The following is a 57,671-nucleotide window of genomic DNA, read 5'->3' as shown; positions in this document are numbered from 1 at the left end:
CAACCCTCACCGGTTCAACCCTCACCCACCCCAACGCAGGAACCGCCTGAAAACCAGACACCGGTTCAACCCTCACCCACCCCAACGCAGGAACCTGGTGAAGACAGGGCACCGATTCAACCCTCACCCACCCCAACCCCCACAACAGAGCCGAGCACTCAGACGATACCCGTCAAAAGCATCAAAGTAACTGGCAGTACTGTCTTTGGTTCACAGCAACTTAATCCCATCGTGCAACCTTATGAGGGGCGTACCCTGACTCTGGAACAACTCAGAGAAGTTGCGGATAAAATCACCCAATTGTACTTAGATCAGGGATACATCACCTCTAGAGCCATTCTGGCTAACCAAGTGATTCCTCCCGATGGGGTTGTGGAAATTGCCGTGATTGAAGGCAGTTTGCAAGACATTCAAGTCGAGGGAACGCGCCGAGTCAAACCCGGTTATATTCGCTCTCGCGTGCAGTTGGGTACCAGCAAACCTCTGAATACGGGTAAGTTGGAAGACCAATTGCGGTTACTACGAGCCGACCCTTTATTTGAGAATGTAGAGGCAAGTTTGCGAGCGGGAACGGGTGTGGGACAGAGCATTCTGATTGTTCGTGTCGTCGAGGCCGATCCCTTTGAAGGCAGTGTCGGTATTGACAACTATTCGCCGCCCAGCGTGGGTTCCGAACGCTTGGGACTCAACTTGCTCTATCGCAACCTGACGGGTTATGGGGATGAAATTGCCGCTTCGTACTACCACACGACAACCAGTGGTGCGGATAGTTTTGACTTCAGCTATCGCATCCCACTGAATGCGATGAACGGCACTCTGCAACTGAGAGCCGCTCCGAGTCGCAATAAAATTACCCAAGAACCGCTGAACATCTTTGATATTCGAGGGAAATCTGAGCTGTATGAAATGAGTTTTCGGCAGCCGTTAATTCGCTCACCCAGAGAAGAATTGGCTTTATCTCTAGGATTTACCTACCAGGAAGGACAGACCTTTCTGTTTGGTTCACCGTCTCCTTTTGGCATTGGCCCAGATGAAGAGGGTGTCAGCAGCACCAGAGTGATTAAGTTTGGTCAAGATTATTTGCGCCGTGATGTAAAAGGTGCTTGGTCGTTGCGATCGCTTTTTAGTTTCGGCATCGGTGCGTTGGGAGCCACGACCAATCCCGACCCTATACCCGATGGGCGCTTCGTGAGCTGGCTTGGTCAAATCCAGCGCGTCCAAATTCTCAATGAGGATAACTTTTTAATTGTGGGAGCTGACATTCAGCTCACGCCGGATAGTTTATTGCCATCCCAACAATTTGTGATTGGGGGCGGTCAATCCTTACGAGGTTATCGACAAAACCTCCGCTCCGGTGACAATGGCGTGCGCTTCTCCATTGAAGACCGTATTACGCTACAGCGAAATGAAGCGGGTGCGTCTATCTTTCAACTCGCGCCCTTCGTCGATGCAGGCGTCGTTTGGAATAAGTCAGATAATCCGAATAATCAATTTTTACCCTCACAGCGGTTTTTAGCCGGCATTGGTTTGGGCATCATTTGGGAAGTCCAACCGGGATTAAGTCTTCGAGTGGACTATGGACATCCCTTAATTAAGGTCGATGATCGAGGCGAGAATGCCCAAGATCAAGGCTTCTATTTTAGTGTTCGCTATCAATTTTAGGGTTCTGGAGACTGAGGTATTGAAGCGCAAAGACCTTGATACTTGATCAGCTCAGAGGCATAAAACATGGCATCCTCTTCTCCCCCAGACTTCCCAGCCTCCCCAGATTCCTCACCTTCTTACCCTGCAACTTGAAAGCCGATTAGGTTACTTCAGGCTGCAATTCACCCATTACCCTCTATGCCAAGGGCGAGAAGTTTTCTCTACAATTTTGTGGGACGATTAAACTACTTTCAACAATAACGAGGCGCGGCATGACTCAGCGAGCGCTGCTGCTGGTAAATCGTCACTCTCGGCGAGGGGAGGAAACTCTCTCCCACGCTATCAGCCAGTTACAATCGCTGGGCTTTCAACTGTTTGAAGAATCGACAGCAAAGCCCCAGCATTTGTCAGACCTGATCCGTCATTATCGCGATCGCGTGGATTTAGTGATCATTGGCGGTGGAGATGGCACCCTCAATGCCGCCGTCGAAGGGTTAGTGAGTACTCAGTTACCCTTAGGCATTTTGCCTCTGGGAACAGCCAATGACCTCGCACGCACCCTGAGAATCCCGCCGTCGATACCCAAAGCTTGTGAGGTGATTGCAACCGGTCACACTCAGCGGATTGACCTAGGTCGGGTCAATCATAAGCATTTTTTCAATGTCGCTAGTCTGGGACTTTCCGTACAAATCACCAACCAACTCGACAAAAAAGCCAAACGCGTATGGGGAGTCCTTGCTTATGCGGCGACTGCCCTGAAAGTGGTTTGGAAAGTTCGACCCTTTTGGGCGGAAATTCGGACCCAAGAACAGTCAATTCGGGTCAAAACCGTACAAATTGCTGTGGGTAACGGACGATATTATGGTGGAGGCATGGCGGTGGCGAATGATGCGGCGATCAACGACCAACGCCTGGATCTTTATAGCTTGGAATATCAGCAGTGGTGGCAAATTATCCTGTTACTTCCGGCGATATGGCGAGGCAGGCAGGCCGATTGGTCGGGTGTGCGTACCCTGGAGGGTAAAGAATTTGAAATTCTAACTCGCAAACCTCAGCCAATCAATGCCGACGGGGAAATCGTGACCTACACCCCGGCTAAATTTCGACTCATCCCCAAGGCAATCACCGTTTTCGTGCCTGAGTTTCCCTTACTGGGAGAGATTAAAATTAACGGTTGATTACCGCTCAATCCCATGGGTACTCTGTCATTAGTCTTTAAGACTATGATTGAGTTCGTATCGTGTTACAGCAAGCAGTACCCGTGACTCCATCTAGTCATTCAAATTCTCGGCCCGCTCTGGCAAATGCATGGCACACCCTAGACGTTGAGAAGGCCCTTTTAGAGTTGGGCAGTAATGCAGAAACTGGTCTGACATCCCAACAGGTTGAAGAGCGGTTGCAACAGTATGGACCCAATGAATTAGAAGAAACCGCCGGTCGTAGTAAGTGGGAAATCCTCCTCGATCAGTTCAAAAACATCATGTTGGTGATGTTGATTGTGGTAGCGATTATTTCAGGGGTTTTAGACTTGATCGCACTGCAACAAGGACCCTCTGACGGCGGAGTTCCCTTCAAAGATACGATCGCGATTATGGCGATCGTAATTCTTAACGGTATCTTGGGCTACCTTCAAGAAAGCCGTGCGGAGAAAGCACTTGCCGCTCTTAAGCGCCTTTCTTCCCCGAAGGTGCGAGTCATTCGAGATGGCAGACCCCTTGAGATTGACGGCAAACAACTGGTGCCGGGGGACATCATGCTCCTAGAAGCAGGTGTTCAGGTGTCAGCCGATGCGCGTTTAATTGAGGTATCCAACCTCCAAATTCGGGAAGCTGCCCTGACTGGGGAAGCTCAAGCGGTCACTAAGCAGGTTGATGCTCAACTGCAAGAAGAAACACCTTTGGGCGATCGCGTTAATTTGGTGTATCAAGGAACCGAAGTCGTTCAGGGACGAGGTACTGCCATCGTCGCGAGTACGGGGATGCGGACAGAACTCGGTAAAATTGCCGAGATGTTGCAAGCGGTGGAAAGTGAACCGACGCCCTTGCAACAGCGGATGACTCAACTGGGTAACGTGTTGGTCACGGGTTCCCTGGTTCTAGTGGCGCTAGTCGTCGTGGGCGGTATGCTCAAATCCTACCTGGATACGCGCAGATTTGATGGCGGGGTCTTGCAGGAGCTGGTGGAAGTTTCTCTTTCTATGGCTGTCGCTGTCGTCCCGGAAGGTCTACCCGCCGTTATTACCGTGACTCTGGCGTTGGGAACACAGCGCATGGTGCGTCGCAACGCCTTAATTCGTAAACTCCCAGCCGTAGAAACCCTAGGGAGTGTGACAACGATTTGCTCTGATAAAACCGGCACACTGACTCAAAATAAAATGGTCGTGCAGCATGTCGCCACGGTGGAGCAAACGTTTAGCGTGACAGGGGAGGGTTACACCCCAACAGGCGAGTTCAAAATCGATAATCAGTCCATTAGACCCGAACAGTATCCAGAACTGCAAACGCTGCTAATAGCCTGTGTCGTTTGTAATGATGCCGTTTTACAGCAGGAAGATGCAAAAAGTCAAGAGAATGGCAAAAAGAAATCGACGACTCATTCGCAACAGCAATGGATCATTTTAGGTGACCCAACCGAAGGGGCTTTACTCTCCCTATCCGGAAAAAGCGGTTTGGAAAAAGACTCGTTAACTCGTCAACTCAAGCGAGTAGAAGAATTTCCGTTCTCCTCAGAACGCAAGCGGATGAGTGTGATTTGTGAAGGCAGAACTCAAAACGTTGCCCAACATGCTCAAGAATCGCCTTTTGTCATGTTTACGAAAGGTTCTCCAGAACTGATTTTGGAACGTTGTCAAACCTATCAGCAAGGGGATAGGGTTGAGACACTGACAAATACCCAGCGTCAGCACATCTTGGATCAGAATAACCAGATGGCAGGTTCAGGATTGCGCGTACTGGGATTTGCCTACAAACCTTTAGAGAGTATACCTTCACAAGCCTTAGAGGACTCGGCTGAGCGAGGGTTGATTTGGCTGGGGCTAGTGGGAATGCTCGATGCCCCGCGCACCGAAGTGCGGGGCGCGGTGGCACAGTGCCGTGAGGCGGGTATTCGTCCGATTATGATTACCGGTGACCATCAATTGACGGCACAAGCGATCGCGCAAAGTTTAGGCATTGCTGAACCCGGAGATCGCGTCCTCAACGGTCAAGAATTACAACGACTCAGCCAAGAGGAACTCGAACAAGAAGTCGAACATGTCAGCATCTATGCCCGTGTCTCCCCAGAACACAAACTGCGGATCGTCCAAGCGCTTCAGAGTCGAGGGAAATTCACAGCGATGACAGGCGACGGGGTGAACGATGCACCAGCCCTAAAACAAGCCGATATTGGTATTGCCATGGGAATCACCGGCACCGATGTCAGTAAGGAAGCCAGCGATATGGTACTCCTTGATGACAACTTTGCCACAATTGTCCATGCCGTCGAAGAAGGTCGGGTCGTTTACACCAATATCCGCCGATTTATTAAATACATCCTGGGTAGCAACATTGGTGAAGTATTAGTCATTGCTGCTGCACCCATCATTGGACTGGGTGGCGTTCCTCTGACACCGTTACAAATTCTTTGGATGAACCTCGTTACTGATGGGTTGCCCGCCCTCGCCTTGGCTGTAGAACCGCCGGAACCTGATGTGATGAAACGCCCTCCCTTTAGTCCCCGTGAGAATATTTTTGCCAGAGGGTTGGGGTCTTATATGGTTCGTGTCGGCATTGTGTTTGCGATTATCAGCATTGCTTTAATGGTATGGGCTTACAACTATACTCATGCCCCTGGCTATCCGGGAAATCCAGATACTTGGAAAACAATGGTATTTACTACCCTCTGTATTGCCCAAATGGGACATGCTTTGGCGGTTCGATCCATCTCTCGCCTCGTAATAGAGGTGAATCCCTTCTCTAATCCTTATTTGCTCTGGGCTGTTGTGGTTACGAGCGCGCTACAGCTAGCTCTCGTCTATGTTCCGCCTCTGCAAGGTTTCTTCGGGACTCACTACCTCACCGGGACAGAATTGCTGATTTGCCTAGGCTTTAGTTCCTTATTGTTTGTTTGGGTTGAGATGGAGAAACTGTTCTTCCGCTTTTACTATTCCCGTCGTGCTTAAATCATTAGTGCAAAGAGGGGTTGAAAGTTGAAAGTTGGTAAGTTGGTAGCTTAATAGTTGGCAAGGAAAGCAGGTTGATATGTTTTAACCCCCTAAGGTTATAACTTTCAACCTTCAACCCAATGACCCAAGAGCAAAATGTATCTAAAAACTTTGCACCTTAAACAGTTTCGTAATTACCGAGACTGCATTGTGGATTTTGATGCCCCCAAGACGATTTTGGTAGGCAATAATGCTCAAGGGAAGTCGAATCTGCTAGAGGCGGTGGAGTTGCTCTCGACACTTAAGAGTCATCGCTCCGTGCGCGATCGCGACCTCGTTTTAGAAGAAGCGGCGGTGGGTCAAATTCGGGCGAACCTGGAACGTGCCTATGGTTCAGTCGATCTTGATTTAACTCTCCGCACTCAGGGACGACGCACCGTTGCCCTCAACCGGGAAGCCTTACGCCGCCAGCTTGACTTTTTAGGTATTCTCAATGCGGTGCAGTTCTCCAGTCTGGATTTGGAACTGGTGCGGGGGGCACCTGAACGGCGTCGCAACTGGCTCGATTCCCTCTTGATTCAATTGGAACCCATCTATGCCTACATCTTGCAACAATATAACCAGGTCTTGCGGCAGCGTAACGCCCTCCTGAAAAAATACCGAGTTGGGGCAGCTGAAGGCCAGCTTGAGGAATCATCCAGAGAGTTATATTCAGAGCTAGCACTGTGGGATGTACAACTGGCGACCACTGGTTCACGCGTCACTCGGCGTCGAGCGAGAGTTGTAGAACGGTTGGCACCCCTGGCAGCGGCGTGGCACACGAGTATTAGTGGGGCAACCGAGGTGCTGGACGTAACCTATGCGCCCAATATTCGCGCTGAAAAAGATGACCCAGAAGAAGTACAAAAGGCATTTTTAGACAAAATCCAACAGCGTCGAATTCCTGAACAAAGCCAAGGGACGACTCTGGTTGGCCCTCACCGAGATGAAGTTGAGTTTACCATCAACCAGACACCGGCTCGGTCGTATGGCTCTCAGGGGCAGCAACGCACATTGGTGTTGGCGCTGAAGCTGGCAGAACTCAAACTGATTGAGGAAGTTGTCGGTGAACCCCCCTTATTGTTGCTCGATGATGTATTGGCAGAACTTGACTTAAACCGTCAAAATCAGCTTTTGGAGGCCATTCAAGACCGCTTTCAAACTCTGATTACGACAACCCATTTAGGAGCGTTTGATTCCCAGTGGTTGAATTCTTCTCAAATTCTTTCAGTTCATGCGGGGCAAATTAGTAGTTTTTAGTCATTCATCATTAGTCAATTTATATCAGTAATTATCAGGATTTTTTGTATTAAATTTAAAATCATTTAGCCGTTATTTATTTAATAATTGTAATTATCCTCTCATTTATAATTTTAATTTCCCCTAAAGAAATAACAATATAAAGATACTTTAAAGAAATGACTAAAATCCGCTTTTTTCTAGGTTGGATTCTTGACCCTAACGGGTAGGCGTCAATAGACTAAAAAGAACTGATCGATGAAATTGGCTCTAGGTATTTTAGGACAGCTAGCCGAAGGGCGATGTGTTGATTTCATTCAACCAACGCACTGGAAAGCTTTAGTCTACAGCCGTGGGAGCTTTAGGTAGAAACTGATCAGTCCATCATTCCACGTTATTTTTCCCTAAAAACGCTATGACAACTGAAATCGAAAAAAGCGAAGAAACGGTTGAAATTCAACAAGAATCGCCCCTCATAGAAGTGAAGGTTGAAGATAACCTGATGTTGAGTAAGATGCCTTCTCCAAAACCAGCTAAAGAGGAGCAATGGCTACAGTTTGGAGAAAAAACCTCTGATTTTATTACTGATTTGCAAAATTCTGTTGGGGATTTCTTCAATAAATATCAGCCACTTCTCGGAAGCCTTGGCTGGATTTTCTTGGCCTTAATTGGCGTTAAACTCATGCTCGCTTTACTGAATGCTCTCAATGATATCCCATTGTTATCCGTGCTTTTAGAACTCATTGGTCTAGGTTACGGAATTTGGTTTATTTACCGCTATTTATTAACCGCTGCAACCCGTCAAGAACTTTCAGGAGAAATTCAGAACTTCAAAAAACAAGTTCTCGACGTAGAAAGTTAATACGGTGTCGTAAAATACTTCGGGAATGTGAGTAAACTGGGGTGATCTCAAATAATTTCGTTAGACTCAACGAAAAGCCAATCATTTTTAATAGAGAATAGGAGGGGCACGGAATGTCGTGCCCCTCCTTTTTGTCGCTACAAGCCTCAACTGCACACATGGCAACTGAAATCGAACGTAAATTTTTAGTCAAAGGTGATCAGTGGCGATCACTGGCTACGGGGACTCTCTATCGTCAAGGCTACCTTTCCACAAAAAAAGGCTGTTCCGTGAGAGTGCGCCTTGCGGGCAATCAAGGATATTTCACGATCAAGGGTGCAACGCAGGGTTGTTCCAGGGCAGAGTATGAGTACCCTATCCCAGCCGAGGATGCTCAAGAAATGTTGGATAATTTGTGCGAAGCGCCCCTGATTGAAAAAACTCGATACAAAATTGAGTACGCTGGCTTGACTTGGGAAGTAGACGAGTTTGCCGCTGAAAATCAAGGATTAATTATCGCAGAAGTTGAACTCACGGACGAAAATCAATCCATTGAACTCCCAGAATGGATTGGCAAAGAAGTGTCTGATGATCCCAGATACTACAATGCTAATTTAGTTGAAAATCCCTATAGCCAGTGGTCAGATTTGTAGGTAGGCAGTGCCCACTCTACTACAGAATTAAGCAACTCGACTGCCCCAATCAATGTAGGGTAACTTGGCAGCCGTAGCTTGAATTTGGTCAACTTGAGCGATGAGTTGTCCGCAAGTATCCCAAGTTCCTGTAGTCAGCATTTGGCGTGCTCCCTCACCTAGAGTGACAGCCGATTGGAAGTCGCCACAACGAACTTGCATCGCTTCTAAATCTACTGTTATCGAAGCTTGAGGATTGTCTTTCAAGATTGTTTGTAACTGCTGAATCGTTTCTGTTGGTGCTGTCACACAAGGAATTCCGATCGCCACACAATTGCCAAAGAAGATTTCCGCATAACTCTCTCCTACAATGGCTTGAATTCCCCATTTTGATAGAGCTTGAGGAGCGTGTTCTCTGGAAGAACCACAGCCAAAGTTGCCGTTAACCACTAAAATATTGGCACCTTGATACTGAGGTTGGTCAAAGGGATGTTCTCCTTTAGCTTGAGTGCGATCATCCGCAAACGCTTGTTCTCCCAAACCATCAAATGTGACACACCGTAAAAACCGAGCGGGGATAATGCGATCGGTATCGATATCATTACCCACTAAAGGAATTGCCCGTCCTGAAACTGCTTGAACTTGACTCATTATTCTACCTTTGTGCTTATTGGCGACCTGTTACAAAGAATGTAGTAATTTCGTGCCAGACTCCCTTGTCTGTAGCTATTGTCTCAATTTCTGCCCTGAATTCCGCTTTCAATTGCTCGATTTGCTCATCTGATAGCCCAAAAAGGGGATGACCATTCGGATGAAGCCATTTGCCTTGCCAAAAATTTTTAGCATCATCGAGACTGAGATAACTCCCGAATTGCTCGGTTTTTATTTCGATGTCTTTAAATCCTATGTCTTGAAGTAGAAGACGACATTTTTCTGGACTTCCAAGTGGTTCGTGGAGGTTCGGTAATGACAAGTCATACTTAGCGCAAACTTTAATAATGATAGGCGTGAAAAACGATGTTACCGACCAAGAGGAAAAGGCGACAAGTCCACCCTTTTTGAGCCAGCGATACCAATTGCGTAACGCCGCCTGGATATCACTCAGCAAGACAATGGCTGTGGCACAAAAAATCGCATCGAAACGCTCATCCTCAAAGTTGATTGATTCGGCATCAGCTTCAATTAGTTCGATGTTTTGTAACCCAGTTGCTTTGATTTTTCGTCGTGCTTGGTCGAGCATTCCTGGGGTAAAATCGACTCCGATTACTTTACCTTCAGAACCTACAATCTCAGCAGCAGCGATCGCAACGATACCCGTCCCTGTGGCTACATCCAAGATCTGTTGTCCGGGTTGCAGTTGCGCCAATTCAACCAGAGGAATCGCTCGACGATAGGTAAAGTCATTGTCATAGTTGGTTCTCGTGTCGTAGAACGCAATGATTTCCTGCTTATATTCGTTGGGATTCGTCTGCCGGGTCATGTTGAAGTCAATCTTTATAGGCAGTAGGGTGCCTTCACTCCGTTAACACACTCTACCATCTACTATCGGCTGCTGCGATCGCTCATAGACATTCTCTTGGGAGGCATCTCCAAAACCAAGCAGGACTGACTAGAGATACTATGGGCTTTTCCCTGGTTTTCTTGGGAAGAACCCAATTTGATGGCAACGCTAGTAGAGTCATACAAATGCTATAGCCAAAAAATAGCTTGTAAAACTAACTGTACACGCTGAGCAATTTTCTTAATTTTTGGTTTTATTGATGTTGTTGTCTTAACTGAGACTACCTTTCCTGAACTTGTGATAACAAGGAGCTAAAACAGCAGGATTATCACGCCGTGAAACGATTAATAAATAACACAAAATTGGAGCGAAAGTTTTATTGCTAAAGGTAAGATAGTCTGCCTCTAATTCTATCAGTTCGATATTTTGTAACTTTGATTGGTATCTGGAAATACATTTGACAAGCTATGTCTTAAGTAGGAGTGCGAATCTACTTCTTAAGCAGCAGATTTTCTGAGACGTAATAGTTAGCATGTGAATGTAGAAATACGCTTAGTGCCAAGTTATAGATATGACTGATAACAAACTGCCTTTTAACCAACCTGACGCCAATCCTGATTTCGAGCAAAAGAATATTAAGCCGATTGAGAACCAGCCGCCTCAGGCCCAGACTGATGAAAATGCTGAATCTCCACATGATGAATCATCAGGCTCAGGCATAGGTGCGAGAGTAGCTGGAGCAGCAGTCGGTGGTATACTCGGTGCCCGCTCTGGAGGAGTTGTTGGTGCTGTAGCTGGTGCTGTTGCTGGGGCTATGATTGGAAAGGGCACTGCTGATACAGTTAACCGCGCTGTAGATAATTTAGGGGATGCAGCACACACGGTAGCAGAGGGTGTTAAAGAGACGGTAGAAGAGCTAGGCACAGCCGCAAAGCAAACTGTTGATGAAGTCAGACCCTCTATTAAAGGTACAGCAGAAGCAATCAAAGAGACAGTTCAGGAGACTAAGCCTTCGATTACAGGTATCGCACAATCTGTCGATCAGACAGTGAAGGAAACCAAGCCTTCTGTAGTCAATGCAGTCAAGGGGGCATCTGAGGAAGTCCAACCGACAATTAGAGAAGTAAAAGAGTCAGTCAAGCAGACCGTTGAAGGTGTTAAGCCTTCCGTACAAAGTGCAGCAGAATCTATTAAGAGTACTGCTGATGAAGTTAAGCCTTCCGTTAAAGCTGTAGCTCAGGAAATTGAAGGTGCCACCAAGGATGTGAGAGCGACTGTAAAAGATACAGCAAGGTCGGTTGAGCCATCGATAAGAAGTGCAGCCGAATCCCTTAAGTCATCAGGCAAGAGTGCCGCTGAATCTATTAAGTCATCGGCTCACAATACAGCCGAATCTGCTAAAGGTGCAGCGCAGGATATGAAGTCATCTGTTCACAATGCAGCCGAATCTGCCAAAGGTGCAGCGCAGGATATGAAATCATCTGCCCAAGGTGCAGCGCAGGATATGAAATCATCTGCCCAAGGTGCAGCGCAGGATATGAAATCATCTGCCCAAGGTGCAGCCGAATCCGCTAAAGGTGCAGCGCAGGATGTGAAGTCATCTGCCCAAAGTGCAGCCGAATCCGCCAAACTGGAAAACAAAGATCAGGATATTCACCTCTCCGGCAGTCCTGAAATCAAAGAAAGAGTGATCATCGAGGATAAGAGAACCATTAAAAACACGGACACGCCAAAGTAAGAACTCGACTCAATCTGGCTACAGCGAGTACATAGATAGTTGAACAGAGAGTGGACTTGAGCAAAAAGTCCACTCTTTGCTATGGGATGCCCCTACAGCAACTCCCGCACATCAGCAACTTCACCCTTCACCGCAGCAGCTACTACCATTGCCGGACTCATCAGCAGTGTACGTCCCGTTGCTGAACCCTGACGCCCTTTGAAATTGCGGTTAGAAGAAGAGGCACTCAACTGGCTACCTTGGAGCTTATCGGGATTCATCGCCAGACACATCGAGCATCCCGGTTCGCGCCACTCAAACCCAGCTTCCTGAAAGATTTTGTCCAATCCTTCTGCTTCTGCTTCCTGTTTCACCCGTTCTGAACCCGGGACGACAAACGCTTTTACTCCCTCCGCTACCCGCTTGCCAATAGCATATTTTGCCGCTTCGCGCAAGTCACTGAGCCGTCCATTTGTGCAGCTACCGATAAAGCAGACATCGACTTTTGTGCCTTGAAGGGGTGCGCCTGGGGTGAGATGCATGTAGCGGTAAGCCTCTTGTGCGATCGCACGTTCACTTTCTGGCATACTCTCCGGCGTGGGAACCACTTCATTAATCGCAATTCCCTGTCCCGGTGTAATCCCCCAAGTTACCGTGGGCGCAATTTCCGCCGCCTCAAAGGTGACGACATCATCATAAATGGCATCTTCATCGCTACGGAGGCTTGTCCACCATGTCACCGCTTGCTCCCAGTCTTCGCCCTTAGGGGCAAAATCTCTGCCCTTGAGGTATTCAAACGTCACCGCATCGGGGTTTACGTACCCACAACGAGCACCTCCCTCGATCGCCATGTTGCAAACGGTCATCCGTTCTTCCATGCTCATCTGCTCGAAGGTAGTGCCAGCAAACTCATAAGCGTAGCCAACCCCACCTTTAACCCCAAGGGTACGGATGATATGGAGGATGACATCTTTGGCATAAACGCCGGCAGGCAATTTCCCGTTAACTTCAATCTTGCGGACTTTGAGCTTAGACAGGGCAAGAGTTTGGGAGGCTAGCACATCGCGAACTTGAGAGGTACCGATGCCAAATGCGATCGCCCCAAATGCCCCATGTGTTGAAGTATGAGAGTCACCGCAAGCGATTGTCATTCCGGGTTGGGTTAACCCCAGTTCCGGGGCAATCACATGGACAATTCCTTGACTGCCAGACCCAATGTTATAAAAGCGAATATCGTGTTCTTTACAGCTTTTTTCCAAAGCTTGCATCATCTCTTCTGCCAGGACATCGACAAAAGGACGCGCTTGGTTATCGGTAGGAACGATATGGTCTACGGTAGCAACAGTGCGCTCAGGATACAGCACCTTCAGTCCCCGTTCCCGCAGCATAGCAAAAGCTTGGGGGCTAGTAACTTCGTGGATTAAGTGTAAACCAATCAATAGTTGAGTCTGACCCGAAGGCAAAATGCCGACAGTATGTAAGTCCCAAACTTTATCAAATAGTGTTCTAGCGCTCATCTGGAAAAGGCAGCCACTTGAATCTAAGGATAGTGACAAGTCACCAGTTGCGATCGGCGATCGGTTAGATGCTTGAATCTTTTATTGTAGAACGATCGCGTCACTCACATTCGCTGTGGCGATAGGATGAACATTTGTGAGAGTTGTTGCTCACTCGTTCTCAATTAGGCATCCTTGAATAAGGATATCTTTTCTTTGCCTTTGCTTTTGTGCCTAGAATAGACCTAACTTATGCCTATTTTTGAAGCGTTTTATATTTTAGCTCTCGATGAAATTCGAGCGCAGCATCATCTAGAAAACGAACTTAGGTGGTTAGAATCTACACTAGGTATTTCTGAAATTAATTGGTCAAGTTCTAAACTGGGTAGATTGAGAAATCGTCCTAGAATATTTCTCTTGATAAAGTTTAGTAAATAACAATGGTAGCTTCCATCACTACACAATAAGCTAAATAGTTGAGGGAGAAGCTTTCCGTGAGATGAGATACAAACAAATTACCGAGCTCACACCAGAACAACAAGCCCTCATACCTATAATTCGGGATGAGTGGATACGCATTGGTTTAGATACAACACCGATTAATCCCCAAAAAGCCGAAGATGCGATCGCGCTGGCTTATAAGTGCGCTAGATTGAAGCCACCTCAACAAATTCTGTGGTTCAATAATCCTGTGGAGGCGTTAACTTCTATCGCTTCTGAGCCAGAACTTCGCAAGGAGGCTATCCGGGCTACCGTTGGCGAGGCTGTCTTCAATACGGCTTTTAATACGGTTAGGGCGGCTGTCGCGGAGGCTATTCGGTATGCGATCGAAGATGCGATCGCAGAGGCTGTGGAGGCTGCTGTTGAGGATACTGTCTTCAATGTCGAGATGGCTGTTAAGGAAGCTGTTGGGGAGGCTGTCTTCTATCAGATCGGGAGTGCCTGGGGTTTAGTGGATGTGCAATCACTGGCTAGTTATGCCTACTTTGATGCAATTGGCGTTGATTGCTCGAAGCTAAAAGGGTTATGGGCTACGGCTAAGCACTGCGGTTGGTGGTGGGCGTTTAAAAATATTGCGGTTGTTACGCCTAAACCTTCAGTCATTCACTTAGATGAACAGGGAAGATTGCATGGATTAGGAGTACCAGCGGTTGCCTATGAGGGATTCAATGTGTACGCCTATCATGGGGTAAGATTACCGGAAAAATATGGAAAAGTACCTCCCAACCAGTGGCAAGCTAAATGGTTATTAGAAGAGAATAACGCTGAGCTGAGACGAATATTAATTCAGGAAATTGGTTACGTCCGAATTTGTCAGGAGTTGCAAGCCATTGAATTAGATTCTTGGCAAGAATACACCCTCTTGAAAATCGATTCTGATGTGGATGTGGAGCCAATTTATCTCTTAAAAATGAGCTGTTCTAGCACAGGATACATCCATGCATTACGTGTTCCGCCTGATGTACCATCAGCTAGAGAAGCGATTGCGTGGGTCAATTGGGGAATAAATTCAGAGGAGTTTTCTGTACAAACTTGAGATTCTTTAGAGAGGTAGCGATCGCGTTATCCAGAGAAGGTGTGATTGTGTTCACCTGTATTTCCCAATAAAAACAACGCCTACCGATATCGGTAGGCGCACATTCAAGTAAGCTATCAAAAATTTACCATTTGAGCAGGTTAAATTGCTCCATATCCACCGTCTCACGGTTGCGGTAAATCGAAAGCACAATCGCTAAACCTACTGCTGCTTCTGCTGCTGCCACAGTAATGACAAACACCGTAAACACCTGACCTTTAATCTCTTGTGGATCAATAAAGTTGGAGAACCCCATTAAATTCAGGTTCACGGCATTTAGCATGAGTTCAATTGACATCAGCACTCGAACAGCATTGCGGCTCGTAATTAAGCCATAAATGCCAATACAGAACAGAGCAGCCGCTAAAAGTAAGAAGTATTGGAGTTGGAGGTGCATGAATCTTCTGTGTGATCAACGAGATTTTTAATTAAGGCTAAAGGATGAAGTTCCTTAACGTTCTCTTGGAGTCGCACCAGCGGCTGACACCAATTCACGCGGGCGTTCTGGCAGCGTCGAAGCCGTTGCTGTGCCAGTATCACGAGGGATGAGTTCCTCTGGAATATAATCCCGACGTGCCAAGATGATTGCACCCACCATTGCCATTAACAACAATACAGACGCTAGCTCAAACGGCAATAAAAAGTCGCTGAAGAAATGCATCCCAATCTTCACAACGGAACTCTCACCTATGATAGGCGCACCAGTATAAACAGACCAATGTGTCGCCAGTACCATTGTGCTCAGAAGTACAAACAAACCGGCACAAACGAGTGCGGTTGACCCTTGGCGAATCCAGCGATTAGCCATTGGCGCAAAATCCTCTCGCTTGTTCACCAGCATGATGGCAAACAAAATCAGAACGTTAACGGCTCCTACATAAATCAATAATTGTGCCGCTGCCACAAAGTCAGCATTGAGTAAAAGATATAAACCGGCAATGCTGACGAAGACACCACCCAATAAAAAAGCCGAGTAGACGATGTTAGAAAGTAGGACTACGCCCAAAGCTGTCCCAATCATCATCACTGACAGTATGCCAAATGAAACAAGCTGAACTCCTTCCGCTAGATTCACCGTTACCTAATCTCCTTGACTGTTAAGTTTAGATTTTGGATTTTGGATTTTGGATTTTAGGAGCCCGGTTTATGCATGGCTGCGAAGAAAGCCGCACAAATGATTCATCCAAAATCTAAAGTCGTAAATCCCTAATCAGTTGACAACTATTTCTGTGTAGTTTCTTCTTTCTTTGGTTCCATCTGCTCCGCAATTTGCTCTGGACGCAAAGCAGCGCGTTGAGAACCTTGAGCCAAATCATGCGGGTCTAAAACGCCCTTCGGCAGGTAAGCCAGTTCGCGTAAGGCAGTGACCATTGGGTCTTGTGTAACTTTGTACGGTAGCCGTCCCATTGCCACATTGTCGTAATTGAGTTCGTGGCGCTCGTAGGTGGAAATTTCGTACTCTTCGGTCGCGGATAGACAGTTCGTTGGGCAGTATTCGATACAGTTGGCGCAGAAGATACAAACCCCGAAATCAATGCTGTAGCTCTTGAGTTTTTTCTTCTTGCTGGCTTTGTCAAAGTCGTAGTCTACGACTGGCAGGTTAATCGGACAAACCCGAACACAGACTTCGCAGGAAATGCACTTATCAAACTCAAAGTGAATCCGACCGCGAAACCGCTCGGAAGGGATGAGTTTCTCGTAAGGATACTGTACTGTGACAGGACGCCGTTGCATGTGGTCGAAGGTAACCGATAGACCTTGACCAATATAGCGGGCAGCTTGAACGGTTTCTTTGGCGTAGTCGCCAACTTGTTTAAGGAACTTCAGCATAGTTGTGAGTGTCTCTCTCTTTTTAAAGTCCTTGGCCGGAAGAGAGGTGAAAATTAACAGGTTGTACTCCACAGGAGAAGCCGAAGGATCAGTTAAAAGTTCTAACCTTCTAACGTTACTAACCTGCAACCTTCAATCTAACCGCCAAAGGCAAAAGGAAATGCTAATTTAAGTGCGGCAGTCAGGAGTAAATTAACCAGACCGATGGGAAGCAGGAACTTCCATCCTAGATTAAGAAGCTGGTCAATACGAACGCGGGGAAGTGTCCAGCGCAGCAGAATGGCAATAAAGACCAGGAAATATGCCTTAAGGAGGGTCATGGTAATCCCCAGCGATGCGGTGATCACCTGCAACCAAGAACTGGTTTCACTAACACCCAGCCAATTGGCTAACTGATCGAGAGGAATCGGAAATTCCCAGCCACCCAGGTACAGAACAGCAACGAGTAAGGCAGACAGCACCAGGTTGACGTAGGAACCGATATAAAACAGAGCAAATTTCATCCCAGCGTACTCGGTTTGATACCCAGCCACTAGTTCTTCTTCCGCTTCCGGAAGGTCAAAGGGTAGTCGCTCACATTCTGCCAAAGCGGAAATCCAAAAGATCAGGAAACCCACGGGTTGACGCCAAATGTTCCAGCCCAAAATGCCGTAGCCCGATTGCTGCTCCACAATATCAATAGTGCTCAGGCTGTTGGACATCAGCACAATAGCGAGGACTGCCAGCGCTAGAGGAATTTCGTAACTAATCGATTGTGCTGCCGCCCTCAAGCCACCCAACAGCGAGTATTTATTGTTGGAGGCATAGCCTGACATTAACAAACCAATCGGCTGAACGCTGGATAAAGCAATCCATAAGAATATCCCTGTTCCCACATCGGTGATGACGAGGTTCTGTCCAAAAGGCACAATTAAGTAGGACAGAAACACAGGCAGCACGACAAGGATGGGTCCGAGTGTGAAGAGCCACCGATCCGCTTTAGCGGGAACAATGTCTTCTTTAAAGACTAGCTTCAGACCATCTGCTACAGGCTGGAGAACACCCAGGGGACCGGCGTATTCGGGGCCAATGCGCTGTTGAGCCGCAGCAGAAATTTTCCGTTCTAGCCAGACGAGTACCAAGACGCCCACCGTTGTACCGATAATCATCAGAAACATCGGTAGCGGCATCCAAATGGCTTTAGCCGCACCAGGTGGGATGCCCAAGTCCCTAAGCGATTGAATAAAATTTCCTTGGAGGTCAATTCCTGGATTCATCTTTGCCGATACGTGTAATTACTGAGGCAGTTCGATACACAGGGTATCGAATACATCTATACAGCTCTTTTGTAAAGATTTTTTTAGGAGCCTCTCTGCCTAGTATATCGTTGGATGGTTATTGGCTCAGCACCACTCCTCAGAATTTATACTTATCACGATGGTTAGGTTTTCTTCTGAGTTCTTATCAGTTGGGATAGCCTCTATCGTCTATATAGTTTTAGTTGATGCTTGTTCAACTACCTAGGGGTCATAGTAAGGGGTGTTCCAGAGGGAGGGTGATTCTGAGTGACAAAGATGGATGACTGCTAGGGATGTTTAATTCGGCTATCTTCACACCAGTCAATCAACACTCCTCAAGATTTCTGGAAATGTTACTCAACTTTTGACAGAACCTTATAAATAGGCGGTTAAAATAGACACTTAAATTATAAATTCCTCGCTCTTTGGAGTAGATGAATCAGCCAACGCTTTTGGAACTGGCAAACCAGGCAGACGAAAATGCGATTAATTCTCTAATGAATTATCGGCTGCAAGATAAATGTATTATTGCACAATCAACATAGAAGGATGATTGGCTTTTAGTGCTATTTAAAGCCGAGAAATTGCCAGGTCAATGAGTGCGGCTATACTGACTCAATCAGCAACCTTAAAGGATGACTGGAATTCAATTACAAGATTGCAGCCCGAAGATACAAAGTATGAGGAACACAGATGACGATTATCCATAAATGATCCTCTTTTGACCTCAATTGAACCAGAGGCGATAAGCAAGAGCGAAATTCTACGCTCACGCCTCGGATTGAATCTCGCAGTTAGCGACCTCTAGCGTTTTTCCATGGGAAGATAATCAACACTGTGGACACCCGTGTAGATTTGAGTGGGTCGAAAAATTCGGTTTTCTTCCAACTGTTCTTTCCAGTGAGCGAGCCAACCGGCCACCCGTGCGATCGCAAAAATCGGTGTAAACAAGTCTGTAGGAATCCCCAATTTCCGGTAAACCAACCCGGAATAGAAATCAACATTGGCGTAAATTCCTTTCTGACCCAGTTTTTCCTCGACGGCCTGTTCTAGTGCAACGGCAATCTCATAGTACTCATCGTGACCAAACTTCTCAAACAGTTGCTCTGCTAAGTTTTGCAGGATTGTTGCTCGTGGGTCTTTCACTTTATAAACCCGGTGACCAAAACCCATGATTTTGGACTTACGCTGCACGCAATCCTCTACATAGGAGCGGACATTTTCCACGGAGCCTATTTCTTCCAACATGGTGATCACTTCTTCATTCGCTCCACCATGCAAAGGCCCGGCTAACGTTCCCACGGCGGAAGCCACCACAGCATAGGGGTCAGTCAATGTCGATGCGGTGACCATTGCCGAGAATGTGGACGCATTCATCGTGTGTTCGGCGTGGAGCGTCAAGCAGATGTCGAAAATCCGAGCCGCTAGAGGATCAGGTTTTTGCTCATTGAGCATGTACAAAAAGTTGGCAGAGTAATCCAAGTCATCATTAGGCTGAACAGGGTCGTTGCCTTTACGCATTTGCTTGAAAGCTGCCACCATCGTTGGGATTTTTGCCAACAGGCGAACCGATGCCTCCCGAATATAATCGGGGTTATCTAGCGCTCGTTTGGAGTAAAAAAGACCGAGTGCCGCCGCCGAGGCTTGCAGTGCGTCCATCGGGTGACCTGTTTCCGGGAAGCACTTCATCATGTCCCGAATTCGATACTTGATCCGCCGACGGTGGCGAATTTCATATTCAAAGACCTCGAGTTCTTCCTTGGTCGGCAGCTCACCCCAAATCAGCAGATACGATGTTTCCAGAAACGTGCTGTGTGATGCGAGTTCTTCAATGCGAATACCACGATACTCCAGTATTCCCTTTTGTCCATCGACATAGCTAATACTGGATTGAGCAACGGGAATACCTTCTAAACCTGGTCTATACTCGCAAGCTGTCATCTTACTATCGAATGAGTTTTAAATGTTCTCAGGCTAACTTACCAGAAACTTCTATATTAGTCGCTTGTATTACAAAATTTGTTAAATCCTGATTAAAGGAACCACTTAGGCGAGGTCAACAAGAACAGTTCACTCTGACCTATGGGGGACTCGGTGTCTGGAACCTTTATGCCGATGACTCCGGCTTTTTTAAGGATTAGCTTTTCTTGGGCTTCACCCCAAACCAATATTTCCGCCCAGTTGCCTAAATCGGGTTGATGACCGACTAACGCCAAGCCTTTTTCTATAGCCATCGTCTGCCGATGTTGCTCTAGCCAACTGACCCAAGCCTCGATATCGCCATCTGGAGCAAGAGCGGGAAATTCTTCAACATTGGAAGCTAAACCCGCCTTTTGCAGGATGACAGCCGTCTCTTTGGCTCGTACTAAAGGACTTGTCAAAATTAGGTCAAAACGCAGACTCCGGTCATAAAGTTGTTTCGCGACTTGAGCCGTTTTTTGACGCCCTTTATCGGTTAGCGGACGTTCTTGCTCATTGGTGTAATCCTCTCTCAGAGCGGCGATGCCGTGACGAATTAAATATAATTCCATAGATACACCGCTTCTTAAAGCTAAGCAACGTCCAAGCAGGAGGAGGATTTTATTTTACGATTCTCTATTCAAAATCCACAATCGGTTAGGCGGTATTGATCAGATTGTCCTTGGGATTCACCAGGCGCAGAAGTTTTTGCTTAATTTGGATATCAAACACTTCCCACTTCATCTTGGCGTACTCAGCATTATCATTGAAGCTGCCCAAAAACCCAATGGGAATTTCAAATCCACCTGCCATCATGCGTCCACCGCCAAAGAAGCGTCCATTACTATCTTGACCAAAAGCTTCTTTGATGAACTCATCGGGGTCAAGGGTGAGTTTGTTGGTTCTCAAGGAGCCAATCACGACTTCTACTTCTTCGTCTTCGTCGTGAACGATGCCATAAACCACTGCCGTATGAACGTTTTCTTCCGTCACCAAAAAGTCAGCCGCTTGGGGGATAGCATCCCGGTCATCGTAACGCAGGTAGCCAACCCCCGCAATGGAGAAGTTATTCTGTACCAGGCGATTTTTGAGCGATCGCTCAATCACATCCATGACGCGGCGCGATCGCGCGGTTTGGAGTACAGCATTCAGCAATTGGGGGTCATAGAACCGACTGAGATACCCTGCCACCAAGAAATCTTCTTCCTGTGCCTGCATAAGCCGATTGGTATCCGATCTCAGACCATGCATTAAGGCTGTAGCACACTTAACATGTTCATTAATGCTACTGTCTAGTTTCAGTAACCCCGCCTGAAGGTACTGGGTTAAAATCGTGGCTGTCGCTCGTGTCTGAGGACGAATATCGACAAACTCAGCTTCTAAGTCGCCCTGAGTTCTGTGATGGTCAATAATTGCGATGATCGGCAGACCGGATTGTTTGACCAGAGGCATCAATTGACTCGTTGTTCCCTGGTTATCGATCAGCACACAGCCTTGATAGATCGATAAATCGCGATCCTTCAACGTCTGGACACCCCAGCGTTTTGCGGGTAAGTTAGTTAGCTTAACCAACGCAATGTTTTCCTGGTGCGAGAGAGTCCCCGCGTAGACAATATCACATTGGATATTGTGCTGTTGCACAATGAGCTGGTAAGCCCAAGCGCTGGACAAGGCATCCGGGTCAGGGAAATCTTGGATGAGAATGAGCTGACGTTCTCTGCCATGACGCTTCAGCATCTGTCGAAATTCAGCGACCTTCTCTTCAGGTGAGGATTCATGCCACCGTTTCTCACGAGAATGACTGAGATTACTACTTACCTTCTCGTGAGAGTCTGGAGGCTGTTGAGGTTCAACAGCGATCAACTCTGAAGGAGTAGCGGATGGGAATGAATCATTAATAGACGTGAGCGAGTTCGATGGCATGTTGGGTTGTAGTAAGGTAAGCCGGGTTCTTGCCAGCGCCGCATCAATCGTATTTTTATTGGAGCGGTTAGCTGTTCAACTGGTGCGCCACCCTCTTCTATTTTCGCAAAACAACCAGTAAGCCATATCTTATCGAGTGGTCGTGTTTTCCGACCATGACTCTGTTGGTAGAATTGTAAGTTGTTGATTTTATAACTCTGCTTAAAGGTAGAGTGTTAAATGCCGATCACATACTTTCGCCACTCTTGATGCAATCCCCCCTTCACATGTTTGGCAACTTCAAAGTGCAAGCTGCTGTAAGGTCTACGAGGCTGATTCCGCAGTATCATATTGGCTTCTTTAGGGGTGCGGCTGCCTTTTTTAACATTGCAGCGTACACAGGCGGTGACAATATTTTCCCAAGTATCTCCTCCGTGGCGAGAGCGAGGAATCACATGATCGAGCGTGAGTTCATCACCCGTATAACCGCAGTATTGACAAGAGTGTCCATCCCGGTGGAGGATATTTCGGCGAGTTAGAGGGATTTCTTTGTAGGGAACCCGCACGTAATGCCGAAGTCGGATAACTGTAGGGAGAGGGAATTCTGAGTAGACGTATTTGCCGTTGTGTTCAACCTGCTCCGCTTTCCCTTTGATCAACAAGACAACCGCCCGTCGCCAGTTGGTGATATTGAGCGGTTCGTAGGAGGCGTTTAACACCAGAACCTTGCCCATTGGTGATCGACATTAAGAGAATGTTTTCCCAGATAGTAGCACAGGTCTCTCTAGCTCGGTTATTTAGCAGTTAGAAGTTGAAGGGCATTTCGACTTTCCTTACACTTAACCCTACCAATGATTATTCAATTGCACGCTATTCGTAGAGTATTTAAATTTTTTGAACGCTATATTTAGGGGTCAAAGTTGAGCAGAAAGCCCTCAATGTCGGGTCAGGATGATTAGCCGTAATCAGGAATGAGGGGGAGAGGAGGAAAGGGGGATATGGGGAGAACAACTTTTATCCAATGTTTGTGTGCAAAACTCATGGAGGGTCTTGCACTATTGTTCGTCTATCTCGGCTTAATCCCTATAAGGTTCGACGTGTAGACCAATCTGCTCAATATAGGTACGCACTCTTGCAGGCGATATGCCATTTTGCCGTACCGATGAGAAATTGTGCCTGACTGTTTCTATTTGCTCTCCTGTCAGGTCGGCAAAAGGGATAAAGTCATCTGGTACAGTTAGTGCTTGAGTGAAGGCAAGCCAGTTCATGGGATTGGTTTCATTCCCTTCAAGGGGTAGGCAATGATAAAGGGTGTGAATTGGCTGACCCGCAGCATCGAACGTCGCAAGGACTCGATGTAAATACGGTTCGCTGAGGCTGCCAATGATGTTAATGAACAACAGCGATGCACTAGCCTTTATTCGCTTAATAAATTCGACTGTCCTAAGCTTGGTTGGAAATTCTCCTTCTCCTGTGTAGACATCAAAGTTGATGAAGTCGAATCGCTGCTCATTTGATTGCAGGAACGCTGCTCCATCGCTTTCTATAATTTGCAACCGACCTGCATTGATGTAATGCTGCACGAGGGGGAAGAAGGTTAAGCAAAGCCGAATCACTGTCGGATCGATTTCCACTACAGTCAGACGCATTTCTGGGAAACAAGCCAGCCCCATAATTAGACCTGACCCGCAACCCAGTCCTATCACCAAGCCCGATGCACGAGGCATGTGGCAACCCACTAGAAGAAAGCCAGCTGTGTAGTAGAGAGAGCTTAACGGTCCTGGCCCAGGTCGGCAATGGGGTTCGTATTCGTTAGCAGCAGGTTGTTTGTCAAACGCTCCCTGCATTTGCTCATTAATGCAGAGGGCACGAATTTCAGGTGTATCAAATACCGTTACCTTACCAAACATTCCCTCTGCTGTAGCTAGAACTGCTGTCCCCTCTGAATTCATGCTGCGCCACTGCTCGTAAGTTGCGCCAGCTTCTTGCAGTTGCGAGAGGTGCATCTGCACCAGAGCTTTATTCACTAGAGATTCTGAATGCTCTGGGTTTAATCTCAAAGCTGCTTCATAAGCTTCCAAGCTTTCAGAATAACGTTGTTGCTTAGTGTAGATTACTCCCAGGTTGTAAAACGGCAAAAAAAAGTCTGGAAACCGGGCATTTAAGTCGCGATTAATCTCAATAGCAGCATCCAGTTTTCCTTGGTGAATCGCAACTGTTGATGCCACTAATTGTTCTTCTAAAAAAGCATCCAGTAATAAATCTTTCTCTGCTGCTTGGGCGATCGCTTCGTTCGCCTTAGGTATTTTAGGGTCTGTGGGACGCAGGAGGTTGTTTAAAATCAGAAAAATTTCGTTTGTAAAGCCACAATCACAAGATTTCGGTAAAGCTTTGAAAAAAATTCGCTCGATTTGCAATACAGATGCGTCTGGCAAACTACTGGCAGAGGCGATGGCGTTACAAGCGAGACATCGATGGTTCTCATAACAGAAGAGTGCTTCTTCATCTGAAGCAGGCTGATAGGCAGATCTTAAGGAAATGCCCTGAAGAGATGCAAATTTACTTGGTCTCATAGGCATTTCCCTAAGTTTTTGTAGCTTTTTGTACGATATTTATGTATTACCAAGAGGTAACAGCATTACTTAGCAGCCCATTTTACAGGCAGACTGAGAGACTAAGACTTGGTCTGATACAAGTTGCTCAATGTCATTGCTGGTGACTCAGTCGCCACTTTTACATTTGTTTGATTGATTGCATCTTTGATTAGAGAACGAGTTTTACCGCTGTCAACTACAATTGCCATAATTTTTACTTCCTTTAGTCTTTAGCTGAACACCAATGTTGCTCAAAAACTATTAATTGTTACCACAATTATGCAATTTTTGTCAACAATACGCCGGAGAAATTTCGATTTTAAGCACTAAACTTCTCAAACGTCAGGCACTTACCATGACTGAATAAATTTTTCCCTACATATGGCGTGAGTGCGTAAGTCCTGTGCACGCTGTGGAAGGATTGCTTCGCGTTCTCATGGGTCTTCAACCTGTGGGAGACAACAGCAGCATTATCGATCTCAACCAGTCCCTCTGACTTTGCGCTCTGAACTCTGCTGCGCTTCGCTATCGCATACTGAATAACCGATTTTCCTTCAATACATATTCTGTTCATTCTTTTGCAAGAATCTAATTTTCAACCGTCCGGCTTTCTGCTAATGAGCAGATAAGTAATCATCTCTCCCTTACCTTTGACCTGAATTGGGCTTCGCTCCTCAAACAGATAGCGATCGCGTAATCGCTCATAGGTCGTCGCAGAAACCTGAATCGAACCCGGTAGACCTTGAGATTCCATGCGAGAAGCGATGTTAACCGTATCACCCCAGAGGTCATAGCTAAATTTTCTAATGCCAATCACACCCGCGACGACAGGACCGGAATGAATGCCAATTCTCAGCCGGAACGTTCTACCCAGCTCGGTGTTGAGCTGGGTAATAGCGTCTTGCATATCCAAGGCCATTTGAGCGATCGCTCCCGCCGTATCTGGACGAGGCGTCGGCAAACCTGCAACGACCATATAGGCATCACCAATTGTCTTGATTTTCTCAATACCATGCTGCTCTGCCAGTCGGTCAAACTTGGAGAAAATCACATTCAGTAGTTCCACCAGTTCTGTCGGAGAGGTTTGCGCCGAGAACTTGGTAAAGTCAACCAGATCCGCAAACAGAACCGTTACATCTTCAAAGCTCTCAGCCAGCGTGCGCTGACCTCGTTTCAAACGTTCGGCAATGGGTTGGGGTAGGATATTGAGCAGTAGAAGTTCCGCTCGTTTCCGGGCGAGGCGTAGGGCAACTTCAGACTGTTTACGCTCTGTAATGTCGGTAACACTGCCCTCGTAGTAAAGCAACTTCCCATTGGCATCTCTGACGGTGCGAATATTTTCCGAAATCCAGATGACGCTACCATCTTTGCGATAAACCTGAGATTCAAAATCTGATAAGGTATCTTCGCGGTTCATCAAAGCGATTAAATCGTCACGACGCATCGGTTCAAGATAAAGTTGCTTGCCAATATTGCTCATTTCATTCATCAATGCTTCTGGAGAGGAGTAGCCGAGGATTCGTGCCAATGCAGGATTCGCCGTGATGTATCGCCCCTCAGGCGTTGCCTGAAAAATTCCTTCTGTGGCATTCTCAACAATACTGCGATATTTTTCCTCAGCTTTTTGAAGCTGTAGATTTTGCTCTTGTAGCTTATGATGCAGGTTCCGGAGTGTCAGGTGAGTGGTGACTCTGGCTCGTACTTCTTCTTGCTGCATCGGCTTAGTGACATAATCGACAGCTCCAAGACTGAAACCTTTAACCTTATCCACCGCCTCAGAAAGCGCAGTCATAAAAATTACCGGGATGTCTTGAGTTGCAGGATTAGCTTTCAGGCGTCGGCACGTTTCAAACCCATCAATTCCCGGCATCATTACATCCAATAAGATCAGATCAGGATGAGCATATTCAACTTTTTGAATGGCACTTTCACCATCTTGAGCCACTAAGACTTTGAAACCAGAATCGGTCAAAAAGTCAAATAATACTCCCAGATTTGTTGGTTTATCATCGACAATTACAATGACGCCTTTCTTATTCTCTGCGCTCATGGCGCTTAGACTTTCTTGGGAATTATTCATGTGTTATTTTTGATAAATTATTATTTACAATTTATGATAAATGAACGACCAATTCCCCATTACCATGCCTCATTGGGGACAAACATCTCGACTATCCGTGTTTGTCAAAGGGATAAAAATAGTGCGATCGCGTCCCGATTGTTTCGCTTGATATAGCGCCCGATCCGCCAGGGCAATTAGGGCTTCTGGAGAACCTTTATACCAAGGAATGGTACAAGAGGCTCCCACACTGAGAGTGACAAATTCACTAATGGGGGATTGTGGATGAACAATTTCCAGCGTTCTGAGTGAACCTTGAATTTCTGCTGCCACTCGCAGTGCCCCTTCCCCATTGGTATTGGGTAAAATCACGGCAAATTCTTCCCCTCCATAACGAGCCACTAAATCAGCCGGACGCTTCACCGTGCGCTTCATGGCTTGAGCCACTTGGTGTAAACACTCATCTCCGGCTTGATGACCCTTGCTATCGTTATACAGTTTGAAAAAATCGACATCACAAAGTAACAACGATAAAGGCAATTTTTCCCTAGCCAAAATACTCCAACCTTTGCTCAAGCATTCATCAAATAGACGGCGGTTTGCCAGTTGCGTCAAAGGATCTGAAGTCGCTAAGCGATGTAGTTGTTGATTCGCCTCCTGAAGGGCAGATTCCACCTGCTGACGCTGCTGAATTTCTTGTTGCAGCCGTGCATTTTGTACAAGGAGACTATGCTTCAATTTTTCAATCGTCAGGTGAGTGGTGACACGGGCAAGAATAATTTCTTTTTGAGCTGGTTTGATAATAAAATCAACGGCTCCCAATTGAAACCCTTTGACCACGACTGCCGTTTGAGATAAAGCCGTCATAAAAATGACGGGAATGTCTTGTGTGGAATCATTAGTTTTCAAGCGACGACATGTTTCAAACCCGTCCATTCCAGGCATAATGATATCCAAAAAAATCAAATCTGGATGCTCAGCTTGAGCGATTTGAAGGGCACTTTCACCATTCCGAGCGATTAAGACGTGGAATCCAGTATCCGTCAAAAATTCAAACAGTAATTCTAAAGTAGTCGGGCTATCATCAACAAAGAGGATAGTCTCTTTGTCAGGGTATGCGATATTCATTCATCTTCTGCCAGATACTTTCTCACAAATTCCAGAATTTGTTTTTCTTGAAAGCCTTTAGCTAATTGACTCAACTGTTTGGCAAAGGGTGCAAATTGCTCGTTTAACTGTTCAAGTCTCTTGGCTTGTTGTTGGATACCTCTAATGTCGCCCATCATGGCGAGTTCATAGAGAGCCTTAAGTTCTTCGGAGGGGGGAGGCACGGTTAGGGTTTGCCAAGCATAGGCATAAGGTGTAGCGGGGAGTGAGTTCCCCGGAAGAGGAAGCCCTGTGTGGACTGGATTGTTCCGTTCATCCCTAATCGCTACCTTGGGAGATAGGGGAATTGGATCACTCGCACCCTCAGGCACCGTGAGTGTGTCTATATCTGTTTCTTCGTATACCCATTCCAACCCCAAATGGTGGCGTAGCTGTCCTAAGAGTTTTTCTACCTGTACAGGTTTGGAGATAAAGCCATCACAACCTGCGGCTAAACACTTTTCTTGGTCATTATCGAAAGCGCTGGCTGACATCGCGATCACCACAACCCGATCCAGGTTAGGTAACTCCCTGAGTTTCTTCACCGCCTCAAAGCCGTCCATTCCTGGCATGACCATATCGAGCAAGATTACATCCGGTTTATGTTGAAGCGCCTGATTCAGACCCTCTTGACCGTTTCTGGCTTCAAGGACTTCAAAGCCCACAGGAGTGAGGAGGTCAACCAGAAGCGAGCGATTTTCCCATTTATCGTCTACCACCAGCAACCTGTATTTTTCTTTTAACTGAATCACCCTCCCTTCATGATGTTCGGCGATGTCAGCTTCTTCCGATACCCTTGGTAAATCTAAATCCAAGCAGAAAACACTACCTTGACCCAAGCGACTTTCTACATGCAGCTTGCCACCCATGAGTTGCACTAATTTTTGGCTGATGGCGAGTCCTAATCCTGTACCTTCTGCCTGACGCGTCGGGTCACCGATTTGATGGAAGGGTAAAAAGATGTCTGCAATTTGCTCGGATGGCATACCAATGCCAGTGTCTTCGATCAAGAAGCGCATTTTGGTCATAGGGAATGGGGAAGAAGCATGAGATAAGGGAGTATCCTCAGACAAGGACATACTGGAAAATCCTCCTTGTCCCCACTCTCCAGTCCCCATGACATAGCCGACTTTAAAGGTTACCCCGCCCGTGTCCGTAAATTTAACGGCATTGCCGAGGAGGTTAATCAGGACTTGCCGCAGACGTTTTTCATCACCCGTGACAAAGGCCGGAATTTCGGAAAGCAGCTCATAACGAAAGAAAATGTTTTTTTGTTCGGCATGAATGCGAACGATTTCGATAATGCTGTCCAGAAAATGAGGAAACTGAAAATCACTCAGGTACAGTTCCATTTTCCGGGCTTCGATTTTGGAGAGGTCTAAAATGTCATTGAGCAGTGTTAACAAATGTTCTCCGCACTGTTGAATGATGCCGAGTTGCTCCTGTTGCTTGACGTTGAGATTAGGCTCTCGTTTCAAGATTTGGGTGTAGCCTAAAATTCCATTTAATGGAGTACGTAATTCATGGCTCATATTCGCTAAAAATTCACTTTTAGCGCGGTTGGCAGCTTCAGCGGCAACTTTAGCTTGTTTGAGTATCTTCTCGGTTTGTTTGCGATCGCGAATGTCCCGAAAAATTCCCTGAACAATTTTTTTGCCTTGCACATCTACAACGGTCGCACTCACTTCAACCGGCACAATCGTCCCGTCTTTGTGAAATAATTCCACTTCGCTTTGCAGAACACCACTGACCTCAACGTGTTTCTTAAAAAGAGTTGTATATTTTTCGCGCCGTTCGGGGGGTTGAATCTCGGTTTGATGCAGACCAATCAGTTCAAATCGCGTGCGTCCGAGAAGGTTTTCCGCCATCTGATTCGCCTCTAGGATAATCTCGGTTTCTGCATCCACGGCGATAATCGCATCCCCAGCCGACTCGACGAGTAAGCGATATTTTTCTTCTGTCTGACGCAATGCCGCTTCGGCTCGCTTACGCTCTGTGATGTCTCGGTTGTACCAAATTCTGCCATAGTAGCCCCTGGAGGGAGAGAGGACGGGGGCGGAGTAAAATTCAAAAATTCGCCCATCGATGAAGGTGACTTCAGCGTAGCTCGTTTCTGTCGGATGAGCGTAGAGATACTCGGCTTCAGCCAGAAATTGCTGTGGGTTTTGGAGTTGCGAAAGCATCTCATTGAGCAGCCGTCCTTCATCCCCGGTGTCAGCAAGCTGAGGTGAAATCTGCCACAACTGGCAAAAACGCTGGTTGTAGGATGCAATTTGGCGATTTTCATCGATCACCAGAATCCCATCAAGTGCGGCTTCTTGTTGGGCTTTGAGCATGGCATTACTGCGAAGTAATTCCTCCTGTGCAAAAGAACGCTCGATCGCAATTCGGGCAAGTTGAGTGGCTTTACCCGTGAGTTCTTGTTCGTAGCGGTTCGGGGTATGGGGTTGGCGGTAATAGATGGAAATTGTGCCTAAGACTTTCCCCACGGTCGAACAGATGGGACGAGACCAACAGGCTCTCAGTCCATAGGAAAGTGCCAAATCCCGGAAATCTGCCCACACAGAATGAGTGTCAATATCCTCGACAATCACGGCTTCTCCCCAATAAGCAGCGGTACCGCAGGAGGCAGCATAGGGGCCAATGGTTAGGCCATCGATCGCTTCGTTATAGGCGTCTGGCAGGCTGGGAGCGGCTCCATGTCGGAGCGTGACCCCGTTTTTGTCTAGTAAGAGAAAGGAACACCAACACTGAGGGATTTGCTGCTCAATCATCTGGGCGATGATGCTGAGAACGTCTCGCAGGGGTTCCCCTTTGGCAATCATTTCCAAGATATGATTTTGTTCGGCTAATAAAGCTTCCACTTGCTTGCGATCGCTAATGTCACATCCTTCAGCAATCAGCAGTACGACTTGACCGGTTTCATCTGTGAACGGCTTGATGGAGAAATCAAGGGTCATCACAGCGTCAAAAGCACCTCTAATATCCACCTCGTAACGCACACATTCACCCTGAGCGGCTGCTGCGCTCCCAAGCTTGATTTGCTCCTGGATGCTTGGAGAATGGCTCCACCACGGAGCCTCCCAAAACGGACGGTTTATAACATCCGAACGCTTCTGTTCCCTGAAATTTAACGCTCTTTGATTGGCTTCTAGCAGAGTTCCATCCGTTTTTAGAAGCCAAGTAAATTGAAAGGTATGGTCAAAAATGGCGCGAAACCGTCTTTCACTCTCCACCAGAGCTTCTTTGAGCGCTTTAGTAAGAGTAATATTTTCGTCTGTTCCCAGATCAATCTTCATGGGTTGTTCTAAATGGCTATTTTTGCAGTTAATTTCTGTGAGCGATTTTCCCTCGTTCGCTTTAGCATTAGCGAAGAGATTTTTAATAATTTTGTCAAGGCTTTAATGGCTCAGTCATCTAAATTAAACCTTGTCCTATTTGTAACCAATTTTTAAGTTCTCTCAACCTGAGCTGTTGGCCTCCATGTGCAACAAAAGGAGTTGAGAGATTTTCATAATATTGTGACGAAGCCTAAACAGCACAAAGAGTTTTTGGTGATGGCTTCTTGCCAAGTCCGGCGTTTGTTGTTTAGGCCGCCCCCTTTTGGGCGATCGCGACTCTGTCATGTGGCGCTCGTTTTAAAGAAGTCATTCGGTCAATCATGATTCACTATCCGCTTTTAGCTAGAGGAGTGGTGAGAGCCGAGAAGACAAAATACGGATGCAGGCTCTAATCTTCCTCCATTGCAGAAATCAGTATGACCAAGATTGCTTATCATGCTTCCCATGAGCAGTTCAAGCCAAGTGAACTCCTAAAATACGTTCAAGCGGCTCAGCAAGCGGGGTTCACGGCAGCATCATCTTCCGACCATTTCCATCCTTGGAGCGATCGCCAAGGGGAAAGCGGTTTCTCTTGGGCATGGCTCGGTGCCGCCTTGCAAGCAACGTCCCTGCCTTTTGGGGTTGTTTGCGCTCCTGGACAACGCTATCACCCCGCGATTGTGGCTCAAGCCGTCGCAACGCTTGCAGAAATGTTCCCCCAGCGCTTCTGGGTCGCCGTGGGAAGTGGCGAGGCACTCAACGAGCGAATTACAGGAGATCACTGGCCTCCTAAGGGTGAACGGAATGCTCGCCTTAAGGAGTGTGCCGATATTATGCGCGCTCTGTGGGCTGGAGAAACAGTGACTCACTACGGACGGGTGCGCGTTGAGGAGGCAAAGCTCTACACCCGACCGGAAATTCCCCCTCTGATGATTGGAGCCGCCGTCACCGCCGAAACAGCCGAGTGGATGGGTTCTTGGGCGGATGGACTGATTACCATCTCTCGCCCCCCGGAGGAACTCCGGAAAGTGGTGGAAGCATTTTATCGCGGTGGGGGAGAGGGTAAGCCGATGTATCTCAAAGTGCAACTCGCCTATGCACACAATGAAGCCGAAGCACGACAAGGAGCCTACGAGCAGTGGAGTACTAACATCTTCAAGAGTGCTACCCTAGCGGAACTCTGGACTCCCAAGCAGTTCGATGCAGCGGCGGAGTTTATGAAACCGGAGGATATGGATAGGGGGGTGCGGATTTCTGCTGACCCTCAGCAGCACATTGAGTGGTTATCCAAGGATCTGGAACTCGGATTTAGTCAACTGATTTTGCATAACGTTAACCGAGAGCAGCAGCCGTTTATCGAGGAGTTTGGCGAGAAAGTACTCCCCGCCCTTGCCAGTCCATAAAAGCCGCCAAGAAACCTCTAAATAGTAAAAAACCAGTCATTCGCGGTGACTGGTAAAACCTGCTGTGTTGGAGGGAGAATACCTAGTACAAAGACACCTCAACCCTACCCAAGGTTAAGTTAATGAGCTTCTCAGCTCATATTGGCTATGCCAAGGCTAGATGTAAATAAATGTAACAATAAACGCTAGGGTTTGCAATATTTCTTTACATTTAGTAGCAATGAAGGGTGTATCCTACCGAATCGCGATTACTGAATCGGCGTTCTAGAGGCACAATACATTTCTGGCGTTCTTCACATCAGGCTTGCCAAATTTGGTAAGCTCCCCAGAGGGCAGCGACAAGGGCAAGCAGAGTCAGCCAGAGGGGATAGTTGGCTCGTGTCACTTTGCCACCTTGGCTGCGTAGCGTTTCAATGTCAATCCAGGGCGTTACACCCCGGCGAAACCAGCCAGTAACGGTCACTTGCTGGTCTACTAAATTGCTGGGACGAGTCGGTTTAGGTAGGAGATTGCCCAAGGGTCCTAAAAAGGATGAGAAGTGGAGTCTCACCAAACCCGTGGAGGTTTGCAAGATTAAGTCCTGTCCTAGCCAGTTAAGTAAACCGTGACGCCCTAAGAGTTTGCCCGTGATCTGAACGGGTTCACTATCGGGAGGTAGGGTTGCTGGATGGGAAAGAGACTCTCCTAAGTTGGGTTCGGTTCGTACCGTGGACGGTTTAATGTCGGGAAAGTAGCGATTAATCCACAGGAATAGGCTGAGGCTAAAAGCAACCAGGATGCAAGCGTCCAGAAACGGTCTAGCATTGTGCATCCAGATCACCTGCCAAATGTTGAGCCGATCGCCAATTTGTCCAATTGACCAAAAAACACCCCTGAGGATAATACCGAGCAGCAGTCCGAAAAATACAGCACTTTGCAGTAGAGGGAATGCTTTAGGAGCATTGACCAGTTTTGACATCCATGAGCCAAAAGTGCGAACGGGGGGAGCGATGGGAGGTAAATTTAATTCAGGGTCCAGCTTCCAGAACTGGGCATTGCGACCCAGCATGGCAGCACGTTCGCCCAGTAGAGGATGGGAAGCAGTGGCGCTTAACCAGTCGCGGTAAGGGTTGGTGCAGTCCCACTGTAAAACGGTTTCAAAGGAAGTTTGGGGAGAACAACTGCCAAAGAGCAGTGCCTGTCGATATCCCACCGGTAGCAATAGGTCGAAGCTTTCCAAAAGTCCGCTGGTTTTGCGCTCATGCTGGATTTCTTCAGCTATTCCTAGGGCAATTTTAAGTAAAGCGCGGGTCAAGCCATTGGGATTGCCGGTTGTTTCTACAGCCATGCGATCGCTATAAAATACTCTTGCCCTGGAAAACCAGAGAAGAGGCAGGCGGAATAACCAGTAAATACCGTAACTGATAGAGGCGAGTGTTCCGGTAATTCCCCGAACGATAGCCGGCAGAAATCGCCGATACGAGGGCAGTTTTTGGGCGACAAAGTCGGCAAAGCGCTCTCCTGCCTGAGCCATTTGCCAATAAATCGTGTAAGGGATTTGCAGCAGGAGTACACCCAGAGACATCAAGACGATATCCCACCGGGCAATATGTCCCAACTGACCTGTATAAAGGGTTGCGACTTCGTTATCCGATAGTTGTGTCAGTAAGCCCTCACTGACGACAATTCGTGCTGTCCAGGGGAGATTGCCATAGGTAAGAACCACTGGGGCATCGGTTGGTAAAATGCCCAATCTGGGTAATGGCAGCTTTCGTTGGCGGCACAACTGTTGCACCACCTTGGCAGATTCTGGACTGCGGGCAGCAAGTTGGGTTAGAGGGAGACTTTCAAGACCATGAAAGTACTTTAAGACGGCATCCAGCAACCAGGGAGATAGGACTAGCAGGACGGCGAAAACGATGGCGATCGCGGGAGTTGGGTCGCGGTAGAAGAGTTGGATGGGAGCTAAAAAGGGCACCTGTACCAAGACGGCGTTGGTTGTCTGCATCACGAAGCGCAGGAAGACTTGCAGCACCCAAAACAACGCGACGAGAGTGACAGCTTCGACAAGCCAAAGGCGTGTCAATTTAATGGGTTTGAGAGGGTTCCAGTTCTCGGCACGTCCGCTATTGCGCCATCTAGGGCGGGGAGTGAAGATTGAGGGAACGGGAGTCGAGGGGGGAGCGTAAGAAGCGGGTAGTAAGGATGGGTTTTCGGTTGTGGCGGCTGAATTGGAGCGGGTATTACTTGATATCCCAGCATTTGCCAGTCTGCGATTGTTTGCCTTTGCTGGTGTCGGAGTGGTGCTTTTGGGAGTGTCCTGAGTTTGAGCGTTAGCAAACAGACGCTTCGTGGAATCTGTCAATCGCTGTTTGATATTAAAAGAGGTCTTTTGTGCAGGCGTCTGGGATTGAGATGCAGCCGGGTTAAAAGGGACAAATCCTGTAGAATCTGAGACCGAGGCGCGGCTGGGGGTGGCTGGGACATTGCTGTTTAAGTCCGCCAGGGTACTCGTTGCCCATGCGCGGACGTTGGGGTCAGGATGATGAGTAAGGTCTTGGCAAAGGGCGATCGCACTTTCAACATCGCCGCTTCTTTGGTAAGCCGTTACAAGCGCCTGTGAAGCTTGGGTCACGAGAGAGTCGTCTAACTCCGTCTCGCGCACAGCTTCGAGGTGAGCGATCGCATCTGAGTAATTTGCCTGTTGCAGGGCGTCAAGACCTGCATCAAGCGAAGGATTTGGAACAGCTCCCATAGTCTTCTTCCAGTCACTCTGTTCCTATAAGATACCCTTGTGGAGGGAATATTCTATCACTTATCTGAAAATAAGGGTTGGTGGGCAGGAGTCAAGTGTCAGGGGAAAGAGATTTTTCACTTTGTTGTGTGAAACCACGCCGAGTGCCTATGGCGGATGCAGCTATTTTATGAGACTTATGTCAACAAGGAAAAACTCGCACCATTAGTGCGAGAAATTGGTTGGACTCATAATCTGGTGATGAAGAATAGTCTTCAATACTCGTCGGAGAGATAGGATATGCCCTTACCTGGTGGAGCAACAGACAAATTCGGCAACCGCTATGAAGGTCGGTGGACGGTGTTCTGCATGATCGAGGTTATAGATGAGAGTGCTGACTCTATATGTCTAGAACCACCTGGAGAAGAAGGAGAAGGGGTTGAGTTCTGGCTTGAAAAAGGAGACAGTCGTGAATATCACCAGGTTAAAAGGCAACAGAGTACTGGATCATGGACGCTAGTCAATTTAAGAAATAATAAAATCCTGTCAAATTTCTGGAAAAAACTAAAGACACCCACAGCCAATTGCACTTTTATTTCTACTGATAGGGCGTTTCAGCTAGATGAACTAGCTGATAACTCTATGAGAGCTAACTCCTGGGAAGTGTTTAAACAAGGATTTCTAAACGTTGATAAATCCCAAACAAGCGAACGACTGAGAAATTTCCAAGAACTCTGCCGTTGCTGGAATAACTGCCCTGAAATAGACGCTTACAATGCACTCAAGCGAATTAAAGTCAAAACAGTTGATGAAAATACTCTACGCACCATAGTTGAAAGCCGTTTAGCAGCACTGGTAGAGGGCGAGTCGGCAACTGTTATAGATGTGCTGGCTCAATATGCGTTAGATAAAGTACATCATGAGTTAACCGCACATGACATTTGGCATCATTTAGAGAACCGGAAAGAACCCTTTCGCCGTCGCGAGTGGGGTAAAAGCCCTCACGTTTTGGCTGCTGTCGATAAAGTGAATGATCGCTATCTCGATAGGTTGCACAAGGAAGCGATCGCAGGAAAAGTAATCCCTAGAGATGAGGTAGACATTATTCTCGAAAAGCTCACCTCGCCAGATGGTAAACATGGTGTATTAGTTGCAGGTGAAGCTGGAGTGGGAAAAAGTGGCGTAATTCTCCAATCTGTGGAAGCGCTTCGTAAAAAGGGTGTGCCGATAATAGCTTTTCGGGTAGATCGTTTAGACCCAACAGACTCACCCGCTCAAGTTGGGGAGCAGTTAGAAAAGTTACCTGGTTCTCCTGCTCATGTTCTAGCAAATATTGCACAGGGGCGTGATTGTGTCCTGATTATCGATCAGCTTGATGCTGTAAGTACAGCTTCGGGTCGTAATACCGATTTCTTGGATTGTGTCGAGCAAATCATTGATCAAGTTAAAGCATATCCGCAAATGCGATTATTGCTAGCTTGTCGGAAGTTTGACCTAGATTATGATGGCAGACTTAAGCGTTTAACAGGTGAGAATGGCATTGCCGAAACGGTAACAGTTAACCGCCTATCTCATGAGAAAGTGCGGGAGATGGTTGTAGAGCTAGGATTAGATGGCACTTTACTGAACAATAAGCAATTAGAGTTGTTATCTATACCCCTGCACCTCAAATTGCTAGCAGAAGTTGCAGACGTTTCAAAAGCTCATGCCCTCAACTTTAGAACAGCTAAAGATCTATACGATAAGTTCTGGGACTATAAAAAGGATATTATCCACGCTCGGCTTGGTGATTCTGAGCATTGGACGGATGTAATATACACTCTCTGTGATTACATGAGTAAACATCAGAGGTTGGCTGCACCCAAAGCTCGTGTGGATAGATATGGGAAGACGGCTGAATGGATGGCATCCGAACACGTATTGATTCTAGATGGACAGCAGTATTCGTTTTTCCATGAAAGTTTTTTTGACTATGCTTTTGCACGTCGATTTGTAGGTGAAGATGAGGAATTATTGAACTTTTTGGGGAGTAGAGAACGGCAACATCTGTTTCGACGCGCTCAAGTTCGGCAAATCTTATTTTATGAGCGGGATGCAGAACGCGATCGCTATCTTAACGACCTCCAAGCTTTACTCACTAGCCCTAATATCCGCTTTCATATAAAACAAGTAGTATTTGCTCTGCTAGCAACACTCGATGACCCTACACAAGAAGAATGGGAGATTATAGCCTCCTTGATGGGTGAACAAGCTGACCCTATTACACAACAAGTTTGGCGAACTATGCGTAGCTCTGTTCGTTGGTTTCAACGGCTGGACTCGCTTGGAATAATAGAACAGTGGCTAAGGGATGAGAGCGAGGAGCGTATTGGGCAAACGGTAACACTTCTATCGATTATGCAGAGGCAGATACCGGATCGAGTGGCTGAATTAGCAGAGCCTTTTATTGGTGTATCGAAAGCATGGCGTGATCGGCTCAACTCGATTATACAAGGGGCAGAACTCAGTACTGAGCGTCGATTCTTTAATTTTTTCCTGCGACTTATTCAAGAAGGCATTCTTGACCAACCACGAGGAATTATAAATTACAGTCGTGACTTTTGGATGCAAATCTATTCTTTACCCAAAGAGCGTCCTGAGTGGGCTTGTGAAGCCATTAGCTGTTATCTCAATCGGTATTTAGATTTAAGTCTTTCTGCTGGACAACCTAATCTCTTTGATCGCAACTCTGGCGCTCTCCCGCAAAGCCAATCTGATGAACGGGTTTTAATCGAGAGCGCACGTAATGCTCCAAGAGCATTTATTGAATACTTATTTCCCTTCATGCTTCGCGTGATAGAGTTAACAGCTACACAAGGAAATGATCTACCTTGGTTTGATTCAGTCTGGGATTACCGACCTTATGGTAGAGGTTATGACCTTCATCACGCCTTGTTAAGCGAGATGGAAGTGGCACTGTCTCATTTGGCTGCAAACCATCCTGAAGATTTCTCCCTCCTCGCAGAGCAGCAATTTCGTAGCTCTAATTTTGAAACAATCCAGTTTCTGTTGATTCGTGCTTACACCGCGAACGGAAAAAGATTTGCAGATGAAGCTATCGATTACCTCTGTGAACAACCAGCGCGACTGGAAACAGGATATTCAGCAGGTAATGGAAATATTCATGCTGCTCCCTATTGGGCTACCCGACAGTTAATAGAAGCAACTACTCCACATTGCTCTGAGGAAAGTTTGGTAAAACTTGAAGCAGTAATTCTCGACTACTACAGTCGCTATGAAAAAACGGCTAGAGGTCTTAAGTTTCGAGGCTATCCTCAGCTAGTTTTGTTAGATGCTATTGTTTCCTCCCAGCGTACAAAGGCAGCTAGCAGTCGGCTACAAGAGTGGAAGCGTAAATTCACAGATTTACAGTTGTTGGAACCACTAGGAAAAATTAACCCCCCAGAGTCAATTGAAGCATCTTTTGTTGGGTCTCCAGTACCTAAAAAAGCAGCAGACAAAATGAATGACGAGCAATGGTTAAAGGCTATTGAGCGCTATGATTATAATGACTTAGGCTCTCGATTTCAGAGTACTGGAAAACTAATAGGTGGAGCGCATCAACTATCCAGTCTTTTGCAAAGCCAAGTTAAAGATGAACCACTACGCTTTGCTGAACTCATACATAGATTCCCAGATAGTGCGAATTCATCCTATTTTGATGCCGTTCTACGTGGTATTGCTGAAGTTGGGCTAGGTGTTGAAACTGCATTTCGTGTATGTCAACGCTGCCACCAACTACCTAACCGACCTTGTGGTCGCTCGATTAGTTGGCTAATTGAGAAATTAGCTGAACTGCCTTGGAGTCAACAAGCCTTGGACATTGTGATCTGGTACGCATTGGAAGACCCTGATCCAGAGCAAGAGTTGTGGCGCACGGAGACTCCCAATGAACAGGTCTACAAGGGCGGTAATATTTCGGACGCGGGAATTGACTCTACACGAAGCAGCGCTGTAGAAGCGATCGCTGCACTCATCTTTGCTGACAAAAACCGCGCCTCTTATTTTCGGCAACCTCTGCAACAGATAGTTCAAGGCCCTTCCATTGCTGTCAGAGCATGTGCTGCTGAAGCACTAACAGCTGTGTTGAATTATGACCGAGATTTAGCTGTCAACTTGTTCCAGCAACTTTGTGAAACTGAAGATACACTACTAGGAACACAGACTGTTGAGCAATTTTTGTACTACGCCTTACCAACTCATTTTGAAGCCCTATCATCAATCGTTGAGCGAATGATTGTATCAGAGTTATCCGAAGTTGTAAAGGTCGGCGCTCGACAAGCCTGTTTGATATCTTTGGATAGGGAAGAAGCGGGCTGGCTTGCTGAGCTTTGCCTGTCTGGTACAGAAGCTCATCGCATAGCTGCTGCTGAGATATTTGTTGCCAACCTTCGTAACGCACACTTGCGGGAATTTTGTGAAAATATCTTAATTCAACTTTTCAATGATTTGAGTGAAGAAGTGCGTTCTCAAGCAGCTAGATGCTTTTTGCACTTTGAGGGAGAGGAACTGACTAATTACATCAGTTTAGTGGAGGCATTTGTTGACAGTCCCGCCTTCACGGCTAACCACTATAACTTGATTCGTGCATTAGAAGAGACCACAGCTAAACTTCCAGATGAAGCTACTTATCGAGTATGCGATCGCTTTCTAGATGGTATTGAGTCAGATGCTCCTAATACTCGTAACCGTAGCTTTATAGATGCAAATCAAATCAGTCAACTGCTTCTTCGCCTGTACACCCAAACCAAGAATCAGGCATTACAATCAAGCTGTCTCGACCTAGTTGATCGTATGGCTCAGATGGAAGTTTATGGATTAGATCAAGCACTAACACAGTATGAACGATGAAGTTGTGGACAAAGTTAAATCAATATGAATTACTCTCTGCGTGTATTTTGCCAAAGTCCCCAGCTAGTACCCAGCAACGAGATTACCGATTTCATCCGAGATGGCTGGTATTTCGATGAGCCGCCTAAATTTGAGGTACAGCCAAGTGCAGAAGCGCAGGACGAGACTCACTGGAAATTCATCACCGTACACTACCAAGAAGATAAACCTCCGGTAAGAATCGCACTAAACCTCAACGACCAACTTCTCGCCTCTGAAATCGAAGAGACGATAGAAGTGATTCGTAAGTCAGGGAAGCTGAACCAGCAGCAAAACCTTATTGAGAAACTCGCTGCTAGCAAGCAAGTCATTGCAATTGAAATCGATTATTTGGGGTTAACAGACGCCGCCTGGGAAATGCTAGATTGCCTCGAAGCCTATTTAGCTAAGAAATTAGCTGGTATCGTTTACGCACCCGAAGATGGCTTTTATGATGAGGACCTACAGCCTATATACAAGCTGGGAACACCTGTGAGCATAGGGTAAAAACGCGATCGCCGCCTCATTAACTCAAGCAATTTACCAAAGCGCTCGCTCCCCCTCATAAGAGTTCTACCTAGAGTTCAGCGTTTCCTATTCCCAAAGACTGATGAGCAAACCTGTAGAATTTGTTAATCCTTCCAGAATTGTATTCAGAATAGGCGTAGTAAACTATTACCCAGTCGGGTGAATCCACTGGGGGAAGTGAGAAACAAGCCGCCTGTCATACCTTGAATACAAGCAGCAAGAGTTTGACGCGAAGGCTGGGAAGTAGAGAGTGAGAAGCTGTACTATGAAAAATGCTGATTTGTCCGAAACACGCCTCCTAGAATCTGCGATCGCTAAGTTGTTTACTCAAGCCTCTCAAAAAGGCAAGTTAACTCTTACAGACTGCTATGGCTTAGTGGCTGCACTCTTAACCTATCCCCTCAGCGAAGCCGAGCAAGATTTAATCAATCGTCTGCTGTATGCGGTTCGTAGAGGTAGGATGGAAGTCGTAATCGATTAACCCAGGGGTTTAGTCAGTTAGCCGATTGAAGGTTAGAACTTTCCACCTTCAACCTATCCCCCTCACTCAATATCGCTCTAATAACAGTTTTACTTCCTCTTCCATCGCTAAATCTTTCATGGCTTCCCACTCGGCTTTGCGAACTGCCAAGTAAGCTTGAGCGAGTTCTGTACCCAAAGCCTCTAGAAGCACTTGATCACTGCTCAGTTGAGCGATAGACTGCTCTAAGTTGATAGGCAATTGATCAATATTACAGATATTTCGCTCCGCTTCTGTCATATATCCAGGGTCTATTGTTACAGGTTCTCCGAGTTCCAGACAGTGCCGGATGCCATCGAGTCCCGCCGCAATCACAGCCCCTAAAGCCAGATAAGGATTAGCAGAAGCATCCACGGTTTTAAATTCAAACTGAGTTGGACTAGATTCTTCCGGGTTACTCACCACCCTCACTGCCGCCTCTCGGTTATCCATTCCCCAACAGCGAAACGCACCACTCCCATGATGTGGACGAATCCGGCGATAAGAATTGATGCTGGGTGTTGTAAGTGCCATGAGTGCTGGCAGGTGGTGGAGGATTCCCGCAATGAAGCGACGGGCAATTTCTGAGAGTTCCCCCCCTACATCGAGATTGGGTATCAGGTTTTGTCCCTCCTGCCAGAGACTGAGGTGGAGGTGACAACCGCTACCCGCTTTGTCAGCGAAGATTTTCGGTAAGAATGAGGCGATAAGATTATGTTGATATGCGATCGCACGCACCGTTTCCCGAAAAGCAATTTGCTGATCTGCCGCGGCTAACGCATGAGTATAAAGTATCGAAATTTTCTGCTGACCTGGCCCGGATGCGGGATAATACTGTTCGACTAGCATCCCTTGTTCGATCAGTGCTTCTGCAATCTGATCAATCACCGGCTGATGCAAGTCCATGGCTAGAGTAGAAGCAAAAACCGTCTCATCCGCAGGGACAATATTACCCCCAGTCTGTTTGAGAAAGTAGAATTCATTCTCAAAAGCGGCAATAACTTCCAATCCCTCATGCTGGGCTTCCGCAACCATCCTTTTCAGGAAGTGTCGGGGACAAAGATTCCAAGGAGAACCCTCTTTGAGCATATCTCCCAGCACGCGAGCATGACCAGGAGCATAGGGCAAAGGTGTTAAAGTGTTCCAGTCTGGTACTAGGCGTACCTCACCCACCGGCCCCAAACCACTGCCGGATGCTGGGGCATCAACCATCACAGGAATCGCTTGCTGTGCAGCAGAAATGCCAACACCGTGTTTGAGGTACTCAGCGATCGCGCCTCGATGTACCGCTTTGCCGCGAATGATGTTGGCATTGTCACACCAGAGAATCCTAACAAACCGAGTACCCGTGGCATCGAGAGTTTGTAAAAGTTCTTTCTCCATGTGTGACTCTTGGGGGGTTGGAATTTGTTAAAACATTTTACCTATTTGAGCGGTTGCAGATTCTCAACGGTGAAAGATATCTCGTCATCCGCCGTGAATGCCGCGTAATTGATACTAATCTTGGTTGGGTAGCCGAGGGTAGGGTGGTAAGTTACTAACAGGTCTTCTGCTTCCTTTGTGATCGCATCTTCTATCACATCAAACAGCTTGGCGATCGAATCAATGTCTGTGAAGTCCTCCTGATTAAATGACAGTGCATCAATGGCAGGAACGATTGAAGTAACTTTCCCATTACGGACTTCAATATTCACGGGTTGCATTGATTCCATTGAACAAAAGCAAGTCTGGCGCACTGTGAAGCGGTAGTTGGAGATACTTTGCTTAGCCCACAATTGCTTGTTTCGCTGCAATTGAGCAGTGCTTGTGTTTTCAGGAGTTACTCTTGTCTCCTGATCCAACACGGCTAAATCAGCTTGGGCGTTGGCAAGAGGTTTTGTAGCGTCGCACAACCCAGTTTGTATTGTCAATTCCTCACCAGAAGCATAAACAAGATACTCTTTTCCTTTTTCAAAGGAGTATTCGCAACCTCCGAAGGATTCCGATGTCAAGATAACCTGCTGTTTGTCTACTTTTCCTTTCCAAACTTTTGAAACTTCAAATGTAACTTTGAACGCAACCAAAGAATCTGAAGTGTCGCGACTCCTATCAGTTTTAGCCATAATATCAATGACTTTTCCTGCAAAAACCGCCCTAGAGGTTCTGAAACTTTTTTTGGGTGTAGTGGGAATACAAAGACATGTAGCACTGGCTAGATGGGAATTTAAAACCAATAGGCTTGCCGCAAGCAGGAATATTTTTTTCATGGCTTACACATGACAATAATAAAACTTTGACTGAAAGATATCAGTCAAAGTTCCTCTCATCAAAAATATTGTCTTTGTTTGGCTGGCGCGATCGCTCCCCATCAGGGAATTGGCTAACACATTTTACCTATTTCAGGGGTTGCAAATTCTCAAGGGTGAGAGAGAGTTCTTCATCAGCCATCTGTTTGTTATAGTCGATGTCGATTTGGGTTGGGTAACCAAGGGTGGGGTGGTAAGTTACTGAAAGGCGGTGTGCTTTCTTGGCGATCGCATCTTCTACTACCTGAAACAGTTTCGCTACTGAATCGTGCTTGTTGAAGTATTCTCGATTAACGGGTTTTCCATCACTAGCCACAACAATTGAAGTCGCTTTGCCATTACGAACTTCAATTTTCAGAGGTTCGCTTGATTTAGGTAAACAAAAGCAACTCCGGCGCAATGTGTAGCGATAGTTGGAGATTTTTTGTTTTGCCCATAATTGCTTGTTGCGCTGCAATTGTTGAGCGGCGTTTGAGGTTTGAGCGGCTGGTGTTTTTCCCCTACCTAATACCGCTAAATCTCTTTGGGCATTGCCAAGGAGTGTTGTGCCACTGCACAACCCAGTTTGCAATTGAGTTCCCTGCCCATTAGCATAAACTAGATATTCTTTCCCTTTCTCAAAGTTGTATCCGCAACTCGCGCTAGAACCTGATGTCAAGACAACCTGCTGTTTGTCTACTTTTCCTTTCCAAACTTTTGAAACTTCAAAAATAACCTTAAACCCACCCAAAGAGCCTGAAGCTTCGGGATTAGTACCACTCTGATCGACAATATCAATAACTTTTCCAGCAAAGACTTCTCTAGAGTTCTTTAAACTTTGTTGGGGTGTAGTGGGGAGACAACTACAGGCATTTGCAGCAGTGGTATTTAATACCAATAAGCTGGCAGCGATAAGGAATATTTTTTTCATGGTGTACACCTCACAATCATGTTGATTAATTACAGTTACAACGGCATTTCTTCGATTTTCTCACAAGGATGAGTGTAGGCAAATGGCATTGCCATGCCCTTATCCTATGAGTTATGAACTGAACACGGCTGTACTGTTATAAGTTTGTTGAGTAACGATTCACCGCGTTCGCGATCAAGCCTTCTGCGAACTCAACTCAGACATTGACTTACAATTGTGAGCGAAAGTTCCTTTGATTAGGGATTGCCAGAAAATAAGTTATCCAATTTTGTGGCATAGGCAACACGATCAGCTACCCTATACAGGGAGTGGTTTTTTGAAGAGGTACAAATATTTTAAATCCCGAATACCACCGACTGACCCTCCAGAAGCTTCATCAAGCTGATGTACAGCTACTAATTCCCATTCTTGTTGTCCCAAAAAGTTCAATCCTTCCACAAGCTCGTACTCTTGACCATCAATATTTAGTACCCGATAACCCTTATATCCCAGTAATCCTTCTCTCTTAACTGAACAGTATGCCTTAAAATATTGCCACTTCATTTTTACTCCTTAGTGATACAGCTCGCCTAGCTGGCTACTCCTCATCCATGCTGTTGCCTTCTACATATTCATCTGTCCAGTCCATCCCTTCTGTGCCTGGTTGGAAGTCTTCCGCTACAATAGCCGCTTGCTGGGATAGTAGAGCATTCCGTTGTGCAACTGGTAGCTTGAGGAAAGCATGGCGAGCTGGTTTATATGCCTTCGATTGTGGGCTAGGCTATCTTAATTTATCCAACAGATGATAGTCACAGTGGCTTGAGCGATCGCTATCAAGTTGCACAGTGCGATCGTTTAATGCAGCACCTAGGTAAGAGAGTAATTTCGCAAGAAAGCGATCGCATTCCTCTCCTATCCGTTCCAGTCTTAACATCTCATGCAAAAAAACGATTGAAATCGAGCGAATATTGCATCGATATTCAAATAATGTAGCTAAATTTACTAAAAGACATTGAAAACTTTAATAGTTGTTATTGAGGATAACTGAGGCATAAGGCTTGTAAAGGTTTATGACAGCCAAAAAGAATCTCATCGTTATTGGCAACGGCATGATAGGACACAAGTTCCTAGAACTGATGATTGCCAAAGGAGCGACGCAAAAATGGAACTTAATAACCTTCTGTGAAGAACCGCGTGTTGCCTACGATCGCGTTAACCTCAGTGGCTATTTTTCTGGCAAAACAGCAGCAGATTTATCACTGGTAGAACCAGGACTTTATCAAGAAAACGGTATTCAAATTCATATTGGTGATAAAGCTGTTGCAATCGATCGCGAACAAAAAACAGTCTCATCAGCAAATGGCTTAACAGTTCCCTACGATAAGATTGTCCTCGCAACCGGTTCCTCTCCCTTCGTACCACCGATTAAGGGGAATGAGATTTCAGGAGCTTTTGTATACCGCACAATTGAAGACCTGGAAGAAATATCTACCTACGCCAAAAATTGTCAAGTTGGTGTAGTTATTGGTGGAGGTTTATTAGGTCTAGAAGCCGCTAATGCCCTCAAGACAATGGGATTGAAAACCCATGTCGTTGAATTTGCCTCTCGATTAATGCCTGTACAAGTTGATGATGCAGGTGGCGCGATTCTCCGCAGCAAGATAGAAGCGCTTGGGGTTTCGGTTCATACCAGCAAATCAACGACCCAAATTGTCAGCGAAGATGGCAAAATTGCCAAGATGCTCTTTGCAGATGGTTCTGAGTTAGAAACAGACATGATCGTCTTTTCTACCGGAATTCGCCCCCGTGATGAACTGGCTAGAAGCTGCGGATTAGAAGTCGGAGAACGGGGTGGTGTTGTTATTAACGACTACTGCCAAACATCTGATCCAGAAATTTATGCGATCGGTGAATGCGCCCTCTACAAAAATCGCATCTATGGTTTAGTCGCTCCTGGTTATACAATGGCAGGAGTCGTGGCAGATGTGTTGAATAACATCACCACCAGCACCTTTGCTGGTGCAGATATGTCTACCAAACTCAAACTTTTGGGGGTGGATGTTGCTAGTTTTGGAGATGCGTTTGCCAGAACTCCCGGTGCTAGAGAAATTGCCATCACTGATACCGTTCAAGGCATTTACAAAAAGCTAGTGCTGAACGAGGATGGTACTCGTTTACTCGGTGGAATTCTCGTCGGAGATGCGTCTACCTACGGCACGCTGCTGCAATTTGTGCAAAACGCCATTACCCTGCCACCTCATCCAGAAGATTTGCTGATGCCGCCACGAGAAGGCGCACCTGTAGCCAAGATGGGGGTGGAAAGCTTACCGGATACTGCCCAAATTTGTTCTTGCAATAATGTCAGCAAAGGCCAAATTTGTACAGCTATTCGAGAGCAGAATTTAACCGATGTCCCCACCATCAAAAAATGTACAAAAGCTGGAACAGGTTGTGGTGGTTGCGTACCCCTGGTGACGGATTTACTTAAGTCGGAAATGAAGAAAGCAGGGATAGAGGTGAAGAATCATCTCTGCGAACACTTCGCTTATAGCCGTCAAGAACTTTATCACTTGGTGCGTGTTCACCAAATTAAGACATTTGATGAATTAATTCAAAAACATGGTACAGGTAGAGGTTGTGAAATTTGTAAGCCTACGGTAGCTTCGATTCTCGCTTCGACTTGGAATGAGCATATTTTAGAGAAGTCTCTTGTTGGTCTTCAAGATACCAATGATTACTACCTCGCTAACATTCAGCGGGACGGTACTTATTCAGTTGTGCCACGAGTTCCCGGTGGGGAAATTACGCCGGATAAGCTGATTGTGTTAGGACAAGTTGCCCAAGAATTTGGTCTTTATACCAAAATTACAGGTGGACAAAGAATTGATTTATTTGGGGCGCGTGTAGAGCAATTGCCTCATATTTGGAAGCGATTAGTTGATGCTGGATTTGAGTCAGGACATGCTTATGGCAAGGCACTGCGGACGGTGAAATCTTGCGTTGGAAGTACTTGGTGCCGCTTTGGAGTACAGGATTCTACGAGTTTGGCAATTGAATTAGAACTGCGGTATCGGGGTTTGCGATCGCCCCACAAATTAAAATCCGCTGTATCGGGTTGTACTCGTGAATGTGCCGAAGCTCAAAGTAAGGACTTTGGGATAATTGCCACTGAAAAAGGTTGGAATTTGTATGTGTGCGGCAATGGTGGGATGAAACCACAACATGCAATACTGCTAGCCGAGGATATCGACAAGGAAACTTTGATTAAATATTTGGATCGGTTCCTCATGTTCTATATCCGCACGGCAGATCGACTGGAACGCACAGCAACTTGGTTCAACAAGCTTGAAGGGGGAATTGATTACCTTAAGCAGGTGATTCTTCATGATTCTCTAGGCATTGGTGCTGAGTTGGAGCAAGAGATGCAGTACCTGGTTAATACCTACCAATGTGAATGGAAAACGACAATTGAAGATGCCGAAAAACTCAACCGTTTTCGTCATTTTGTGAATTCTGATGAGTCCGATCCGAATATTTTACATGTAGAAGAACGAGGTCAAAAACGCCCCGCTAAAGAACACGAAAAAACTCTAGCGATTACTTCACAATAGCCTCACCTCCCCCTGAGGAAGGGGGGAGACATGCAGGGGAAATCACCCAGAATCCCCCTTGGGTGGAAGTAGAAAGAATCAAGCACCCTCCTCGTTGCGGGGACCGGAGCTTTAGTGAGGAATGGGGAGGGGTTCTATGGGGATGTATTGGATTGATGTTCTAACCAGTCCCCAAGAAAACGCAGCACGTAATTATTAGGAAAAAAACAATGGTTCAATCATTAGTTCGTGAGACGAGTAAAACCTGGGTTGATATTTGTTCGATTGAAGCGATCGCACCCAATACCGGAGTTTGTGCCTTAGTTGAAGGTCAACAGGTAGCAATTTTCAAGGTTGGAAATCAGGATGAAGTTTTTGCGATTAGTAATTACGATCCGTTTAGTAAAGCCTTTGTGTTATCGAGAGGAATTGTCGGCGATCGCAAAGGTATCCTCAAAGTGGCTTCCCCGATTTACAAGCAAAATTTCAACTTACTGACTGGACAGTGTCTTGATGATGAAACAGTAAGCATTCCCACTTATCAAGTCAGGGTAGTTGAAGGTAGAGTGCAGGTATCTGTCTAAGTTGGTGAGATAAATAGGAAAAAAAGGGGAGCGATCGCGGATAAACTGCAAGCATGAGAGTGCTGTAGTAAGAAGCGATCGCTCTGTGGTCGTGCAAACGACATCTGAAACTAAGTTCCGCCCTTCTTTTCCAGTAGAGACAATAAAGCAGGTTTCTTATTAGCTACATAAGCCACTGGCTTCTTTGTTTTTATCACCTTACCTTCTTTTAAAGCTCTACTTAACCAATCTTCTACCTGCCCTTTTCGTACATCAAGACATTCGGCAAGAGATTTTGCATCCTTGGGCTTCTCTAAATGATTGAGGATAAATGGTAAAACTGCTTCGTAGATGTCTTTTGGAGATGGCTGATTAACAGGGAGAAGCATACCTGTAAATGAATCTGCTACTACTGAGGCTTTATTTGTCACAACATCTACTACCTCAGGGTCTATCGCTTCCACTTCAGCCTTTGTTGCTTTAACTTCTGGTGTAGCTGACTCATTGGCAGGGAAAATCATACCTGTCAATGGCTCTACTAGTGAAGGTTTATTTGCCAGAATATCTGCTAGCTCAGAGTCTGTCGCTTCCACTTTAGTCTTTGTTGGTTTAACCTCTGGTGTAGCGGCTTCTAAGAGTGTCCTCAATCGTCCCTTCAATGAACTAGCAGGTATTACTGGCAAAGGTTTTGCTCCCTTTTTAAGCAGTTGCCGATTACCTTCTGGTATAGTTCCCTGCATTCTCACAAAAATTGGGACATCCTTTATCCGTTCCAGCGCCTCAGTAGCACCCGCCCAAGTACCGCCCTTACCTACAGATGAACTCACTACAAGGGCATAATCACCTAAAGCATAGATGTACTTGTTTCGACCCATCGCATTACCAGCGTTGAAGCTAGCACCAGGATCGACGGCAGAAATTAGGGTAAGTCTCCCTTCTTTAATGCCAGCACGATACTTGCCAGCTACTGCTGCCTTGCTTAAGCTATCAGCGAGTACACCTACAGCGGTTCCACCTGCCTCTAAAACTGCCAGCATAGCCGAAGAATCTACCCCACGCGCCCCACCGGAAACTACCTGTATTCCTTGTTCAGCACAAGTTTGTGCAACTCTCTGGGTATAGCCAACTCCTTCTTCATCAACATCACGAGAACCAACAACAGCCAACCCTCCTTCAGAAAGCAGTTCTATGTTGCCAATCCCATAGAGAATTGCGGGTGCTGAATGTCTCAGCCTCTGTTTAAGACGCTTGGGATACTGAGAGTCGCCTCGTCCCAGCACCCATAGTCCTTGGTTCGTCCACTTCTCAACTGCCAAGCCCAGCATGACACCTCGTTCCAGTAAAGCTACCAGCCTGTCAGAGTCGAGCTTGCCAATGGATATTTTCGATAACCGATTTTTGAAGGTTGAATCCAGCAAATCCCCTGGACTCATCTCATTTTCAAGTAGCCAACCTGCTAAGGAGTTATACTCACCTAGCGTCAAGGGCTGCGGTTCCATTTGCCGATTTTGCCCAAAGCTGGCACACAGCAATAAAATTGCTTGGGTATCTGGTGACAGCACATGGTTTAACATAATTTTCTAATCCGCTTGGTCTAAAGAATTGAGTGCTAATGCCAGAGGAAAAACCTGACCACTTCCAGCACGACGTAACAGGGCAGCAATGACAGTAAAAGTCCAACGGGAATCTACCATATCATCAATTAAGAAAACTGTACCCTTCATGCCTTGCCAAGTGTCAACCTCAAATACACCATCTAAATTATGAGCTTGTTGGTAACTATTACTCATCTCTTTTTGTTGTTTATTGGGGCGGGCTTTACGAACAACTGGCTTAAAGGGTAAACCTAATTTCTCAGCCAGTCGTTGAGCAAAATTTGGTAAGAGTTCTGGACGATTTAATGAGGGAACGCAAGTTACCCAAGTGGGAAAAATTTGAGGTTGCCAACGTTGAATCATCTCAAAAGCACCCTGTACCAGCGCATCATCAAAATGATTATCCCGATATTTACCCTGTTTAACTAATTCTCCCCAACCTGCATCACCCCAGAGAGACAAAGCCCTTCCTTCCACTGCTCGTAAATTGTCTCGAATATTCCCTGAAAGGCCATAAATTGGTAGTGCTTGTGAAGGCCATTGTTTGCGGGGTTCAATGATTTGGTCACTGCGACGTAGATACTGGATTGCTTGATTAACCCGTTCTAGGGAGTAGGTTTCTGGGAATAAAGGTCTACCCAAGCACACAGTACATTTGCCGCAAACAGTTGGGTTGGGGTCATCTAATTCTATTGCTAGAAAAGTCATTAAGCATTGTTGACTTTCCATATATTCCAGCATCCGAGCTTGTTCAGAGCAGCGGATTTGCGTCAACCGTTCGATTTTCTCAGTATTGGGCTGATAAGATACTGGAGTAGCATACCACTTGGAACCTTGCTTAGTTATAGGTGCGGGAGACTCCAGCGACAGGAGTTTCAAAACCTTTTCAATCTGTCCTCTAGAAAGATTGAGTTGCTGCTCTAGTTGGGGAACAGAAAAGCCATTATCCGCCTGTTCTAGAGCTTCTAAAACCTGCTGAACATGAACTTCTGGAGGAAAGGCGGTTCTGATGAAATAATTGGTAATTTCGTCGTCTTCATCACCGCTAAGAAGAATTCCATAAGCTTGCTCTACCGCTCTACCCGCTCGTCCTACTTGCTGATAATAATGAACAACAGAACCTGGACGTTGGTAATGAATGACAAATCCTAAATCGGGTTTATCAAAGCCCATTCCTAAAGCAGTAGTTGATACCAATGCTTTGATTTCATTTTTGAGCAGTTGGTCTTCTAAAGCTAAACGTTCTTCATTAGTTAGTTCGCTGTGGTAGGCTTCAGCGTCAATTCCTTGTGTCTTTAACCAATCGGCAATTCGTTCAGCATCTCTGACAGTGAGTGTGTAAATAATACCGCTACCAGGTAAGTTTGGAAGGTATTCGGCTAACCATGCCATTCGTGCTGCTGGACTATTGAGCTTGATATTTTGCAAATGCAAGCTTTTTCGGGTCAGGGAGCCTCTTGATACACGCAGATTGGCTCCCAGTTGAGCAATGATATCGTTAACGACTCGGTTGTTAGCAGTAGCAGTTGTGGCAAGGACTGGGATGTTCTGGGGAAGTGCTTGCAAAACTCGAACAATCCGCCGATAGTCGGGTCGAAAATCGTGTCCCCAGTCGGATATACAGTGGGCTTCATCAACGACAAATAATCCAATTCGTTGAGATATTGGGAACAGAACGGTTTCTCGAAATTTCTCATTTGCTAGTCGTTCCGGGGAAATCAGTAGAATATCAACTCTTCCTGCTAGCAACTGAGCTTTTATCGCTTCCCATTCTTCTGTATTACTAGAGTTAATCGTCGCGGCTTTAACGCCAATACGTTCGGCTGCGGCAATTTGGTTTCGCATGAGAGCCAGTAGTGGTGAAATGAGGAGAGTTGGGCCAGCACCACCATCTCGTAGCAAGCGAGTCGCCAGAAAATAGACTAAACTTTTCCCCCAGCCAGTACGTTGAACAACCAGTAACCGCGCTCGATTCCCGATTAAGGCAGAGATCGCTTCCCATTGTCCATCCCGAAAGTCAGCTGTTGGGTTATTCAGGGCTTGACAGAGAAGTAATAACGCCTGATTTCTGAGTTCTGTTGTCATATCCATACCCAGTTGGGAAAGCTACCTGTTTCTTCTATCAAAGCTGATAGATGCTGAGAATGTGTATCTCCGACAGTCTTAATTATTCAAAGCGAATGCCTAGCGGTACGCTACGAAGAGCGCACCATCCTCCTCGAAATCCATTCCCCCAAACCTGAAGCAGCACGAGAAGCGATCGCCTTACACTTTATTCCTTTGCTGGCGACGTGATGCCGCGCTTAGTCAAGTTCTCTTCCAGCTTCCTCATGAATTCAAAGTCATCCTCAGGTAGAGGCTGACTTCCACTTCCCAATAAATTCTCACTAGAAGGCTTCTTCTCAAGGAAGCTGAACGCCTGGCGGAACTGATGCGGCCCTACCTCAATGGGCGCGTCAAAGTGGCAGGGAATAATTCGTTCAAAATACCACTTCGCCACCTTATCCGCCCAGTCGAGTACATCCCTCGGTGCTTGGTTAAAAATGAACGTCTGTAGAATCGGTGCCACAAAAGGACGACCGCTCCCTCGTAATGCATTGAATGACTGCTTCCAATCGGTCTGCCATCGGAACGGAAACCAACCGAAATATGCCTTCTTTGACCGATCCGGCGCTTTGAAGGCATCGCGAAATGCCTCCCCCAGTCCAATCGTCTCCAACGTGCTGGGACGAAAGTACAATGCAAACAGCGAAATGCGCTGCCATCCCTTGCGGCGATTCGCCTCAGTGTCTTCAAGCACGTCGAATGCATTGTCTCTGGCGTGGAACAACAAGGGGTACGGGTCAACTTGGACAATCTCTGGTGGCTTCTCTGGCACAGAAAGCACCGAGTCTGTTAATAATAGAGTGCGCGATCGCTTGTGCAATAATGCCACTTCTTCAAAAGAACCCCGTCCGAGATCAATACTCAGCACCTCGTAGTCAAACTCATCCCCAAACGGAGCATCACCGCTAGCTTCCGGGAGTACGTGAGTTCGTTTCATGGGGAAGCCTAGCCAAGCCAACGGCAGATTCAGCGGGTAACTCCATTGATTGGCGGTCACAAAAACCTGTGAAGCAGGAAACTGTCTGGCGAAGGGACCAACAAAAACTTTGTGTTCTAAGCCCGATGCAGTGGGCAGGATGATGTATTTCACCTCACCGTGCTTCGCCTCTAATTCCTTAACCAGCCGGATACACTCTTTTGTTGGTGCAACTGGCGCATAGACGAGGAGACCGCCTTTTTCCAGCTTAACGACGGTCATGCGAATCGGTACGACGGTGTAGAGGATGCCCTGCAACTGGTCGAACGTCCAGATGGTGTCCTTAACAACTTCTTTGCGAAGGGTTCGCCGCCTATTGTATGGGTAGAGTGGTACAGCAAGCCAAAACCGCCATGACCAGTCCCCAGGATTAATACTCGGGCTATCCTGTTGCCCCTGTCCAAACGACTGTGCCCTCAACATATGCGTCTGGTGCGCTTTCTTTAGTGGTTCTATCCACTCCACGACCCCCTCCCTAATTCCCAAAACTCACGCCTGTTTTTATCTAATCGAAAGATGCTGGAGTTTAGCATTAAACTCTAGACTGAATGCTTTTGTCCGAACCTGGGAGCGTATCGCCAAGTGGTCAAAGTCGTCACGATTAACATTCTGTTTGAAATGGAAAAATGGGCGCAGCGTCGCGAACTCTTGGTGGAGGGTTTGGCAGCTCAACAAGCAGATTTAATCGGACTACAGGAGGTCAAGCTTCCAGAAGACAACAGCGCTTGGCTGGCACAGCAGCTTAATATGCCTTACGTGCAGCTAGTGCCTTCCAAAGGACTAGACGATAAAGGTTTCCCCTATTACGGAGGAGCAATTCTCAGCCGTCATCCCTTCACGCAACAGGACACTCTTGACTTGCAAACTCAGGGACGAGTAGCCCAATACGTGCAGGTTGAAGTGGACGGTCAGCCATTGGTATTTTGTAACGGGCATTATTACTGGTATCCTGGTCCCAAACCCGAACGGGTAAAGCAGGTGCAGTTGCTTCTCGACTGGCTGGGTAAGTTACCACCCGATATGCCAATCGTGGCAGTAGGGGATTTTAACGGTATGCCTGAGACACCGGCGATAGCGAAGCGCTGCTGCGAAGCGCAGATCGCACTGATGCGCGAGAGATTTACCTCAGCTTACGCAGCGTACCACGGTCACGAGCCGGAATATACCTGTCCCACACCCTTAAGAAAACGACGTAGCTTGCAGCGTCGGTTGGTCAAATACCTAGTCAACGTATGGATTCACCGCAACTTGCGACCTTGGCGCGGTACGCTGGACTACGTGTTTATCAACCAGCACCTGCGCGTGCAAAACTGCCAACTCATTCTCACCGAACCTGCTCCCAATGACCCCACCGTGTACCCCTCTGACCATTTTGGCATTGCGGCTGAACTTGAAATAGTGAGCTACTCATCTTGATTGAAGAACAAAAGCTGATTGAAAAACTGCAACGCATTGAAGCTTTGTTCGCGGGTGCAACGACAAAGGGGGAGAAGGTTGCTGCTGCCAATGCCTTAGAGCGTATCCGTGAAAAACTTAAAGACGTTCAAAAACTCGATCCACCAGTGGAATACAAATTCACCTTGTCGGATATGTGGTCAAAGAAGCTGTTTTTGGCATTGTTGCGTCGCTACGGCATTGAGCCTTACCGCTATTACCGACAGAAGCATACTACTGTCATGGCTCGTGTTCCCGTCAGCTTTGTGAACGACACCCTTTGGCCAGAATTCCAAGAACTTAATAATACTCTCCGTTCCTATCTGGATGAAGTAACCGATCGCGTGATTACTACTGGTATTTATGCTGACAGTTCCGAAGCTGAAGTTAGACAGGAACTTCTCTCCGATTGAGATTTTGGACTGATGAGCGATCGCTAAAGCTGCCGTTACAGATTTGATTTCAAGTGCTGCCTCTAGAGAGGTAAAACCGTTAAGATACAGTCATCATATCCCTTGGGTAGTCGTCATGGTAGAGTACAACTCGTTGCAATATCTTCCTACAGAAGAAGACCTGCCTGAAACTGACAATACCCCTGTGGATAATGAGCTGCAAATCCTCATCCCTAATCTGCTACGAGCAATCCTGGCTCTTTTGTGGGCTTCCCGAATGGACTGGTTTTTGGGAGTTAACTTGGGAATCTACTATCACCCAGACAAAGCAGCGATTGGGCCAGATGGTTTCTTGAGTCTGGGAGTTCCAAGGCGTAGGAGTGCCAAAGGACGATTGAGTTATGTCGTCTGGCAAGAAAACAACGTTGTGCCTCAGTGGGTTTTGGAAGTTGTCTCTAAAACGCCTGGTGGTGAATACGACGACAAGATGACTAAGTATGCAGAGATGGGGGTACTTTATTACACCATCTATAATTCCGACTACTGGAAACGGGACAAGCATGAGCCGTTTGAGGTTTATCGCCTAGAGAGGGGAGCTTACGTGCGGCAGAGGGGAAATCCCGTGTGGATGCCGGAAATTGGGCTAGGGATTGGGTATGAGCAGGGGACGCATGAGGGCTGGAGTCGTGAATGGCTGTACTGGTATGACCAGCAAGGCAACCGATTTCCTGCTCCAGAGAATGTAATTCAGCAAGAGCGGCTAAGGGCTGAGCGAGCGGAGCAGCAGGCGAGGATGGCTGAGCAGCAACTTGCAGACTTGATTGCTAAGTTGCGGGAACGGGGCATTGACCCAGACAATCTGTGAAAGGTTGTCCCGTTTGGATAGCGAACAACTCATTCATGATGCCGATTTACTGATTCAAATGTCGGGGAAATAAAAGCTAAAACTATCAGGTTATATGAGACAAAAACCGTATTACTCTGTACGCCTGGGAAAGAATCCAGCAGCCAAGCTTGAATTACCAATGCTTCTTCAGCTGTTTTGTGTAGTGTACAAAAAAATGTTGCAGGAGGGATATTTTCAAGAAGCGTTTGGCTACTTTCACTCCAAAGTTGGGCGTGTGGCTGGCACATTAGGTTATGATCTTGAAGCTTCAATGTTATGGAAGCTTCGCAAGCAGAATTTATATCCAATAGAAGAAAAATGTAATTCTTACTCTGAAGATGATTTGTTTGATGTCATCGAATTTCTCTACGACTGCGTGTCAGAACCTATCAGTGCTGTCACCGAGGAATCTGTATGGCTCGACGTAGAGGAATGCTGGCTTTATACAAAATTTAACCAGGAGACTGGGCATCAGAAATTTCGTTACGAGATTAACGAATTGCTGCGCGATTACAAAGACGGCTACGAAATTTCAAAAACAGGAGAAATATTGGCTCTTCCCGATCCAGGAATGGAATCATTGCTTCAAGAAAAGCTACCGGAATATGACCCAGAGAATGTAGAAGTACGGGTGAAGGCAGCTATCCAGAAGTTTAAAAATCGCCATTCTTCGCCAGATGATAGACGCGATGCGATCAGGGATTTGGCAGATGTTCTTGAATTCTTACGCCCAAAACTCAAAACTGTTGCGACGCAACAAGAACAGGACTTGTTCAACATAGCGAACAATTATGATATCCGCCATCACAATGAGAAGCAAAAGAAAGATTACGATAAACCTATCTGGTATACCTGGATGTTCTATTTCTACCTCTCTACTGTATATACGGCAGTTAGGTTGATCAAAAAGCAAGAAGAGAATAGCATTCAGTAAATGTGGCACTCCCGAGTCATTTAAAGTGAGAGGCATCATCGATTGGGCGATCGCTCCTCACTCGACAGCCCAGTTCTAACAGGTTGTTACAATGGGTGGGCTAGGGATTAATTTCTGGTTTTAGGAAAGCAGGTAGAGGAAAACAGACCCATGACAATCACTGTGACTCTTAGCCCAGAAGCAGAGGCGAAACTCCTTGAGAACGCTGCCAGACAGGGAAAAGATGTCGCAACTGTTGCCGCTGAACTGCTAGCTAGTGTTCTAGAGTGGGAAGCACAAGACTACGAAGAAGCTGTAGAAGGCATCCAGCGTGGATTAGACGATTTTGAGGCGGGACGGTTTCGTTCTTTTGCAGAGTTTCAGAGGAACAACGTCAACGTGTAGAGGCTCCTAACTAGTGGTCTGTCAAGGCAATTTTGACGAATAGTAGAAGTATGTATGTACTAAGGCTCGGATTAAATTGAAGCAGCTCTATCCGTCAATTAGTTCTTGACAGACCACTAGATTGCCAACTTATAATCGCTGCAATGTTTTTTAAACCTAGGCTAAATGCTTTTGTTCAAGGCTGTGAAGTACGTTAGCGAAGCAAGCTGTAAGGCTTATTTCCCAACGGCTAGGCTTGAGGTTAACTAACGGGACTTAAACAAAAATCGAGAAGCAATAAAGGTATAATCTAAGCATGGCATAGATTTCACGTTAAAGTTTGAGCGATGAAAGAGACAACTCCTGCCGCCATGCCCCCTTGCTTCGATAGATGGTGTAAACGCTTTGATGATATCTGGACACATAAAGCACAAAAACGGGAGTTTAGAAACTATATCGGGGGATTATTAGGGGAAAGTGAACGAAAAAATCTGTCTCAAATGGCGGATAACGCTGTCGGAGTGAGTTACCACCGATTACACCATTTTTTGACGGAAGCGCCCTGGTCAACCTTAGAAGTAAATGAGCGTCGCCTGGTGGTGATGAATCAGTGTAGTCAAACCCGGATAAGTAGAGGATTCACATTAATCGTTGATGATTCAGGTCATAGAAAGAGTGGCAATTTCACAGAGGG

At 46.5% G+C, this 57,671-nt stretch carries 45 protein-coding genes (1 of these 45 running past the window's edge); 20 read left to right on the top strand and 25 right to left on the bottom strand.

The genetic code is table 11. The features are described 5' to 3' along the window. The 6 genes from NDI48_21550 to NDI48_21525 form a co-directional block, all read left to right on the top strand. Window positions 1-1,662 carry the 3' portion of a BamA/TamA family outer membrane protein gene (locus NDI48_21550; protein MEP0833755.1) on the top strand. 654 nt of this gene lie to the left of the window's left edge, so the window shows 1,662 of its 2,316 coding nt (coding positions 655-2,316); the start codon falls outside the window, past its left edge; the stop codon is at window positions 1,660-1,662. A 254-nt stretch (window positions 1,663-1,916) separates the two neighbouring features. Beyond that, on the top strand, window positions 1,917-2,822 hold the full coding sequence (locus NDI48_21545) for a lipid kinase (protein ID MEP0833754.1): 906 nt from the start codon (window positions 1,917-1,919) through the stop codon (window positions 2,820-2,822). A 62-nt stretch (window positions 2,823-2,884) separates the two neighbouring features. Further along, window positions 2,885-5,803, top strand: coding sequence for a cation-transporting P-type ATPase (locus NDI48_21540; GenBank protein MEP0833753.1), 2,919 nt, complete (start codon window positions 2,885-2,887; stop codon window positions 5,801-5,803). A 138-nt stretch (window positions 5,804-5,941) separates the two neighbouring features. After that, complete coding sequence (gene recF / locus NDI48_21535) at window positions 5,942-7,084, top strand: DNA replication/repair protein RecF (GenBank protein ID MEP0833752.1); 1,143 nt, start codon at window positions 5,942-5,944, stop codon at window positions 7,082-7,084. A gap of 394 nt (window positions 7,085-7,478) precedes the next feature. Beyond that, window positions 7,479-7,925, top strand: a complete 447-nt coding sequence (locus NDI48_21530; GenBank protein MEP0833751.1) for a CAAD domain-containing protein — start codon at window positions 7,479-7,481, stop codon at window positions 7,923-7,925. 158 nt (window positions 7,926-8,083) lie between these two features. Beyond that, on the top strand, window positions 8,084-8,557 hold the full coding sequence (locus NDI48_21525; protein MEP0833750.1) for a CYTH domain-containing protein: 474 nt from the start codon (window positions 8,084-8,086) through the stop codon (window positions 8,555-8,557). A 27-nt stretch (window positions 8,558-8,584) separates the two neighbouring features. On the opposite strand, the gene leuD is transcribed toward NDI48_21525, so the two are convergent. Together leuD and NDI48_21515 are read right to left on the bottom strand one after the other, a co-directional pair. Beyond that, the gene (leuD, locus tag NDI48_21520; GenBank protein MEP0833749.1) at window positions 8,585-9,187 is read right to left on the bottom strand and encodes a 3-isopropylmalate dehydratase small subunit; all 603 of its coding nucleotides are present in this window, start codon (window positions 9,185-9,187) and stop codon (window positions 8,585-8,587) included. Between the two features lie 16 nt (window positions 9,188-9,203). Continuing rightward, window positions 9,204-10,016 carry a methyltransferase domain-containing protein gene (locus NDI48_21515; GenBank protein ID MEP0833748.1) on the bottom strand — a complete coding sequence of 271 codons (813 nt, stop codon included), beginning with the start codon at window positions 10,014-10,016 and terminating at the stop codon, window positions 9,204-9,206. Between the two features lie 592 nt (window positions 10,017-10,608). On the opposite strand from NDI48_21515, the gene NDI48_21510 reads away from it, so the two are divergent. After that, window positions 10,609-11,775, top strand: coding sequence for a hypothetical protein (locus NDI48_21510; protein ID MEP0833747.1), 1,167 nt, complete (start codon window positions 10,609-10,611; stop codon window positions 11,773-11,775). A 92-nt stretch (window positions 11,776-11,867) separates the two neighbouring features. On the opposite strand, the gene leuC is transcribed toward NDI48_21510, so the two are convergent. Beyond that, window positions 11,868-13,271, bottom strand: coding sequence for a 3-isopropylmalate dehydratase large subunit (gene leuC / locus NDI48_21505; GenBank protein ID MEP0833746.1), 1,404 nt, complete (start codon window positions 13,269-13,271; stop codon window positions 11,868-11,870). A 478-nt stretch (window positions 13,272-13,749) separates the two neighbouring features. On the opposite strand from leuC, the gene NDI48_21500 reads away from it, so the two are divergent. After that, window positions 13,750-14,787, top strand: a complete 1,038-nt coding sequence (locus NDI48_21500; GenBank protein MEP0833745.1) for a hypothetical protein — start codon at window positions 13,750-13,752, stop codon at window positions 14,785-14,787. Between the two features lie 124 nt (window positions 14,788-14,911). On the opposite strand, the gene nuoK is transcribed toward NDI48_21500, so the two are convergent. From nuoK to NDI48_21435, 13 genes are all read right to left on the bottom strand, one after another. Continuing rightward, a complete protein-coding gene (nuoK, locus tag NDI48_21495) occupies window positions 14,912-15,223 on the bottom strand; it encodes an NADH-quinone oxidoreductase subunit NuoK (protein MEP0833744.1) in 312 nt (103 codons plus the stop codon). A gap of 54 nt (window positions 15,224-15,277) precedes the next feature. Continuing rightward, the gene (locus NDI48_21490) at window positions 15,278-15,901 is read right to left on the bottom strand and encodes an NADH-quinone oxidoreductase subunit J (protein ID MEP0833743.1); all 624 of its coding nucleotides are present in this window, start codon (window positions 15,899-15,901) and stop codon (window positions 15,278-15,280) included. A gap of 146 nt (window positions 15,902-16,047) precedes the next feature. Further along, window positions 16,048-16,653, bottom strand: coding sequence for an NAD(P)H-quinone oxidoreductase subunit I (ndhI, locus tag NDI48_21485; GenBank protein ID MEP0833742.1), 606 nt, complete (start codon window positions 16,651-16,653; stop codon window positions 16,048-16,050). Between the two features lie 140 nt (window positions 16,654-16,793). After that, window positions 16,794-17,912 carry an NADH-quinone oxidoreductase subunit NuoH gene (gene nuoH, locus NDI48_21480; GenBank protein ID MEP0833741.1) on the bottom strand — a complete coding sequence of 373 codons (1,119 nt, stop codon included), beginning with the start codon at window positions 17,910-17,912 and terminating at the stop codon, window positions 16,794-16,796. Window positions 17,913-18,737: 825 nt separating this feature from the next. Further along, on the bottom strand, window positions 18,738-19,874 hold the full coding sequence (locus NDI48_21475; GenBank protein ID MEP0833740.1) for a citrate synthase: 1,137 nt from the start codon (window positions 19,872-19,874) through the stop codon (window positions 18,738-18,740). A gap of 92 nt (window positions 19,875-19,966) precedes the next feature. Continuing rightward, window positions 19,967-20,464: a phosphohistidine phosphatase SixA gene (gene sixA / locus NDI48_21470; protein ID MEP0833739.1), complete on the bottom strand. Its 498-nt coding sequence runs from the start codon at window positions 20,462-20,464 to the stop codon at window positions 19,967-19,969. Window positions 20,465-20,549: 85 nt separating this feature from the next. Continuing rightward, window positions 20,550-21,815 (bottom strand): bifunctional oligoribonuclease/PAP phosphatase NrnA, encoded by a 1,266-nt coding sequence (locus tag NDI48_21465; protein ID MEP0833738.1) that lies wholly within the window; start codon window positions 21,813-21,815, stop codon window positions 20,550-20,552. A gap of 215 nt (window positions 21,816-22,030) precedes the next feature. Further along, on the bottom strand, window positions 22,031-22,528 hold the full coding sequence (locus tag NDI48_21460) for an HNH endonuclease (GenBank protein ID MEP0833737.1): 498 nt from the start codon (window positions 22,526-22,528) through the stop codon (window positions 22,031-22,033). Window positions 22,529-22,870: 342 nt separating this feature from the next. Then, window positions 22,871-24,367, bottom strand: a complete 1,497-nt coding sequence (locus tag NDI48_21455) for a protein arginine N-methyltransferase (GenBank protein MEP0833736.1) — start codon at window positions 24,365-24,367, stop codon at window positions 22,871-22,873. A gap of 101 nt (window positions 24,368-24,468) precedes the next feature. After that, a complete protein-coding gene (locus tag NDI48_21450) occupies window positions 24,469-24,597 on the bottom strand; it encodes a RebB family R body protein (GenBank protein ID MEP0833735.1) in 129 nt (42 codons plus the stop codon). Window positions 24,598-24,983: 386 nt separating this feature from the next. Beyond that, the gene (locus NDI48_21445) at window positions 24,984-26,468 is read right to left on the bottom strand and encodes a response regulator (GenBank protein ID MEP0833734.1); all 1,485 of its coding nucleotides are present in this window, start codon (window positions 26,466-26,468) and stop codon (window positions 24,984-24,986) included. 69 nt (window positions 26,469-26,537) lie between these two features. Next, complete coding sequence (locus NDI48_21440) at window positions 26,538-27,575, bottom strand: PleD family two-component system response regulator (protein ID MEP0833733.1); 1,038 nt, start codon at window positions 27,573-27,575, stop codon at window positions 26,538-26,540. Beyond that, window positions 27,572-30,892 carry a PAS domain S-box protein gene (locus tag NDI48_21435; GenBank protein MEP0833732.1) on the bottom strand — a complete coding sequence of 1,107 codons (3,321 nt, stop codon included), beginning with the start codon at window positions 30,890-30,892 and terminating at the stop codon, window positions 27,572-27,574. Before NDI48_21435 ends, NDI48_21440 begins: the two co-directional genes overlap by 4 nt. Before the next feature lie 458 nt (window positions 30,893-31,350). Between NDI48_21435 and NDI48_21430 the strand changes: the two genes are divergently transcribed. Next, window positions 31,351-32,316: a TIGR03885 family FMN-dependent LLM class oxidoreductase gene (locus NDI48_21430; protein ID MEP0833731.1), complete on the top strand. Its 966-nt coding sequence runs from the start codon at window positions 31,351-31,353 to the stop codon at window positions 32,314-32,316. A 298-nt stretch (window positions 32,317-32,614) separates the two neighbouring features. On the opposite strand, the gene NDI48_21425 is transcribed toward NDI48_21430, so the two are convergent. After that, window positions 32,615-35,050, bottom strand: a complete 2,436-nt coding sequence (locus NDI48_21425; protein MEP0833730.1) for a M48 family metalloprotease — start codon at window positions 35,048-35,050, stop codon at window positions 32,615-32,617. A 279-nt stretch (window positions 35,051-35,329) separates the two neighbouring features. Here NDI48_21425 and NDI48_21420 point away from each other — a divergent pair, with 279 nt between their 5' ends. From NDI48_21420 to NDI48_21410, 3 genes are all read left to right on the top strand, one after another. Then, window positions 35,330-39,919 (top strand): hypothetical protein, encoded by a 4,590-nt coding sequence (locus NDI48_21420; GenBank protein ID MEP0833729.1) that lies wholly within the window; start codon window positions 35,330-35,332, stop codon window positions 39,917-39,919. A gap of 24 nt (window positions 39,920-39,943) precedes the next feature. Next, complete coding sequence (locus tag NDI48_21415) at window positions 39,944-40,444, top strand: hypothetical protein (GenBank protein MEP0833728.1); 501 nt, start codon at window positions 39,944-39,946, stop codon at window positions 40,442-40,444. Window positions 40,445-40,730: 286 nt separating this feature from the next. Further along, the gene (locus NDI48_21410) at window positions 40,731-40,946 is read left to right on the top strand and encodes a hypothetical protein (GenBank protein ID MEP0833727.1); all 216 of its coding nucleotides are present in this window, start codon (window positions 40,731-40,733) and stop codon (window positions 40,944-40,946) included. A 66-nt stretch (window positions 40,947-41,012) separates the two neighbouring features. On the opposite strand, the gene NDI48_21405 is transcribed toward NDI48_21410, so the two are convergent. From NDI48_21405 to NDI48_21385, 5 genes are all read right to left on the bottom strand, one after another. Next, the gene (locus tag NDI48_21405; GenBank protein MEP0833726.1) at window positions 41,013-42,347 is read right to left on the bottom strand and encodes a glutamine synthetase family protein; all 1,335 of its coding nucleotides are present in this window, start codon (window positions 42,345-42,347) and stop codon (window positions 41,013-41,015) included. A gap of 41 nt (window positions 42,348-42,388) precedes the next feature. Next, the gene (locus NDI48_21400; protein MEP0833725.1) at window positions 42,389-43,210 is read right to left on the bottom strand and encodes a DUF6174 domain-containing protein; all 822 of its coding nucleotides are present in this window, start codon (window positions 43,208-43,210) and stop codon (window positions 42,389-42,391) included. Between the two features lie 127 nt (window positions 43,211-43,337). After that, window positions 43,338-44,159 (bottom strand): DUF6174 domain-containing protein, encoded by an 822-nt coding sequence (locus tag NDI48_21395; protein MEP0833724.1) that lies wholly within the window; start codon window positions 44,157-44,159, stop codon window positions 43,338-43,340. Between the two features lie 297 nt (window positions 44,160-44,456). Then, window positions 44,457-44,702: a hypothetical protein gene (locus tag NDI48_21390; protein ID MEP0833723.1), complete on the bottom strand. Its 246-nt coding sequence runs from the start codon at window positions 44,700-44,702 to the stop codon at window positions 44,457-44,459. A gap of 217 nt (window positions 44,703-44,919) precedes the next feature. Next, window positions 44,920-45,072 (bottom strand): hypothetical protein, encoded by a 153-nt coding sequence (locus NDI48_21385; GenBank protein MEP0833722.1) that lies wholly within the window; start codon window positions 45,070-45,072, stop codon window positions 44,920-44,922. Between the two features lie 136 nt (window positions 45,073-45,208). Here NDI48_21385 and nirB point away from each other — a divergent pair, with 136 nt between their 5' ends. Next, window positions 45,209-47,749, top strand: a complete 2,541-nt coding sequence (nirB, locus tag NDI48_21380; GenBank protein MEP0833721.1) for a nitrite reductase large subunit NirB — start codon at window positions 45,209-45,211, stop codon at window positions 47,747-47,749. 209 nt (window positions 47,750-47,958) lie between these two features. Further along, window positions 47,959-48,312 (top strand): nitrite reductase small subunit NirD, encoded by a 354-nt coding sequence (gene nirD, locus NDI48_21375; GenBank protein ID MEP0833720.1) that lies wholly within the window; start codon window positions 47,959-47,961, stop codon window positions 48,310-48,312. A 110-nt stretch (window positions 48,313-48,422) separates the two neighbouring features. On the opposite strand, the gene NDI48_21370 is transcribed toward nirD, so the two are convergent. The 3 genes from NDI48_21370 to NDI48_21360 form a co-directional block, all read right to left on the bottom strand. Continuing rightward, complete coding sequence (locus NDI48_21370) at window positions 48,423-49,865, bottom strand: DNA-protecting protein DprA (protein MEP0833719.1); 1,443 nt, start codon at window positions 49,863-49,865, stop codon at window positions 48,423-48,425. A gap of 6 nt (window positions 49,866-49,871) precedes the next feature. Continuing rightward, window positions 49,872-51,977, bottom strand: a complete 2,106-nt coding sequence (locus tag NDI48_21365; protein ID MEP0833718.1) for a RecQ family ATP-dependent DNA helicase — start codon at window positions 51,975-51,977, stop codon at window positions 49,872-49,874. Window positions 51,978-52,158: 181 nt separating this feature from the next. Further along, complete coding sequence (locus NDI48_21360) at window positions 52,159-53,391, bottom strand: DUF4336 domain-containing protein (GenBank protein ID MEP0833717.1); 1,233 nt, start codon at window positions 53,389-53,391, stop codon at window positions 52,159-52,161. 159 nt (window positions 53,392-53,550) lie between these two features. Between NDI48_21360 and NDI48_21355 the strand changes: the two genes are divergently transcribed. From NDI48_21355 to NDI48_21330, 6 genes are all read left to right on the top strand, one after another. Next, window positions 53,551-54,384, top strand: a complete 834-nt coding sequence (locus NDI48_21355) for an endonuclease/exonuclease/phosphatase family protein (protein MEP0833716.1) — start codon at window positions 53,551-53,553, stop codon at window positions 54,382-54,384. Further along, window positions 54,381-54,815, top strand: a complete 435-nt coding sequence (locus tag NDI48_21350; protein ID MEP0833715.1) for a hypothetical protein — start codon at window positions 54,381-54,383, stop codon at window positions 54,813-54,815. The genes NDI48_21355 and NDI48_21350 overlap by 4 nt, the downstream gene beginning before the upstream one ends. Before the next feature lie 115 nt (window positions 54,816-54,930). After that, window positions 54,931-55,659 carry a Uma2 family endonuclease gene (locus tag NDI48_21345; protein MEP0833714.1) on the top strand — a complete coding sequence of 243 codons (729 nt, stop codon included), beginning with the start codon at window positions 54,931-54,933 and terminating at the stop codon, window positions 55,657-55,659. A gap of 94 nt (window positions 55,660-55,753) precedes the next feature. Further along, window positions 55,754-56,614 (top strand): hypothetical protein, encoded by an 861-nt coding sequence (locus NDI48_21340; protein ID MEP0833713.1) that lies wholly within the window; start codon window positions 55,754-55,756, stop codon window positions 56,612-56,614. Between the two features lie 150 nt (window positions 56,615-56,764). Continuing rightward, window positions 56,765-56,998 carry a hypothetical protein gene (locus NDI48_21335; protein MEP0833712.1) on the top strand — a complete coding sequence of 78 codons (234 nt, stop codon included), beginning with the start codon at window positions 56,765-56,767 and terminating at the stop codon, window positions 56,996-56,998. 326 nt (window positions 56,999-57,324) lie between these two features. Beyond that, window positions 57,325-57,671 (top strand): transposase (locus tag NDI48_21330; protein ID MEP0833711.1); only part of this gene is annotated, 347 nt, incomplete at its 3' end.

The organism is Microcoleus sp. AS-A8 (genome assembly GCA_039962225.1).
In the GTDB taxonomy this organism is placed as follows: domain Bacteria; phylum Cyanobacteriota; class Cyanobacteriia; order Cyanobacteriales; family Coleofasciculaceae; genus Allocoleopsis.
This window is presented reverse-complemented; position numbering and strand designations above follow the sequence as displayed.

Bases quoted from the DNA above. Each gene is read 5' to 3' on its own strand.
- NDI48_21360 (MEP0833717.1), bottom strand. From the start codon at position 53,391: ATGTTGAGGGCACAGTCGTTTGGACAGGGGCAACAGGATAGCCCGAGT.
- NDI48_21340 (MEP0833713.1), top strand. From the start codon at position 55,754: ATGAGACAAAAACCGTATTACTCTGTACGCCTGGGAAAGAATCCAGCA.
- NDI48_21335 (MEP0833712.1), top strand. From the start codon at position 56,765: ATGACAATCACTGTGACTCTTAGCCCAGAAGCAGAGGCGAAACTCCTT.
- NDI48_21395 (MEP0833724.1), bottom strand. From the start codon at position 44,159: ATGAAAAAAATATTCCTTATCGCTGCCAGCTTATTGGTATTAAATACC.
- NDI48_21385 (MEP0833722.1), bottom strand. From the start codon at position 45,072: ATGTTAAGACTGGAACGGATAGGAGAGGAATGCGATCGCTTTCTTGCG.
- NDI48_21455 (MEP0833736.1), bottom strand. From the start codon at position 24,367: ATGAGACCAAGTAAATTTGCATCTCTTCAGGGCATTTCCTTAAGATCT.
- NDI48_21435 (MEP0833732.1), bottom strand. From the start codon at position 30,892: ATGAAGATTGATCTGGGAACAGACGAAAATATTACTCTTACTAAAGCG.
- NDI48_21530 (MEP0833751.1), top strand. From the start codon at position 7,479: ATGACAACTGAAATCGAAAAAAGCGAAGAAACGGTTGAAATTCAACAA.
- nuoK (MEP0833744.1), bottom strand. From the start codon at position 15,223: ATGCACCTCCAACTCCAATACTTCTTACTTTTAGCGGCTGCTCTGTTC.
- NDI48_21420 (MEP0833729.1), top strand. From the start codon at position 35,330: ATGCCCTTACCTGGTGGAGCAACAGACAAATTCGGCAACCGCTATGAA.
- leuC (MEP0833746.1), bottom strand. From the start codon at position 13,271: ATGAGCGCTAGAACACTATTTGATAAAGTTTGGGACTTACATACTGTC.
- NDI48_21345 (MEP0833714.1), top strand. From the start codon at position 54,931: ATGGTAGAGTACAACTCGTTGCAATATCTTCCTACAGAAGAAGACCTG.
- NDI48_21370 (MEP0833719.1), bottom strand. From the start codon at position 49,865: ATGTTAAACCATGTGCTGTCACCAGATACCCAAGCAATTTTATTGCTG.
- NDI48_21525 (MEP0833750.1), top strand. From the start codon at position 8,084: ATGGCAACTGAAATCGAACGTAAATTTTTAGTCAAAGGTGATCAGTGG.
- nuoH (MEP0833741.1), bottom strand. From the start codon at position 17,912: ATGAATCCAGGAATTGACCTCCAAGGAAATTTTATTCAATCGCTTAGG.
- NDI48_21500 (MEP0833745.1), top strand. From the start codon at position 13,750: ATGAGATACAAACAAATTACCGAGCTCACACCAGAACAACAAGCCCTC.
- sixA (MEP0833739.1), bottom strand. From the start codon at position 20,464: ATGGAATTATATTTAATTCGTCACGGCATCGCCGCTCTGAGAGAGGAT.
- NDI48_21405 (MEP0833726.1), bottom strand. From the start codon at position 42,347: ATGGAGAAAGAACTTTTACAAACTCTCGATGCCACGGGTACTCGGTTT.
- NDI48_21390 (MEP0833723.1), bottom strand. From the start codon at position 44,702: ATGAAGTGGCAATATTTTAAGGCATACTGTTCAGTTAAGAGAGAAGGA.
- leuD (MEP0833749.1), bottom strand. From the start codon at position 9,187: ATGAGTCAAGTTCAAGCAGTTTCAGGACGGGCAATTCCTTTAGTGGGT.
- NDI48_21400 (MEP0833725.1), bottom strand. From the start codon at position 43,210: ATGAAAAAAATATTCCTGCTTGCGGCAAGCCTATTGGTTTTAAATTCC.
- NDI48_21475 (MEP0833740.1), bottom strand. From the start codon at position 19,874: ATGACAGCTTGCGAGTATAGACCAGGTTTAGAAGGTATTCCCGTTGCT.
- NDI48_21445 (MEP0833734.1), bottom strand. From the start codon at position 26,468: ATGAATAATTCCCAAGAAAGTCTAAGCGCCATGAGCGCAGAGAATAAG.
- recF (MEP0833752.1), top strand. From the start codon at position 5,942: ATGTATCTAAAAACTTTGCACCTTAAACAGTTTCGTAATTACCGAGAC.
- NDI48_21415 (MEP0833728.1), top strand. From the start codon at position 39,944: ATGAATTACTCTCTGCGTGTATTTTGCCAAAGTCCCCAGCTAGTACCC.
- NDI48_21450 (MEP0833735.1), bottom strand. From the start codon at position 24,597: ATGGCAATTGTAGTTGACAGCGGTAAAACTCGTTCTCTAATCAAAGAT.
- NDI48_21440 (MEP0833733.1), bottom strand. From the start codon at position 27,575: ATGAATATCGCATACCCTGACAAAGAGACTATCCTCTTTGTTGATGAT.
- NDI48_21545 (MEP0833754.1), top strand. From the start codon at position 1,917: ATGACTCAGCGAGCGCTGCTGCTGGTAAATCGTCACTCTCGGCGAGGG.
- NDI48_21410 (MEP0833727.1), top strand. From the start codon at position 40,731: ATGAAAAATGCTGATTTGTCCGAAACACGCCTCCTAGAATCTGCGATC.
- NDI48_21425 (MEP0833730.1), bottom strand. From the start codon at position 35,050: ATGGGAGCTGTTCCAAATCCTTCGCTTGATGCAGGTCTTGACGCCCTG.
- nirB (MEP0833721.1), top strand. From the start codon at position 45,209: ATGACAGCCAAAAAGAATCTCATCGTTATTGGCAACGGCATGATAGGA.
- NDI48_21365 (MEP0833718.1), bottom strand. From the start codon at position 51,977: ATGGATATGACAACAGAACTCAGAAATCAGGCGTTATTACTTCTCTGT.
- nirD (MEP0833720.1), top strand. From the start codon at position 47,959: ATGGTTCAATCATTAGTTCGTGAGACGAGTAAAACCTGGGTTGATATT.
- NDI48_21515 (MEP0833748.1), bottom strand. From the start codon at position 10,016: ATGACCCGGCAGACGAATCCCAACGAATATAAGCAGGAAATCATTGCG.
- NDI48_21510 (MEP0833747.1), top strand. From the start codon at position 10,609: ATGACTGATAACAAACTGCCTTTTAACCAACCTGACGCCAATCCTGAT.
- NDI48_21465 (MEP0833738.1), bottom strand. From the start codon at position 21,815: ATGCCATCGAACTCGCTCACGTCTATTAATGATTCATTCCCATCCGCT.
- NDI48_21430 (MEP0833731.1), top strand. From the start codon at position 31,351: ATGACCAAGATTGCTTATCATGCTTCCCATGAGCAGTTCAAGCCAAGT.
- NDI48_21460 (MEP0833737.1), bottom strand. From the start codon at position 22,528: ATGGGCAAGGTTCTGGTGTTAAACGCCTCCTACGAACCGCTCAATATC.